Source organism: Marinilactibacillus sp. GCM10026970 (genome assembly GCF_042660675.1).
Taxonomy (GTDB): Bacteria; Bacillota; Bacilli; order Lactobacillales; family Carnobacteriaceae_A; genus Marinilactibacillus.
Map to the genome: position 1 here is coordinate 57,672 of NZ_JBHSUL010000031.1, position 57,671 is coordinate 115,342.

Below are 57,671 nucleotides of genomic sequence, written 5' to 3' on the forward strand. Positions count from 1 at the left end.
GGCGGCTGAGTTAGATGCACCCATTCTTTTAAGCCGTAATGATAAACTGGACGATGTTGTAATGGAAGAAATCCAGAGATTAGGTGCTACACGTGCTGTAATCCTTGGTGGAGATAATGCTGTTGGTAGACAAGTTAACCAACAACTTGGAAGAAACGGTATTTATACTAGAAGAATCGCTGGAGAAAATCGTTACGAAACAGCTAGGTTAATCTCTAGAGAAGTTTCTAATAGAACTTCTTCAGAAGAAGCCATCGTTGTAAGTGGACAAAACTTTGCCGATGCATTGAGTATTGCTTCGTATGCTAGTCAAGAAGGTATGCCAATCTACCTCTCAAGAACCAATACACTTTCAGAAGAACTAGAAAATACACTTACTGACTACGAACAAGTTATGTTCATTGGTGGAGAAGCTGCCGTTAGTAGTGAAGTTGAAAGTACGATTGAAAAATCAGGAACAGCTACAACTCGTATTGCTGGAGATACTAGATACGATACCAATTTAGCGGTACTTGAAATGATGGATATCAATGGAGATAATCTATACGTTGCGACTGGAACGAACTTTGCGGACGCTTTAACTGGATCTGTTTTAGCTGGAATCGAAGGAACAGGTGTAGCATTAGTTAGAGATAATGAAAAAACACTTGAAAACTTTAAAACGTTTAGTGATCAATCCTCATTCGAACGTTATACAATTTTCGGAGGACCAGCTGCAGTATCATCAAGCATTGAAGAACGTCTAAATAACTTTTAGAAATATGCGAATTTAATGTAAGAAAATGAATAATTTCAGAGGCTGGGACAGAAGTTTCTGATCAATGTTGTTTCGTAAAATCAGAAAAGTAGAAAAGCCGTCAAATCAAGGGGTAGATATCCTAGATTTGACGTCTTTCTTCTATTTGGATGGTTTTGTCCCATCCTTTTTTGAATTAAGCAGAGGTCAGTTATTAAAAGTTATCAAATATTTTCCGAAAATTGAATTTGATTAAAAAAGCTATGTTATAATTAAGAGAATTGCTTTAAAATAGAAGCGAAGTAACCGTTTATCAATAGTTAGGAGAGGTATTATGTTCGATGTATCCATTATTATGCCAGTTTATAACGTCTCAGCTCATCTGCCGAGGGCTATTCAGTCTGCTTTAAACCAGACGAAGATGGACTTCGAATTAATCCTCGTCAATGACGGTTCCACAGATAACTCTGGAGAGATTTGCGACCAGTTTGCGGAAGAAGAACCTTTATTGATTCAAGTGATCCATCAAAAGAATCAAGGGTCAGGGAAGGCCAGAAATGCTGGTCTTAGAATCGCTAGGGGAAAATATATTTATTTCGCAGATCCAGATGACTATTTCAAACCAACTTTGCTTGCAGAAAACTACCGATTAGCAGAGAAAAGAGATGCAGAAGTCGTCGTATTTGGTTATACAAAAGAAGTCGAAGGGAATCCTAGGGAAAGAGAGACCTTTTTACCAAGACAGCCTCATTTTTATACACAAAAAGGGTTTCGTGATCACTTTCGTAACTTTTATCATTTCACGCCCTATGCATTATGGAACAAATTGTATAAACGTGCTTATTTGAAACAGCACAAGATTCGTTTCGACGATCAAAAATTAGGACAAGATGCGCTTTTTAACCTTAAAGTCTACAGAGAAATTTCAATTGTAGCTTTTAATCGGAATCCATACTATCACTACGTAACCCATAATGGGTCTGCGGTTAATCGATATCGGGAAGACCGTTTTGTCATGGAGTTAAATATTGCCCTTCAGTTTAAGAACCTAGTAGAACACTGGGGTCGAGAAAAAGAGTTTAATGATTTACTGAAACAAGAATTCTGGCATCCGGTTTATTTGGAACTGGCAAACATTACGCATCCTGATTGTCCAATGACAGAAGAAGAAAAAGTCGAGTGGATTAGAGCGATATGCGAAGAAGAACACATTCGGGCATATGTTATCAAACAAGATTTAAAAGAATCGAATCCTTTCAGATACTTACTGCATCAAAGGATTCAAAAAGAACGGTATTTAATGGCTATCAAGCTTATGGAAAAACGAAACGCTTCAGCAAATAATTACTCAAAGACCTTTCAAAAGTTAAAGAATTTTTTTAAATCTTAAAGATACATTAAATGTACCTTTGAAATATTGATCAGAACAAGGAGTCTCGTATGAATCAGCCAATCGTTTCAATCATTGTCCCCACGTACAATGTAGAAAGATATATTGAAGAATGCCTGGATTCGATTATAGCGCAAACCTATAAAAATATTGAAGTCATCGTAATAGATGATGGATCGACAGATGCTACTCCGTATTTATTAAAACCATACGAGAGTAAAGTTAAACTGACTTTAAACAAACTGAACAAAGGCCAAGGTGCCGTTAGAAATCAAGGTATTGAAAAGGCGTCAGGTGAATACTTGCTATTCGTAGATTCAGATGATTGGATTGAAAGTGATACAGTAAAAAGGTTAATAGATAAGCTTCTTGAAACTCAGTCCGACTTGGTTAGATTCAATGGTCAATCCTTTTTTGACGGAGGAGACTTATTTGAAAAGAGTGTTCAGTACGATTTCTCTAAAGTTCTAGATTCAGGAAAAACTTATGAAGGATCAGAAAAACTTTCAGCTAATCAAAAAGCTTATTCGGCTTCTCCATGTTTATACATGATTAGCCGAGCGTTACTCATGAACAAAGGTATTCGTTTTCCGGAATCAATTTTGCATGAGGATGAATACTTTACAACTAAAGTCTTTCTTGTCAGTGAAAAAATGTCTTATTTGAATCAGGCTTTTTATCATCGAAGATATCGAGTAGCTTCTACAATGACTGAAAATACACCTTTCCATAAAAAGCGTTCGTTTAATTCTTATCTAGAGGTATTCAAATTACTTGAAAAAGCCTATCACTCAGATCAATATGATACTGATGAGAAAGCATTCCTAAAAAGGCAATTACTTTCAATCTATAATGGCCTTCAGCAAAGTTCAGTCGAACCAGAGATGAAAAAAGTTCTAGGAGACTTGAAGTCTGTTACTTTAATGGACAAAATACGGTTGAGTGCTTCGAGAACGTACACTAAATTTAAATCTTAAAAACAAGTTATGGGAACAAACTATCAAATGAATAGAAGCAGGTATAACATATGAAAAGAAATACAATGAAAGATATCTTTCTAACATTCGTTACTAAAATGTTTTATTTAGGTGGCAGTTTTATTATCTCGGTGCTTTTAGCTAGATTACTTGGAGCTGAAGGTCGGGGGATTGTAGCTGCTTTATTTGTTTTACCGAATTTAATTATTAACTTAGCAGATATGGGGATCAGACAATCATCAGCTTATATGATCGGGCAAAAAAAATACACCGTTCAAGAAGTATTTTCATCTAGCTTGGTTTTATGGTTACTAGCTTCAATCGTTTCAATCCTGATACTTTTAGGGTATTACATGATTCCATCAACAACCCAGTATAATTGGGGACTAATTGCGATAGCCATTTCATTGGTACCGATTAAAATATTGGAAACTTACTATTACGGGATTCATCAAGGCAAACAACAAATTGAGATCATGAACAAACGACATATCATATCCTTTTTTTCAAGGTTAATAGGTGTTGTAATCCTTGTATGGATTTTGAGTACGGGAGTATACGGAGCAGCAGTTGCGACGCTACTAGCCTCGGCTTCTGTCGTACTATATTCATTTTGGACACTGAAAGATACAGTGAAATTCAATCTGAACTTCAAAAAAGGTCTCCCGCAGAAGCTCTTTAGAAAAGGAATCGTTTTTGCTTTGGTTCTATTTATTCTCAATATCAATTACAGAATCGATATATTAATTTTGGAAAGATTTGTATCTGCTGCTGAAATTGGGATCTACTCAGTTGGTGTTGGTTTATCAGAGTTGATTTGGCAATTACCAACGGCTATAGGAACGGTGCTTTTTGCTAGCAGTACAAATAGTACTTCAGATATAGACGCAGCAAAAAAGGCGGCAAAATTGTTGAGAGTGTCTTTAGTCTTTTTAGTTACCGGCTCAATACTGTTTGTACTGACTTCTAAGTGGATTGTACCTTTCATTTATGGAAATGAATTCCAATTAGCTTCTGAGGTAATCAATTTACTACTTCCAGGAATTATCTTAGTTGTGATTATACAAATACTACACGCATCACTTTCAGGTAGAGGTTACCCTTTGGTAGGGATTCGTATTTTTATTTTAGCTATCATAGTAAATGTGCTTCTCAATGTATTACTGATTCCAATTTATGGAATCAATGGAGCGGCTATTTCTTCTACAATCAGTTACGCTATTGGAGGTTTTGGTTACGCTTATGTCTTTGCTAAAAGAACTCAATTATCGTTAAAAGATGTACTCATTATCAAAACAGAAGACATAACTGAAATCAAAAAAGCCTTAAAACTTAAAAAGTAGCTATCTAAGACTGTTAAAAAAAGAACTAGTTATGATTTGTAATTGTCTGATAATTGAATAATAGATTTCTTTTAAAAATATTTTGCGATAACTTTATTTTGAATATATTTTATGAAACCACTAATTTGATAGTGGTTTTTTATTTTGTGAAATTAAAGAGAATAAAATTAGAAAAAATCTTGACATTCTCATTTTACAACTCTAGACTAGTAGGTATTATAACTATTTCAACTAACCGTATATTAATAGTTATAATAAAGAGTATCTATTATAGGGGGAAAAGATTTGAAGAAAAGTGTAAAACAAGTGACTCAGGCTTCATTGGCCTTGATGTTAGCTTTTCCAGCCAGTCTGTTTTCGGCAGGCGCTGTGCTGGCAGAAACGAACAATAATAGCGACGAGACACAATTGAGTAGTGGACCAGAAGCGTTAAAGACACTATCTGATTTGTATGACAGTAACGACCCGGATTTCTCAATTGAGAATGACGAAGGTCCTGAGCCATATGAAGCAAATGAAAAGGTTCGTGTGATAGTAGAAGTTGAAGGAACTCCTGGACTTACATATGCGACAAGACAAGGAGTCCAATATAGTGCACTTTCTGAAGAGACTAGAGAAGAGTTAGAATCAAATGCTATTCAAACTCAAGAATCTGTTCAGAATCGTATTGATAATGCAAATATCGAAGCAGAGTACTTAGAGAGCTTCACGACAGTCGTGAACGGATTTAGTGCCAACTTGAATTATGGTCAGCTGGAAAGAGTTGAAAATCTTCCCGGAGTGACCAGTGTAGAGATTGTCAAAGAATATGAAAGACCAGAAGTAGAAGAAGGTGACATGATCAATAGTGTTGATCAAGTCAGAGGACCAGATACTTGGGAAGATTACAACGTCTTAGGGGAAAACATGGTAGTCGGTATAATCGATTCTGGGATTGATCCTTCACATAGAGATATGATTTTAAGTGAAGGTGTAGAATCTTCTCTTGATGAAAATTCACTAAATGGATTAGATCTACCGGGTAAATTCTTCACAGAAAAAGTCCCTTACGGATATAATTACTTTGATAAAACGGATGAAATTCTTGAAACAGGTAATACCAGTTCACAACACGGTATGCACGTAGCAGGAACAGTCGCTGCAAATGGGGATATCGAAAACGGAGGAATCAAAGGGGTTGCACCAGAAGCGCAACTTCTAGCACTTAAAGTTTTCGGGAATGATCCTAGCTTAGCAACGACATACGGAGATATCTATGTTGCCGCAATGGATGACGCTGTTCAATTAGGTGTAGATGTGCTGAACTTGAGTCTTGGTTCAGGAGCTGGATTCGTTAATCCAGAAAATCATGAACAAAAAGCTGTTCAGCGTATGAAAGAAAATGGAGTGGTCGTTTCCATATCTGCAGGAAATTCTTCACACTTTGGTTCTGGTTCAATAGAAGGTGGTTTGAATGATACGAATCCACTGACTAAAAATCCAGATATTGGAGTTGTAGGAACGCCTTCTGTTTCTGAAGCTTCTCTAAGTGTGGCATCAAGTGAAAATGACTTCAGTATAGCTGATGTAATGACTTGGCAAGCTGGAGAACTTGGTGGAACAGCACCTTACTTGGTAGCGGATAATGACCCTAAAGATATATTCGATGGGCCAGTCGAATTAACTTACGCTGGACACGGAACACCAGCAGAACTAGAAGCAGCGAGTGTTGAAGGGAATGTAGCGGTCGTTTCTCGTGGTATGTTTACTGGCGGAGACGAGACTTATGCTGCCTTTACTGAGAAAGCTAAAGCTGCACAAGCAGCGGGAGCTATCGGTGTCATCGTTCACAATAACAATACTAGTGGTTTTGTAAGTATGCAGACTGAAGAAGCGATTACGATTCCGTATTTATTCATGCTTCAAAAAGCAGGAGACGAAATCAAAGCAGCTTCGGAAGCAGGAGAAACAGTTACCGCAAACTTTACTGGAGAGACAACAAATATTCCAGCTCCAATTCAAGGCCAATTGTCTTCATTCAGTTCATGGGGGTTAGCTCCAAATCTTGATTTCAAACCTGAAATCACAGCTCCAGGAGGAAATATCCTTTCTACTCAACAAGGAGATTCATACTCCTTAATGAATGGAACTTCTATGGCTTCTCCTCATGTTGCAGGTGGATCGGCTTTAGTGCTAGAAAGAGTTGATGAAGAACTAGGGTTAGAAGGTGAAGAAAGATCACACGTTGCCAAACAAATCTTGATGAATACTGCGGTTCCATTAACAGATAAAGGAACGGTCAACGATGCATTTGGTTTAGGAAATTACTATTCTCCACGTGCGCAAGGTGCTGGTCAGATGGACCTTTATGCTGCTCTTTCTACACCGGCTTGGGTATCAAGCCCGGCAGATGACGATGAAGGTAAAGTAGCACTAAGAGATTTCCAAGACTTTACAGAATTCCAACTAGAAGTTGAAAATTACAGTGATGAAGAAGTCCTCTATCTAGTAGAAACATCTGTGCAGACAGATCTTGCATTTGTGGATCAACTTGGTTTCACACCAGATTTAGTTGAAGCAGCTGGATTAGACAATGTAAAAGTGAATGCACCAGGTTACGTGACTGTTCCTGCGGGCGGAAAAACAACTGTGGATATTTCTTTAGATTTATCCGATGCTCAAGTTGAGTTCTTGAATGAATCAACGGCACTTGAAATGCTTGATCCAACCGATGTATTTGAGAATGGTTACTTTGTAGAAGGTTTTGTAGAGTTTGTAGATCCTTTAGATAATCATCCTACTCTAAGTGTTCCTTACGCTGGATTTAATGGAGAATGGGATCAAGTACCTACAATTGATGCAATGCGTGGTTCTGAAGACACATTCTACAATCAGACTTCATTAGTATTTGAGGAGTATGTAGAACTTCTTCCTGGAATCGGGGTAACAGATTTATTCTATCTGCCTAGCTTAAATGTTCCAGCTTTAGGAGAAACAATGTTATTCAGTGCTGAACGAATGGGTGATATACAACCAGTTCTTTCCTTACTGAGAAACGTTAAAGAAGCACAATTCAATATCCTTGATTCAGAAGGTAATGTTGTACGTACATTAAGAAACGAAACAAACTTACGTAAAGACTATTTTGACAGAGGAAGAGCTAGTTCTAGTAATGTATTCAACCAAGCAGCATGGGATGGAACTGTTTCTGGAGAAATAGCAGAAGATGGCGAATATGCATATGAAGTTCGTACATTAGTTGACTACGAAGGTGCAGAGTGGCAGTCATATACTTTTGATTTCCATATGGACAGTACTGCTCCTGAGTTAGAAGTTAAGTATGATGAGAGTGATAGAGTAGTCTCTTGGAATGCTCGAGATAATTACTCAGGTCTTTTTGGTATTGAAGTACACGTAGATGGAGAGTTACTGGATACTTTCCCAGCTAATGGCTCGGTAGAACAAAACGAATCAGTTGAAATTCCAGAAAACGGCGAACAAGTACAAGTCTTCGCGATCGATTATGCTGAGAACGTTGCTGAAGAAGTCGTAAACGTAGTCAATCAGCAAAAGCATGATGATATCGTTGTGAGTATTTCAGCGCCAGCTTTACTAGCAGGATTTACAACGCACGAAATTCCAGTTGCTGGTTCTGTTGAAACAAATGCTGAAATAACGAGTGTAACAGCTTATGGTCAAGAAATGACTGTGAACTACAATGCTGGAACAAATCTTTATGTATATGAAGGCGTGGTTACAGTTCCAGAAGACGGTGTATATGACATCAACGTTGTTGCAACTTCTGGTGATGGAGAAGAAGCAGGCGGAAATCGTCAAGTAATTGTGGATACACAAGCACCTGTAATTGGACACAACGCTCCAAGTGTAAGTAGAGATAGTGAAGTGGAGGTTACCTTTAGCCTTTCCGATAACTTTGACGAACTACGTTTCTATATAGATGACAATGAAGTTTTTGTAAATGAGTTCGAGTCTCCTTACGAAAGAAGAGCATTCTCAACTGAAGTGACAAGAACACTTTCTCTAACGGAAGGAAATAATACTTTTGAAGTTAGAGCAGTCGATATTGCCGGAAATGAAACAACTGAAACAGTAGAAGTGACTTATAACCCTTCTTATGAATCACTTGCAAGAATTTCTGGAGAGAATCGTTTTGCTACATCTGTTTCTATCAGTCAGAATGGCTGGGACAATTCAGATACGGTATTAATTGCCAATGGTCTACAATTTGCAGATGCCTTAGCGGGTGTTCCATTAGCAGATCAATTAAATGCACCGATTTTATTATCTAGAACAGATAAACTAGATGATGTTGTTAAAGAAGAAATCAGCCGCCTTGGTGCGACAAATGCAATCGTCTTAGGAGGACCAAACACAGTTTCTCCAGAAGTAGAAGCTGCACTTAGTGGATCCGGACTTACTGTAGAACGACTTGCAGGAGAAACAAGATTTGATACGGCGGTTCAAATCGCGAATAAACTGAATGAAGGCACACAGTCAAGTGTAGCTGTTCTTGCTAATGGGTTACAATTTGCAGATGCCTTATCAGTAGCGCCTTTTGCAGCAACTGAAGATATGCCAGTATACTTGACTAGAGGTAAAGAGTTGGAAGCTGATATCGCTGAAGCGCTCAACAACTACGATAAAGTATATGTTATTGGTGGACCAAATGCTGTTTCAAGTGCTGCAGTAGATGCATTATCTACAAGTGTCACTCGACTAGCTGGAGAAACACGTTATTCTACAAACGTGAAAGTGTTTGAAGAATTTGATGTTGAATCTAATCGTCTATACGTAGCAACTGGAGCGGAATTTGCTGATGCATTGACAGGGTCAGTGTTAGCTGCTAAAAATGGTTCTGGTGTTGCGCTCGTTCGTAACGAACTGAAAGATGAGTTTGATACATTAATGACACGTCATCAGTTTTCTGAATTTACCTTATTTGGCGGATTGAATGCCGTAACGGATATTGTAGAAAATCAATTAGGAAACTACTAATCAACAGAAGTATCGAATACGAAAAAGTAGTATCTCAATTATGAGGTACTACTTTTTTGCTTATTAGAATAAATATAAACCCTTTACTTTTAAAGTAAACGGAACAATAACGTACATTAACACGAACTTTACAGAAATTATATGTATTTATTACAAACAATCTATTGTTTCTTTAGTTAGGTCATGCTACGATTAATTGGCATTAAGCGTTACATAAAACAGACAATGGAAAGGAATTGACTCATGTTTAAAAATGGGAAAAAATTACTTACAACAATGGCTTTAACTACAACTATTGTAGGTGTAAGTGTACTTAACGAAACTGAGACAGTAAATGCTCAGACAACAACTGCAGCAACTAAGTATTCTCCAGTTTCAAGAATTCAAGGACAAACACGATTTCATACAGCTTCAAAAATCAGTCAAAAAGCTTTTTCATCTGCTGACACAGTTATCATCGCTGATTCTAGTGAGTTTGCGGATAGTTTAGCCGGCGTACCATTAGCTCACCAATTAGATGCACCGATTTTATTAGTTGATGGAAATAAACTAAGATCAACAACAGCTGCAGAAATGGGGAGATTAGGCGTTACAAACGCAATCATTCTTGGTGGCGAACAAGCAGTAAGTGAAAATGTTGAAAAAGATATTAACTCACTGAATATTTCTACAAGACGTATTGGTGGTGTAAACCGTTTTGAAACAGCAAAATTAATTGCTGATGAGTTAGCGCCATCTGAACAAGCAGTTGTTGTAGATGGTATGGAGTTTGCCGATGCTCTATCTGTAGCTTCTTTTGCTGCACAAGAAGGTATGCCGATTTTCCTAACCAGAACGGAAACATTGTCTAATGCTGAAGACCTTGAAAAATATGCAAACACACTCATTATTGGTGGAGAACAAGCTGTTTCTAAAGAAGTTGAATCAGAATTGAATAATCCAACTCGACTTGAAGGTGCAACAAGATATGATACAAATATCGAAGTTCTTGAACACTTTGGAGTAGATAGCAAAGAATTATTTGTTTCTACAGGAGCGAATTTTGCGGATGCATTAACAGGTTCAGTACTTGTCGCAAACAACGAATCAGGACTCGGACTAGTTAGACCGAACACAAGTGAAAACTTAACAGATTATATCACTGAAAATAAATTTACTTCACTGTCTATTCTAGGTGGCGAAAGTGCTGTCTCCTCTGAAATTGAAAATCAGTTAAACGATTTATTTGAAGTCGAAACAGCTTCTATTCTTCATACAAACGATATCCACGGTCGTATGGCTGTAGGAGATGGTGGCAATGATGATGTAAAAGGTCTTGAATTCGTTCACGGTGTCTTTGATCACTATGAAAGCATCAGAGATCAAGTACTGATTATGGATGCTGGAGACACATTCCACGGAACAAATAATGTGAACCTATCAGAAGGCGAAACAATGATTCAAGCAATGAACGACATGGGATACCAAGTTATGGCTCCAGGAAATCATGAATTCAACTACGGAATTGACCGTCTGCTTGAAATTCAAGACCAACTAGATTTCCCAATTGTAGCTGCAAACTTAGAGTATGCAGAAACTGGTGAGAATGTATTCCCTTCATATTTCGCAACTGAAATTTTAGGACATGATGTAGCGGTAATTGGTCTAGCATCTGCTGGAACACCAACTTCTACACACCCAAATAACGTAGAAGGTCTTGTCTTCACTGATGAAGTTGAAGCAACTCAAGCAGAAGTGGATAAACTATCTGAAGACTTCGAAAATATTGTTGTTCTTTCGCACTCAGGATATTCTATCGATCAACAAATTGCTGAAAATGTTGAAGGCGTTGACTTGATTATTGGTGGACACAGCCACAACAAGATCGACAATCCAACTTTCCACCCAGGAACAGAAACAGTTATTGCACAAGCTTGGGAACACACAAAAGCAGTAGGCGTAGTTGACTTTACTTTTGTAAATGGTGAATTATTAGATTTACAAGGACATCTACATGATACAACAGATGGTATTGAGCCAAATCTAGAAACAAGAGAATATGTATCAGGTGTTGTTGCAGATGTTGAAGATCAAATGAGTGAAGTTATTGGTTCTATTGATACAAAACTTGAAGGTGCTCGTGAAAACGTCAGAGTTCAAGAAACAAACCTAGGAAATTTGGTCGCAGATTCAATGCGTCAACGTGTTGATGCAGAAATTGGCATTATGAATGGTGGCGGTATTCGTGAGAGTATTCTTCCAGGAGAAGTGACTCGTGGAGATGTTTTGACAGTATTACCGTTTATCAATATTGCTCAATCTGTAGATGTTCCAGGAAGAAACTTACTAGAAGCTCTTGAATATTCTTACCGTGTATTACCAGCTCAAAATGGTGGATTCTTACATCTTTCTGGTGTAGAAGTCGTTGTAGATATTAATGAAGAACCAGGAAATAGAGTTCAAAGTGTTAGGGTCAATGGAGAACCACTTGACTTAGACCGCGTGTATTCTGTCGGAATGAATGACTTTACAGCAGCTGGTGGAGATGGATACTCAATGTTTGAAGGACTAGAAGTAACGTTAAATACTGGTGAATTGATGAGTGATCTATTAATGGACTGGATTGCTTCAGAAAAAGAAATACCAGAAGTAGAAGGTCGTATTACAATTATTCCTCAACAACCCTAATTACGATACAAAGGCGCTCCGTAAACAATCACAATGATTGTTTACGGGCGTTTTTTTTAGATCGTAAAAGAGAATAAGAAGTATTTTTAAATTTTTTGATCTGCGTTATTCTTTTACGTTGGAAAAAACTTTCTTAAATATAAAGATGTTAATATATGTCATCTGAAAATAGTTTTATGTATGATATAAGTATAACTAGGTAAGGAAGCCTTGGCATTGTTAAAGGATTGACTACTTAAAAAAAGAGAGGACTAGATCAGATGAACAAATCGGTACCGAGAGTATTGAAAGGCTTAGGTATATTAGTAGTATTTTTTCTATTTTTAACTAGCAGTATCAAAGTAGAAGCCGCTTCAGAAAGAGTATCCAGGATTTCTGGAGAAAGACGTTTTGAAACGGCAGTTAGTATTTCAAATAGTGGATGGAGTCAGGCAAATACTGTTATGATTACGGACTCTCATAATTTTGCAGATGCACTCGCAGGTGTTCCTCTGGCTCATCAACTTGATGCACCGATCTTATTAGCTAGAGGAAATCAGTTAGAACCGGTAGTTAGAGCAGAAATAGGTCGATTAAATGCTAGTAGAGTCATTATATTAGGTGGTAGATCTGCAGTTTCTGAAGAAATTGAAAGAGAATTAACGGCTCTTGGATTGGTAACCGAGCGTTTAGAAGGAGAAACGCGTTTTGACACTGCTCAAGTGATCGCAAGAGAACTTGTTGCACTGACAAATTCCACAGAAGCGGCTATTGTGAATGGCTATGATTTTGCTGATGCTATGTCAGTCGCATCTTTTGCAGCTATGCAAGGTATGCCGGTCTATCTTTCAAGAGGTAATGAATTACCAGCTGGAGTGTCTTTCAATAGCTACCAGAGAACGTACATTATCGGTGGAGAAGAAGCGATTACTAATAACGTAGTGAGCCAATTAAATAATCCAACTAGACTAGCTGGTCCAACGCGCTATGAAACAAACCAAAGTGTTATTGATTATTTCAATATAAATTCAGATCATATTTACGTTGCTACTGGGAGACAATTTCCAGATTCACTAACGGGATCTGTATTAGCAGCAAAAGAGGGAAGTCCAATTGTGTTAACAAATCAAAACGAACCTACTCGTATCAGAAGTTATATTTCAGTTTCACCATGGTCTAGATTCACATTATTTGGAGGAGAAGCTGTTGTAAATAGAGAAACACACGATGTAATGCTGGATCAAGCTGTTGTATCGGAAATGGAAGATCATATATTCATGCGTACGAACGAATTAAGACGAACAAACAGCTTAAGCTCATTAGAACAACAACCTTTATTACGAAAAGGGGCTCGTATTCGTTCTAGAGAACTAATAGAACAATTTTCTCATACAAGACCTGATGGACTTAGTTTTGGAACCATCTTTGAAGATATTAACTATTCAACTAATGGAGCTGGAGAAAATATAGCTTATATCAGTGTGCCTTCGATTAATTTAGAAAATCAAAGCTTAGAGTATGCTCAAAATATTTATGACCTTTGGAGAGAAAGCCCAGGTCATTACGAAAATATGATTAGACCATCGTATAACTTTCTCGGAGTTGGACTATATATTGATCGAAATAGGGTCAACGGAACTCAACTATTATCCAATTAACCGGTTATAAGAGTTATGGGATTATGTGCTAATATGATTGAGGATCCACAATTGGATACAAAATATAAAATTTTTCCCTAAAGATTAGATTAAATAGCAGTCTTTAGGGATTTTTTATGCTTTTAGTAGAGTATGATTAGAATTTCTCCTTAAAACCCAATACATTGGACAACTGTCTTTTTTGACTGGAGGTTTTGTTGTATAATAAACTCTATTGAGAACAACAATACATATTATGATAGATAGAAAGAGGATAATGGTTTGAGAGAAAAGTATAGCGTCTTGATGTCACTGTATATCAAGGAACAACCAAATTATTTGAAACAAAGCTTAGATAGCATGTTTCTACAAACGGCTTTTCCTGAGGAAATCGTCATCGTTAAAGATGGACCATTGACTTTAGAACTTGAACAGATACTTGAGGAGTATAACGCTCAGTATCCAGGGGTTCTACAGATCATTCCTCTTGAGCAAAATATTGGACTAGGAAGAGCGTTAGATATCGGACTCAGTAATTGCCAGAACGAACTAGTTGCTCGAATGGATACGGATGACATTTCTTTAAAAGAAAGATGTGCGCATCAAATAGAAGCGTTCCGTAAAGATCCAGAACTAGCGATCGTCGGAACCATGATAGATGAATTTATTGATGATCCTAATAGAATTGTTTCTTCAAGAGTGGTTCCTACCGAGACAGAGGAAATCAAACAATTTATTAAAAGAAGAAATGCCTTTAATCATCCGACTGTTATGTTCAAAAAATCTGCAGTTATAGATAGTGGTGGGTACGGTTCATTGAAACGAAGACAAGATATTGATTTGTTTTCAAGAATGATCAATAAAGGTTATAAAGCACGCAATTTAAATGAATCTTTACTCCTTTTTCGTTCAAATGAAGAAAACTTTAAACGAAGAAAAAGTTGGAGATCTTGTATCGATACCATCAAAGCGCACTACAGAATCTTCAAGCAAGGAAATTGCGGGATTTCAGATCTATTTTACGTAGCTTCCAGCCAGATGTTTATGTTTATTTCGCCAATGTGGCTTCTGAAAAGTGTGTCTAGTAAATATCTCAGAGTACAGAAATAAGAGGTGCAACATGATTGAATGGATTTCCAGAGCTTGGATGAAGGTCAGAATCAGTATGCATAAATCATTGAATCGTACGTTATACAAACAAGGCGTTATCGTATACGGTATACCGAAACTTGTTCATAGAGATAAAATTACTATTGGAAAAAATAGTACGATAAATGAAAATGTCTACCTCTATGGAAGAGGCGGAATCGTGATTGAAGATGGCGTATCACTTTCCTATAATGTTTCTCTGATTTCTTCCGGATACCGCACGAGTGACTGGATGGAAAACAAAAAGCATAAACATCATGAAAGTGATCCAATCAAAATAGAACGAGACTGCTGGATTGGGGCCAACACGACTGTATTAAAAGGCATTACAATTGCAGAAGGCAGCATTGTAGGGGCTGGGTCAGTCGTTACAAAAAATCTAACAGAACCAAATGCTCTATATGCTGGAAACCCAGCGCGCTATATCAAATCATTGAAGCCACCGAAACTTTAAAAAAGGAGATAGAATTGTGTCGAAAAAACCATTGCTGACCATATTTACACCGACATTTAATCGGGCGCAAGAGCTGAAAAGAGTTTATGCGAGTTTAATCGTTCAGACGTCTAACAACTTTGTCTGGAATATACTGGATGATGGGTCTGAAGATGAAACAGAAATGATGGTCGAAGCATGGAGAGAACAAAATATTATTTCTATCTCTTACGAAAAACAACAAAACCAAGGTAAAACAAAATCAATGAATAAAGGAATCAAAGCATCGAAAACAGCATTATGGATGTGTCTTGATTCAGATGACTGGCTTCATGAAGAAGCCGTTAAAGTAATTGAACGGTATGATAAAAAGATGGTCGATCAGCCGAATGCTTGTGGAATGATTGGCTTACGTAGACTACCTAGTGGACAACAAATGCAAAACAAACAAATTCCTGAATCCTACGATATGATCAATTATCATCATCTTAGATATGAGCTTGGAATCGAACCGGAATATTTAGAGGTCTATAAAACGGATATTATCAAAAATTTTTTATACCCGGAAATATCTGGGGAAATATATTTTCCGCTCAGTTATATGCACGACCGCTTGTCCAAAGAGTATGATTTTTTAGTTGTGAGAGAACCGTTGATGTTTATTGAATATCAAAATGAAGGTATGACTAAAAAACGAAACCAACTGATTATCAATAATCCTATCGGCTATATGCTATTTAAAAAACAATTACTTGAATTAGCGCCTACGAATAAGGTTGCACTTGTGTCAGCGATTGCTTACAATTCAGCGGCTATACTAGCTAAAAGAAGAGATCCAGTTAATACAATCAAAGGAAAAATGCTGGCCGGCATCGTCTATCCAATTAGTTTGATAGATTACGTACTTAGATTCAAACTGAAACAGAATCTTCATCTTGAGAAAACCTATAAATAAGGGGATAACATGGAGCAGAATCAGCCAATCAAAATCCTACACATCTTGAAAAACATACAACGTGGCGGGGTCGAACAGTTTTTATTGAATCAATATCGTATTTTAAAAACAAAAAATATTCGATTTGATTTCTGTTTGTATGGTCCTGATACCTCAAAAGATGATGCGTATATGATTCAAACATTTCAGTCGATGGGTAGCCGCTTTTTTTATCTACCTTATCCCAACAAACATTTTTTGAAATTCAGAAACGCTTTTAAACACACACTAAAAGAACAAAACTACCAGATCGTTCATTGTCATCAGAATTTATTCAGCGGTGTCATTCTACCGATTGCAAAAGCTGCTCAAGTACCGGTTAGAATTGCGCATGCGCACACTTCCAAAGAACGTAAAAACCTTTCGGTACCTAGAAAGGCCTACACTCACTTAATGCGTCGGCAGATAAAAAGAGCAAGTACGCATGTACTAGGTGCCTCTTACGCAGCAAATAAATTTGTTTTTGGAACAAAAGAAGAAGCGGAGTTTTTACCAAACGGAATTGAGTTAGAAAGTTTCTTGAAAGTCAGTGAACAAAGTTTGAGAAAAGAACTGGGTTTACCTTCTGATAGTTTATTAATCGGACATGTAGGGAGTTTCAAACAGATAAAGAATCATCCTTTTCTTTTAGAAGTCTTTCATGAATATAGTTTGCAAAACCAGAATGCTCATTTGATTTTGATTGGTGACGGCGAAGAACTTCAAAAGATGAAAGAGTATGCTGAAACACTAGGTATCAAGAGGAAAGTACACTTCCTTGGAAATCGCGAAGAAATCGCCGAACTGCTGATAGACTTGGACTTATTCTTATTTCCATCATTATTTGAGGGACTAGGCATTTCTTTAATCGAAGCACAAGCTGCCGGTATTCGATCACTGGCTTCAAATACAATTCCAAGTGAAGTGGATTTAGGGTTAGGAATTTTAAGATTTCTAGATTTAAATCAACCAGAGGATTGGGTAGAGACCATCAAACAACTACTTTCAGAGGAATACACAAAGCCTTCTATTGAAGAAAGGTGTAAGATCATCCAAACGAAAGGTTTCAATAGTGAGAGCAGCGCAGAACGCTTACAAAAAATTTACGAAGAAGCAATCAGATAATGATTCTTAGTGATAATTATTTAACAGTATAATAAGATAAAGAATCTTCATAACTTCTTAAACAAATCTATGATAAACTAATAGCTGAATAAATTTTGAAGCTAGTGAATTGAGGGCTACAACTAATGAACAAGAAAAAAATCGCGTTAGTTTTTGGTACTCGTCCAGAAGCGATAAAAATGGCACCCGTCATCAAAGAACTTGAAAAGCATCCAAGTGTCTTTCAAGTAACGGTCATTGTCACAGCGCAACATCGTGAAATGCTTGACCAAGTATTAAAAGTTTTCGAGATCAAACCAAATCACGATTTAAATATTATGAAAAAAAATCAGACCCTTTCAGACATTACGATCAAGGTCATGAAAGGATTAGAAGACCGATTTATTAAAGAGCGACCAGATATGGTATTGGTGCATGGTGATACAACCACTAGCTTTGCAGCTGCACTTGCTGCTTACTACCAAAAGATACCGATTGGTCATGTGGAAGCGGGACTTAGAACATATGACAAGTATTTTCCTTTCCCAGAAGAGGCGAACCGCCAATTGATTGATAATCTAGCAGATTTGTTTTTTGTTCCAACGGAATTGACAAAAAACCATTTATTGAATGAACATAAACCCAAAAGTCAGATCATCGTGACAGGTAATACAGCAATCGATGCGATTCAATATACAAAACATTCAAAAGTAGAGCATGGATTGTTTAGTCAGATGACAACGGACAAAAAATGGGTCTTGCTTACCATGCACCGAAGAGAAAATCACGGTGAGCCTATGAAAGAAGTTTTTCAGGCTATAAGAAGAATCGTTGATCAAAACGAAGACGTTGCAGTGGTTATGCCGGTTCATATGAGTCCCGTCGTGCAGGAAATGGTTAAAGAGGTTTTAGCAGGACACGAGCGGATACTACTAATAGATCCATTGGAAGTGGATGCGTTCCATAAAGTCATGAGTAAAGCGTATTTAATTTTGACAGACTCTGGCGGTTTGCAGGAAGAGGCGCCTGCCTTAAATATCCCTGTTTTAGTATTAAGAGACAAAACCGAAAGACCAGAAGGCCAAGAAGCTGGAACACTTAAAGTGATTGGTACGAATCAAGAACGTGTTTACACTGAAATGGCAACTTTGTTAAATGACAAAGAAGTTTATCAAAAAATGGCACAAGCGCCGAATCCTTATGGTGATGGAACAGCTAGTCAGAAAATTGCTGTAGCACTAACACAGTATTTTGAATTAGATGAGAAAGGATAGAACATTAAATGAATGAAAATCAGATCAGTGTAGTGATTCCTACATTTAATAGACCTTCTTTTCTCAAAAGAGCAATGGAAAGTGTTTTAAAACAAACGTATCAAAATGTTGAAATTATAGTGGTCGTTGATGGCGTATCAAAAGCGACTGAGCAATTAGTAGATGAAATTAAAGCCAAGTCAACTACCAAGATTACCTTGATTCAAACAGAAGAAAAAGTGGGCGGTAGTGAAGCACGAAACATTGGAATTAGAGCTGCAACAGGTGAGTTGATTGCCTTACTGGATGATGACGACGAATGGTTTGAAAATAAACTAACTTCACAGATAGACTTACTGAAACAGAAAAATCTAACTACGGATACAGCTTTTCTTTGTTTTACAACATTATTAAGATACAAAGAGAAAGACCAAGAAACGTATACCCCCTTACCGAATGTGAACTATGAGGAAAGTGGAAAAAGTAAAATCGCTGACTATTTGTTTGAAACAGAAGGCTTAAGAAATATCGGTTTTATTCAAACGTCTACCGTACTTGTACCGAAATGGATGGCGATAGAAACACCGTTTACGGTTGGTTTGCCAAAGCATCAGGATTGGGACTGGCTACTGAAACTGGATAAGGAACAAAATTTGACGATTATCCAAGATACTGAACCACAGATTATCTATCATTCTGATGTTCCCAAAGATACCAGAATAGGGTATATTAACAGATGGCGTTTCACTGAACAATGGGGTGTAGACCATAAAGCAGTTTTTAGTAGTCAAGGGTATGATAGTTTTATTTTGAATTACGTTATGCTGAGTATCGCAGAAGATAGTCAGTTAACTAAAAAAGAGCGAATAAAAGAACTGAAAGTTAGATGGAAAACTTTATCTTTTAATACAAAAATTAGACCGTATTCCTGGAAAATGATCATTTATATGATGAATGCATTGAAAAACGGATAGATTGGTTAATTAGTAGAGACAACGAGTAATGTTAGGAGGCTCCCTCATGGGACAAAGTGTTGGATTTGATAGAACAAAAAAGATTTTAATCGCATTAGCAGATGTTGTGATATTCCATTTATCTGTTGTGTTCTCCTTTTTAGTGAGATATGGATGGGAAATTCCTTACTACAACTACATGTCATATGAAAGTGCTATGTTTTACATTTTCGCTATATTTGTATTTTTAAATATTTTGTTTGGGGTTTATATACTCTACAATAAATCGCGAGCAGATTTCTTATATCTGACCGTCATTATACAATTGCTGATGTCTTTCATCATTATGGCAACAACCTTTTTTGGAAGATGGTTTACTTTCCCAAGAAGTGTTATAGCAATTATTTTTATTGTCAGTACAATTGCGCTCTTCTTATGGAGAGTATTGGTATTCAAACTGTATGAACGTATCGATGGAACAAAAAAAGTCATGGTTGTGGGATCAAAAGAAGCCTGTAAAAAAGCCATCCACAACTTTGAGCACTCGAAAAATAGTCGCCACATTATTACAAAAGCAAACGTAGATCACTATTTTGAAAATGTCAAAGCGCACATGGATTCAGTTGACATCGTTTATCTAGCAGATCAAATTGATGATGACGAAAAAAGGAAAATTTATGAGGTATTGATTCGAAATGACAAAAAACTCTTTTTAAATACAAACTTTGAAAACCTTGTACTAGTCAATCCGAACATCATGAGTATTGAAGATGAAAGTGTGATAGAAGCTTCAAACTTCAGAATCTCTCCTGAAAATGATTTGGTCAAAAGAACGATTGATTTCGTAGTTTCACTAGTCCTCTTGGTCATTACTTCGCCTATCTTGTTAGTCGCAGCGATCTTAGTGAAAGCAACGTCTAAAGGACCTGTATTCTATAAACAAACTAGAATTACTAAAGATCAGACAGAATTCAGTATTTTGAAATTCAGAACAATGGGTGCTACTGCTGAACAAGATTCTGGACCAGTATTATCTACCGCCAATGATGTTAGAGTTACACCAGTAGGAAAATATTTCAGAGCGCTTAGAATCGATGAATTACCGCAATTGATCAATGTACTAAAAGGCGAGATGGCACTAGTCGGACCAAGACCAGAAAGACCATTCTTCGTTGAACAATTTGAAAAAGAAAATCCTTATTATTATCTAAGACACAATATTCGTGCCGGTATCACCGGATATGCACAAGTATATGGTAAATATGCGACAGACTTTAATAGTAAACTGAATTTCGATTTGCTATATATCAAAAAGTATTCACTGATTATGGACGTGAAAATTATGTTACAAACAATCAAAATCTTATTTGACAAAGTTTCTTCTCAAGGTGTTGAAGAAGAACTTGTATTGATGGAAATTCCAGAAAAAGTTCAAGTATTGAAATAAACAATCAAACAGTTTGAAGGAAGGAGATTTTGAGATGCCAAAACAATCAATCTGGTCTAGATGGACCAGCTGGAATGATCAGCAGGTGTCTATCTGGAGCTTGATCTTGCTAAGCATGGTCAGTCTCTCTTTCTTTCTATCTGACTGGTTGATTAGTATTGTAACCTTTGCAGATGTTATGCTGGGATTTGTACTTGCTACGCTGATCACTATTGGAGCATTCAAAGTTAAAACTAAACAGATTAAATGGATAGGATTACCATTAGCGATGATACTCGTTAATAACGGGTATCAGTTTTTTACAAATAACAGTTTTAATATTCGATTAGGCATCGCTAGCTTTATTAAAATCGCTTTTTACCTGGTCGTGATTACAAATCTATTTAATTACATAAAAGAGAGACGCTTTGAAAAGAAGTTTTTATTGATCTTAAACTGGACGGCACTGATTCTCGGGGGAATTGGTATCTACATTACAATTGCACTCTATTCAGATGGCCAATTGCCCTATAGATTATTCTGGGAATTCACTAGATACGATATTTATAGTTACTTTTTCGAGTCCAATCCTGCAATCATTAGAACGAGAAGTCTGTTTTCAGAACCTGCACACTTTGGCTACTTTTTGAATTTGGTATTAGCGTTCAATTTATTTTCTCGAATAAAGTTTGAGAAGCAGTGGCTATTTAATGTGTTGCTGACCTTGATTATTTTTAGCACTTTTTCGTATAGTATGATCGGAATCATGGGTCTATCTTTTGGAATGAAACTCATTAAAAAAGTTATCGACAAAGAATTGAAATGGCACTCCGGTTACTGGTTATTGATTGCTGGACTGGTTGTACTGACCATTGTTTTCTGGGAATTCATAGAAGTGACCTTAATTCAAAGAACCTTGGCTTTATTCAGCGGAGAAGATACCTCTGCTCAAATGAGATTAATTGAAAGCTGGCAATATATTCAAAGAGATACCATACTGTTTGGGAATGGTATTGGACATACGCCGGTCATTACCAACACATTTGCTTATTTCCAGTCGGATTTAGGCATACTTGGAACAGTCGCAGCGCTTGTACTAACTGTTTCGATCATAAAACAAAACTTTGCATTAGGTATCGTATTTGTTTTGCTGAATGTTTCCAAAGGTGGCTATTTAGGACCAGCTTACTGGCTAATGGTCTTATGTGTCCTGGTATTCATGAATCATACAGGCTCTGAATATTCAAAACATCAATTTAAAATTTACAATCCAAGTAATCACAAAGTAGGAGGTTAGACATGGTATTTTATATCGCTGTATTCATAGTGCTGATTGGTTTAGGAATCACAGAAGCAATGACAAATAATAAGAAAGTTGTTTTCATATCAGGTTCACTGCTTGGGTTGATGGCTGGTCTCAGACATTATACAGGATACGATTTCACTTCCTATGAGCAGTACTTTGATGAAGTACACAGTTTTAGTCAATTATTCGACGGCAGTATTCGCTTGGAACCGGGATATCTGTTTCTAGTTGCTTTATTCAGAACACTTGGGTTCAACTACTATACTTTTGTCTTGTTCTTCTCGTTGATATCTCTAATTTTATTAACGATATTCTTATACAAATATGTCAGTTATCCCTCTTTTGTTATGGTTTATTATTACGCACGTTACTTCCTAGCAAGAGACATGGGACAAGTAAGAGCTTCGCTCGTTGCAATTGTACTATTGTTTGCGATTCCTTATATTCAAAAAAAAGAGCCACTAAAATTCCTTGCTATCATAATAGCTGCATCAATGTTCCATTATTCAGCTATATTATTCTTAGGAATTTACGTATTACATTATATTCTTAAAGATATTACCTTTAAAAAGGCTTTTATTCTTATGGCGTTAGCTATAGTGATGGGATTTATAATACAGAACCCGTCATTATTTATCAGCGTTATCCCAGAGAGCTACAAAAACTACTTCACTAGTCCGTCACATGCAAGTGGTGCATGGCTAGAATATCCGATTTTATGGATGCAGATCCTAATTTTCATTGGTTCAGTCTATTTCATTAGAAAAGATCAATCAGATGAAAAAGGATGGTACAATATACTTGCGACGGCTTACCTGATTGCAATACTTGCATTATTAGCAACGGGTAGACTGGAGACAGTCGGTGGAAGGGTTAGTACGATGTTTGCAACTACTGAAATCTTATTAGTCCCTTATCTATTCCAGAACATCACAAGATATAAGATGATCAATATTATCGGCTTCGTTGGTTTTTCAACAGTTGTCTTTATTTTGATATTTATTATTTCTGGTATGTATAATCAATATATTCCTTATCAGACAATATTTTAAAGCTGATACAAAGAAAAGGAGATCACTATGAGGCAGCCCTATTTTAGTATTATCATGCCTGCATATAATGCTGCAAAAAGTATTGAACAAACAGTAAACAGTATTCTGACGCAAGAGTGGACAGATTTTGAGCTGATTATTGTGAATGACGGTTCTAAAGATACCACTGAACAAGTTGTACAGAATCTTACTTATACAGACTCTAGGATCTCTCTAAAAACGATTCCTAATGGGGGACCGGGAAATGCCAGAAACATTGGAATCCAGCAGGCTACCGGACAGTATCTTTATTTGATGGATGCAGATGATGGTTTACCAAAAGGTGCTCTTAAGACCTATGCGGCGATTCTTGAGGAAAGTAGGCCGGATTTAATTGTGTCTTCTTATGCACTGAATGTGATGGACAAAGGTGAAGTCGCTGAGACTAGAGAAGTCATTGCAGAAAATCAATTGATTGAAAGTAATGAAGCTTTTCTTCAACATCTTTATCCATTGATGAATCAGCAATTGATGTATGTGATTTGGAATAAAGTTTACAGATTGAACATTATCCAGGAGAATCAGATTCAGTTTCCACCTTATAGTAGTTGTGAAGATCGACTATTCAATATCCGGTATTATAAACACGTCGAGAAAGTTAAAGTGGTTTCGGATGTGTTATACCGCTATTCATTCGAAGGGCGCCATAGCCTGACAAATAAATTCCTGATGAACAAGTTTGATACATTCGTGGAATTTTATGTTGAATTAAAGAAACTGACGTTAAATCATTTAGATGGATCGAGTGCTTTATTCCTTAAAGGCGTCATGTCTTGTATCATCCCTGTGCATAGTCCAGAATGTCCATTCACGTTCAAACAAAAATTAAGTTATATTAAAACCATTTTGCATCATCCAGAAGTTGTCCAGGCTACAAAACTTTCTAGTAAAGAGGGGCTGATGAGAAGAGCGATGAGTTTACTCTTTAAATCAAAAAGTAAAAGACTTGTCTATATCGCCTCAAGAGTAATGTATATTGTGAGCAATACTTCTCCAAAAGTGATTGAAAAGTTAAAAGGGAATTTCTAATTCTGATCAGAAAGCTGAGGAAATCATCAATGTCTAAGCCTTTAAAAGTTCTCCATTTCCAAGGTCGAATGGGAAGAGGAGGCGCAGAAACCTTTATGATGAATACGTACAGAAATCTCGACCGTACAAAGATTCAGTTCGATTTTCTGATCTACGACGAATTCAAAGATGTTCAGCCTTATCATAAAGAAATTGAATCACTGGGTGGTCGTATCTTTTATGTGACCAATCCTAAGAAAAATATTTTTAATTACATCAAAGAAGTGAAACAATTGCTGAAAAAAGAATCTTTTGATATTGTTCATAGCCAAGTCTTTTTCGGTGGTGGATTAAATCTCTGGCTAGCAAATCAAGCTGGAATCAAAAAAAGGATTGTCCATAGTCACGCAACAGCTCATGAGCAAGGTCAAAGTATCGTATTTAAAACGATTAGAAAGGTCCTTGACCAGTTGATGTTCAAGTATGCGACTGACTATCTAGCTTGTTCTTATGATGCTGGAAGAGCATTATTTGGCAATGATCACGACTTTGTATTTGTTCCTAATGGAATTGACTTAGAAAAATATCGTTCTGTTCCACTATCTAAAACAGAAATCAAAGCACAACTGTCTATTGATGATAAAACTTTCGTTGTTGGACATATTGGGCGTTTTGAAGAACAAAAGAATCATGTCTTGTTGGTTGAAATCTTTCAAGCAATCCTTGAGAAACAACCAGATAGTCATTTGTTACTATTAGGAGAAGGTTCTCTTGAGGAAAGTATCAAAGAAAAGGTAGCATCGCTTGGAATAAACGAAAAAGTGTCTTTTCTAGGCGTAAGAGAAGATATACCGGAACTGTTAAAAGCATTTGGTGTCTTCTTGATGCCTTCTCTTTACGAAGGATTACCGATTTCTGCTGTAGAAGCACAGGCATCAGGGAATAAATTGGTACTTGCAGATACAATTTCCAAAGAAACAAAACTGTCAGAGAATGTCACGTTTGTTCCACTAGATAAGCCAAAAGACTATTGGGCTGAAAAAGTGCTCTCAGAACCACTAGGGAACGAGGCACTCAAGGAACTGGAAGCATATGACATGAGACATACGGCTCGAATGATGGAAGATATATATTTAAATTGGAGGAACTAAAGTGAATCTTATACCCACATGGAACGAAATTAAATCATTTTTCAAAGTCAATAAAAAGCTTATAGGGATTTCGATAGCTGGATTTCTAGTTGTGTTTTTAGCTTTGTTTGGTTATAACTTGCTAAGCTCGGATTCTGAAATATTAGAACCAGAGTATCTATCACAAGAAGAAGTTGTTGAGATTTTAGAAAGAGAACCAGAAGATGTATCGGTAAGTGAACTAGATCAAGTTAAAGAAGCGCTCGGTCATGACCGATATACATTCAAAGTATTGGTAGAAAAAGAGTCTCAGGAGTTTATGAACAATCAAGCAGTACTTACAAATATTATGATTAGTGAAGATGTCGTATCGATGATTGAAGAGAGATCAGGTGTTGCAATTGAACCTGAAGCGATTCATTCGATTGGGGTAGCTAGCGAAAACGATATTTTACGTGTTGTAATCGGAACAGCTGATGTAGCGGACAACGAAAAAATTGCGAATGCGTATTATGATCTTATTACAAATCAAGAATTACCTTTTCTTGAAGATAAAACAGTCTACGCAATGGACGACGAGCCGTTTCTAGAAGAGGAACAATCTTGGTTCGATCTTGCTGGAACACAGTTAGCAGAACTTTCTACTACAGCAATCATTTTGACAGTTATCGGTGGAATTGTTCTATCACTTATCGTGGCGCTAATCATTGCCGTTTTTAAATCCGTCTTCCAGAAAAAAGTACCCGTTTCTTATAAATTAGAAAAAGATGCTAAAGATAAAGTGGTTTATTTAACTAAACTAGCTTCTGTTTCAGAAGAACAATATTTAAATAATCTAGCTTTTGCGATTGAAAATCCGACTTCTAAAAAGAAACTTGTTTTGAGCCAACAAGTATTACCTACTGAATTAAGCAAAAAGTTGTCTCAAAAAGCCGTTTCAGGACAACAAACTAAATTAACGATTGCTGACGAAGTATCTAATACGAATCCAGCGTACACTTATGACGAAGTTGTGATTCTAGTGAAACAAAATCAAACCGATAAAGACTGGTACAAAAACCAAAGAATTCAGATTGAAAAACTGGATGCACCTGTCACAATCGTACAATACTAGAAAGAGGGGGAGACCCCTCTTTTAATTTGCCATTTTAGAGGGTATACTTTAGTCTATGAGCAAATAGTAGTTGTGTAAGATCAGAGAAGAGTTAAGGAGATTATATGTACAATTTAACGGTTATTATTCCCCACTATGAATCTGTAGAGACTTTAAAGAATCTGCTGCACACGATTCCTAGTTCAGAAGATATTCAAGTGATCGTAATAGATGATCATTCCATTAAAACTAAAGCTTCATTTCAACAACTGGCATCAGAATACCAAAACGAAAACGTTCTTTTTGTAGAAAACCGCCATGGTAAAGGTGCAGGCGGATGCCGAAATACAGGGTTAGAATTAGCAGATGGTAAATGGCTATTATTTGCGGATGACGATGATTTTTTCACTGAAAACTTTTATAACAAAGTTTCTCAATATTTTGAAACGAATTTAGAAGTAGTTTTCTTCACGCCCACCAGTATGGAACTTGAAACGGGTGAGTTGACAGAGCGTCACGAAGAGTATGCAAAACTAACGAAACAGGCACTAAAAGATCCATCCAAGTTTAATGATTTGAACCTTAGATACAAATATATGGTGCCATGGTCCAAACTAATCAGTCGTGAATTCATTGAAGAACATCAAATCAAGTTTGAAGAAGTGATGAGTTCAAACGATGTCATGTTTTCAACACTCGTTGGGTATTGGCTTCAAAATTATCATGTGAGTGATGAAGTAATTTATTGTGTGACTAAAAGTGCTGGGAGCTTGATTACGACAGTAAGTGAAGCTTCTTACTTCACTAGACTGAAGGTCTTTATTACTTACTACAAATTCCTTAAAACCAATCTAGATAAAGATTCATTTGCGCTATTGGATTTAAGTGGCTTGACCTCAATTATTACAGCAATCAAATACAAACTACCTTCAAAAGCGATTTTAAAAGCACTTTATCTCTTAACTTCAAACCGAGTTACTTTAATAAAAGGAAAATACATTAACCCAATGTTTGTGCTGAACAAAGTAAAATTTTATTTGAAAGAATATGCTAACGAAAAAGATTACCATACAAAATAAGGTTAGGACAGATCAATCATGAGTCAGATTAAAGTAGGTTACGTCTGGGATTCATACCCAAATACACGCAGTATTATTGATATCGTTGATGGTGTAGAGTACCAAAAAATCTTTGATTACTATAAATTTCTAAGTTATGTAGCTTATGTACCTAAGAAACTGAAATTACCGAATGCAGAACACAACTTTGCCGATGTGAAACATGCATTCAATGACTTTGGTTTGAACAAAGTCGATTTACTACATTTCTTTAATAATATTAGCTACGGTAAAACGCCTTGGGTCTCTACGTTTGAAACCTTTATTCCAAGATTTTCTCCTTTACTGGATCATCAAACAAAAGGCATTCCAAAACAAAACAAACAACTGGAAAAAGCTTTAAAGGCTCTGGCAGGAGATACTTGTAAAAAAATCCTAGCGATTTCAGAGTGTACAGCGAACTTTGAAACGACATTATTGAATCACTATCCAGAGTACAAAGAGCGTATCGAGCAAAAAATGGTCGTAATCCATCCTCCACAGAAACTTCTGGTAGAACGTTATGAAGATAAAATGATCAAAGAATCGGATGCTTTATCGTTCATTATCGTCGGAGGAGATTTTTTCCGTAAAGGTGGACTAGAAATACTTAGAACGTTTGAAAAACTTGTAAATCAGCAGAACATTCAGCTACAACTGACGATCGTCAGTAAGCTGGATGCCTATGACTATGCTACAAAAGCCGGACAGAAAGAAATTGACGAAGCTGTTTCCATTATTGAAAGAAATCAAACATGGATTACCCATCACAAGAGTCTTCCGAACACTCAAGTACTAGACTTAATGAAATCCCATCAGATCGGCTTATTACCGACTTGGGCAGATACGTATGGATATTCAGTATTAGAATTGCAAGCGAGCGGTTGCCCAGTGATTACAACAGATATTAGAGCACTATCTGAAATCAATAGTAATCAGCACGGTTGGGTGATCGATGTACCAAAAAATGAGTTTGGTGAAGGGCTATATGTGACCGAAGAACAGCGAACAGAATTGAGTCAGGTGATCATGGATCAACTAGAAAAAATTGTGCTGGATATTTATCAAAATAGAGATCAAGTAAGAACCAAAGCTGAGAAGACAATTAGTTATGTTAAAGAACATCATGATCCAAGTGATTATGCAGATAAAATTCGTGAAATTTATAAAGATGCTTTAAAGTAAATACTTAATATAAATTTTAGTTAAGTACTGTACACTTTGATTTAATGAGTTTAAAAAACGTATTTGTAAGAAAGAAGGAATTAACGCAATGTCGAAAAGCGATTTTAAGACAGGGATTATATTCAGTGCTATAGGAAAATATTCGAATATGATCATTAATATTTTGATCAATGCAGTCTTGGCTAGACTATTGACACCTGAAGAATATGGTATCGTAACCATCGTGCAAGTGTTTCTAGTATTTTTTGATATGCTAGCGGACATGGGGTTTGGACCAGCCATTATCCAAAATCAAACATTAGATGACGAAGATACAGGATCCATTTTTAAATTTTCAGTCATTGTCTCTTTTATTTTAGGGCTTGTATTTGCCTTACTGGGACAGCCTGCGAATAACTTTTATGATCAAACGGTCTATGTACCTATATTCATCATTATGGGATTCGAGATTTTCTTTTATGGACTCATGATTATTCCTAGGGCTTTATTACTCAAAAGAAAAGACTTCAAATCTGTAAATGTATTAGAAGTTGTATCGAATATACTTTTTGGTATAGTTGCCATTGCTTTAGCGTTGCTCGGCTTCAGTTATTATTCAATTATTATTGGTCGATTGATAAAGGTATTAACAATGTTTGCCTTCTATTTTAGTCGTACGAAAATTAATTACAGAGCTAAGTTGAGAAAAGAGCCTATTTTAAAAATATGGGCCTTCGCAAGAAACCAGTTTATGTTTAACTTCATCAATTATTTCTCTAGAAATCTGGATAATATCTTGATTGGTCGGTTTATGGGGTCATCTCCACTTGCATTCTATAATAGATCTTACCAGTTATCTGTCTATCCAAATACAATCTTAAGTGGGGTACTGACTCCCGTTATTCAACCGATTATGTCTGACTATCAAGATCAGAAGCATGTAATTAAAGACGTTTATTTGAAAGTTATTCGTCTACTAGGAGATATCGGTATTGCCGTATCAGTTTTTTGTTTCTTTGCAGCACGAGAAATTATTCTTTTACTATCCGGTTCTCAGTGGGAAGCCAGTATACCCGTATTCCAAATATTAGCCATATCGATCTGGGTTCAAATGATTGCATCTAGTACAGGTGCCTTTTATCAGTCAGCGAACCGTACAGATTTGCTGTTATTCTCAGGTATACAATCTACCATCTTTAACGTCATTGCAATCTGTTATGGAGTTTATCTTGGTACAATCGAATCAGTAGCCATGATGGTTGTTATATCCTTTACGATTAACTTTGTCATAAATAATTACTTATTAATGTATAAAGTTTTTGAATCGACATACAAAGAAGTACTGGTTGCTTTATCGAAACCATTAGTAATGGGACTAATTCAGTTTTTACTATTCTTCTGGTTGCCAGATATCACTTCTATTATCTTCTTCAATTTAGTATACAAAGGAATAATCTTTGTGATCGGTTTGCTAGTTGGTGTACTGGTTACAAAACAATTCAAAGAATTGAAAGATCTTGTCGTAAATTAAAAAATATTTTCAAAAAGGGCTTAACTCTTACGAACAGTATGTTTATAGGATTTAAAGCCCTTTATTTTGTGAAATATTCGAGAAAAGACCTATTTTATTCAAAAAATGTATCAAATAGTTGTCTAAATTATTGAAATTACTACAAAAAAATGTAATTTTTACCCATAAGCAGTTGTAATGTCGGAAGTCATATAATAGAATTGGGAAGTGAGAGTGTTTATAATATAATAAATTAGATTCAATCTAAATTGTTATTATATTTACATAAATTAATAAAAATGTATTAATAAGTTAGGAGGTTAGCTTTTGAACAAAAAACTCTCAATCATTATTCCAGTTTATAACGTAGAGGATTATATTGCAGAATGTATCCAGTCAGTGCTCAAGCAAATGACAAATGATACAGAATTGATTGTTGTAGACGATGGAAGCACAGATCAGAGCTTAGAAGTGATTTATAATCTTCAAAAAGATACGGATTTCACTGTGATTGCGCAGAAGAACTCAGGTGTGTCTGTGGCAAGAAATAAAGGCATGTCTGAAGCGGTAGGAGAATATATGGTGTTTATTGATTCAGACGATTACTGGAGAGAAGATACCATTAGTCAACTTTTGCCACTCGTCGAACGATATGAGCCTGATATGGTGAGATTCAATGCAACACCTTTTTATGAAGAAGGCGTCGCACTAGATTATACCGTCGTAAATTACGATCTTAGCGAGTTTCTAAAAGAAGAGAACCTCTATACAGGAAAGTCTCTTAAAGCGAACTTGGACAGCTTTAAAGCAAGTCCATGCTTGTACATTTTCAAGAAGTCACTTGTCATCGATAATGGAATACTGTTCGAAGAAAATATCATTCATGAAGATCAGTTGTTTTCTACTCAATTGTTTTTAGAAGCTAAAAGTATGCTTTACTTGAATGAAGATCTGTATTACCGAAGATATCGATTGAATTCAATCACGACAAACCGCTCAATAGAACAGTTGAAGTATGCCTACATCTCTTACTATAAAATCATTAGGGTACTAGATTTAATGCTAAAAGAGAAAACGTATATGGATTTCAAACTTGATTTTGTCGAAGGTCGAATAAAGTACCTCTACAATTTATCAAATGGTTATCCTTTATCTCTAAAGTTTAGACGTCCCTTTATTTCTAAAGTTGAGTCTGTCAGTTCAAAGCACAAAGTTTTGACTGAATTCAAAAATGTAGCGAAGCGACTGTTTCCAAGTAAGTTAGTAGATCACTTAAAATCAAAATAGTTAACTGAAACCTGTTCTTTAAATAAAAGGAGGATAAGATGAAAAAGAGTACAAAGAAACATATCGTAACAACGTTGATTCCATTGGCGTTGGGCTTTAGTTTATTAGATCATCAGGTAAGCGCTGATGAGTTGAATGGTGTGGAAGTAGAAAATATTCTTTCGCATTTAAATAATGATGAATTAATCGGTGAAGAAAGCCTTGAGTTAGATGCAGAAATTATTGATCTGACTGAAGTAAGAACGTCTTCTGTTAACAGAACCCATAAAAATGGCATCTATACAGTCGTGAAAGGCGATACTTTTTATTCAATTAGTCAGTCTTTTGGCCTAACGCAAACGCAACTTCGTGTATGGAACAATCTTTCTTCTATACCAAATCACTTAGATATCGGTACAAAACTAGCAGTCACAAAACAAGGTGTGGAAGCGAATCTAGCTTCATCACAGAAAGCAAAATTGATTGAATACGGTAAGCCACTTACATACAATTCAGCAGAAGAAATGATTCAATCACTAGCACCCGTCGCAGTTGAAATTGCGAATCAAAGCGGAGAAGAAAAACTGTGGCCTTCACTGATGCTTGCGCAAGCCATTCATGAAACGGGAGTGGAAAGAAGCGTCGGGATGAGTGACAAGTCTAGAGCGCCATACCATGTATTGATGGGGCTTAAAGCAAGAGGTAGTGTTACGAGTATTTTAGACTGGACATGGGAAGAAGTTAAAGTCGGCGACAAAACTGAAAAAATTCAAGTGCTTGCTGAATTCCAGTCTTTTAGTTCTTATCCGGCTGCAGTACAAGGCTATGCAGACCGCTTAAGGTATGGTCCAGGCTGGGATAGCAATTTCTATTCTGGTACTTGGGTAAGTAATTCAAAATCAGTTTGGGATGTGTTGGATAACGGTGGTTTGAAAGGCTACGCTACAGATGGCGTTTATGTGAGTAAAATCAAAGACAAGATCAATCAATACAACCTGACACAATATGACCGTAAAGTGTCACGTATCAGTGGAGAGACCCGTTTTGAGACAGCCGTTAATATCAGTAAACAAGGTTGGGATAAATCTAGTACGGTCGTACTGGCAAATTCTCATAACTTTGCAGATGCTTTAGCAGGTGTTCCACTAGCCGGAGCAATGAATGCACCAATTTTACTCACTAGAACAGGTGAGCTAGAATCAGCTACCTTGAATGAGCTAAACAGATTAGGTGCTCAAAACGTTGTGATCTTAGGTGGAGAACAAGCGATTTCTGCTAATGTAGAAAAAACTTTAGCACAAAAAGGGATTTCCGTTAATAGACTCGCAGGAGAAACAAGATACCAGACGGCTGGTTTAATAGCAAAAGAACTAAATAGACAATCTCCGGGTGTAAAAGAAGCGGTTATTGTAAGTGGAGATAACTTTGTGGACGCTATGAGTGTCGCATCATTCGCTGCTCAAAATAATAGACCTATTTATTTAACAAGACAAGATCGTTTAACGGATGATATTAAAGAAGCCACTAAAACGATTAAAAATTGGCAGATCATCGGAGGTTCAAGTGTTGTTCAAGCGAGTACAGAAGCTGAACTACAAAAACTTGGTGCCAGTGCGACAAGAATATCTGGTTCAGACCGCTATGAAACCAATCAAAATGTGATCAAGCATTACGGTACGAGCAATAGTCAGGTTTATGTATCGACCGGTAGAGATTATATCGATGCCTTAACGGGTGCAGTACTAGCGGCTCAGAAAAATACAGGAATCATGCTAACAGAAAACAGACAAGATATTTTAAATCGAAATATCCAATTTGTTAGTCGAGAAAATATCAATCAATTCAATTTCCTTGGTGGAGAAAAAGTACTGCCAAATAAAATTGCAGATTCATTGAAAAACTATAGTACAAAAGCTCAGTAGGTAGACAGTTGTTGTAAGTATTGTCAAAGGATTGAAAAGGAGCGTATCATGTTTAAACATCTTCAAAAGAATACAGGTTTTAAGTTTATTATCGCAGCTATGCTAAGTTTTGCTCTCGTGTTTACAGTATTAAAGTTCAGCACAGTTTATGCAGAAACAGAAAATAGTGACGTAACAGAAGAAGAAATCACAGAAATACCTGAACAAGAAAACGAAGCAGCATCAGAAGAAGATCTTGAAGCGGCGTCAATAGAGCTAAACATAGACTTTACTTCTGAAGAAGAAATAACAGCTGCCTTCAAGCAGTTTCTTGCAAACTTTGACTCATTATCAGAATCAGAAATCCAAGGCTATATCAATGAGTTCTTACTCTTTTTAGATGCGGAACAAACAGTTAATTCTCAATTGGAAATGTTTAATGTCTTGAACTTTACAGACGCTGAATTAAGCTCGCTCGTTAGCTTTATGGCAGACCATAAAGAGTCAGTTGATCAATCTTTTGTAGAAGAATTCGAAGCACTGACGCCAGAACTTGATACGGACCAATTCAGTGTATTCAGTAATGATGTATCGACTAGTAGTACCGTTATGAATTCAGTTAACAGACTTAGTGGAAGCACCCGTTTCCATACAGCTGCAGAAATCAGTAAAAATGGCTGGAGAACATCTCAGACTGTTATCATTGCGAATTCGCATAACTTTGCGGATGCCTTAGCTGGTGTGCCATTAGCTGTCAATATGAATGTACCGATTTTACTGACTAGAACAGACAAATTAGAAGATGCAACCATCAAAGAAATTCAACGACTAGGTGCGAAACAAGCGATTATCCTTGGTGGAGAAGCAGCTATTTCTAAATCAGTAGAAAATAGATTGTCTCAACTTGGACTCTCTAATAAAAGATTCTCTGGAAAAACCCGTTATGATACAGCGGAAGTTATTGCGAATGAAATTAGAAGCCGTACAAAATCTAGCGAAGCCTTTTTAGTTAGTGGAGAAGACTTTGCGGATGCCATGAGTGTTGCTGCAATTGCAGGACGTCGTGGTGCACCTATTTACTTGACTAGAAGCAAAGCTTTAGCAGACCAACCTAAGAAAATGGCTAAGCAAATCAACATGTGGTATGTCATTGGTGGAGTGGACGCCATTAGTAAATCTTCAACAGATACCTTACACAATTCAGGAGCTAGATCGCAAAAACGTATTCCTGGTAGTAGTCGTTACGAAACCAATATCAACGTTTTAGATTTCTTTGGTATCCAAAATAGTGCTTATGTGGCAACTGGTAGAGATTTTGTGGATGCATTGACAGGATCCGTATTAGCTGGTAAAAACAACACTGGTGTTGTGCTGGTCAATGAAGTAGATGCTAACATGACAAAAGCCATGAGCTTTACACGCAACAATAAAATTAGAAGCTATACCTTATTTGGTGGAGAAGCCGTTTTACCTTCTAAGGTAGTTGATTTGTTTAAATACGAACGTTTAGGAGGTAGAAAGCCAGTCATCGTTATTGATCCAGGACATGGTGGAAACTTCTTTGGTGCTGTATATGGTGTTGCTGAAAAAGCATTGAATCTAGATACATCGAAGAGGCTACAAACCAAACTACGTAATACAGGTAAATATGAAGTTGTTATGACAAGAGAAACAGATAAACATTTCTCAACTGCTCTAGCAACAGATTTAAACTATCGCTCGACTTTAGCAAACAATTTAAATGCAGATATCTTTATCAGTGTTCATTACAACGCTGGGCCTACAGGTTCTAAAGGTTTAGAGACTTTTGTTCATCACAATAGCTACCCAACTCAGACCAGAAGAGACCAACTAAATATCTCTAATCCTAGAATCAAACAAAGTAGAGATCTTGCAGACAGTGTTCAAAACACGATGGTCCAAAGAACGGGAATGGTCAATAGAGGAGTTAAAGGTTTAGACTTAAATGTACTCAGAAAAACCGAAATGCCAGCAATATTAGTAGAACTCGGTTTCATGAGTGATGCAAATGAACTAAAAAAAGTTCGTACAAGTGCTTATCAAGACACGATTACAACGGCTATCACAGATGGTGTAAATCGATATTTTGGGAATTGATGTAATATATTAAAAATAAGATGATAGAGTCAACTTATGTAGAGGTTATAAATCTACATAAGTTGACTTTTTCTTTAAAAGTACCTATGTAAACACGTAATTAAAAATAAATAATCAATAGTAGTGTTATATCATTAGAAATAAAGGTACAAAATTTATACGAAGTAAATACAGGATGAATCTGAAAATGTTAAATATTATAATTTGATTTCTGGAAAAAGTGCTTGTTGTAAACTTTAGTGGTTTGTAATAAAATTAAAGAGCACGTGATTAAAAGTATATGTGCTAGTTAATTGAATTAAGCAAATTAAATTATTTCAATAACTACTTTGTTAAAATTATTTCACATCATAGAAAATGAGGTAAATGAATGTCAACTATACTAGTAACGGGTGCAGCAGGGTTTATAGGTATGCACTTATCAGTAAAACTTTTAGAAGAAGGACATACAGTTGTTGGGTACGATAACTTAAATGATTATTATGAAGTACAATTAAAGAAAGACCGATTAGAAATTTTGAAACCCTATGAGAAATTTTCTTTCTTAAAAGCCAACTTAGAAGATCGTGGTATGATTGAAGAAGTATTTTTAAAATTTAATATAGAGATTATAGTTAATCTAGCTGCGCAAGCCGGGGTTCGTTACTCAATTGAAAATCCTCGCGCCTATATTGATTCTAATATAGTAGGTTTTTTAAATATATTAGAAGCCGCTAGACATCATGAAGTTAAACACGTCATTTATGCTTCATCCAGTTCAGTGTATGGTGCAAACAAAAAAATGCCTTTTTCAACTGAAGATCCTGTAGATCATCCAGTTAGTCTGTATGCTGCTACAAAAAAATCCAATGAATTAATGGCTCATACATATAGCCACCTTTACAATATTCCTACTACTGGTCTTCGCTTCTTTACAGTATATGGTCCAATGGGACGACCTGATATGGCTTATTTTTCTTTTACAAAAAAAATACTTGCAAGAGAAACGATTAAAATCTTCAATAACGGAGATATGATGCGGGACTTTACTTATATCGATGATATTGTTAATGGAATTGTTCAGCTACTAGATAAAGCACCTAAACTCAATCTAGAATACGATTACCAAAATTCATCACCTAAAGATAGTTACGCGCCTTATAAAGTTTACAATATTGGAAATAATAAACCGGTAAGATTGCTAGATTTTGTAGAAACTTTAGAAGAAAATCTTGGAGTTGAAGCAGTAAAAGAGTTTCTACCAATGCAACCTGGAGATGTACAAGCAACTTACGCAGACATAAGTGATTTGAACAGAGAGACTAATTTCGAACCCAGTACAACTATTGAACAAGGTTTGTCAAAATTCGTTAAATGGTACAAAGATTACTACAAAAAGTAAGTATTGTTCAGAAAATTCAATAAAATACTCATTGTATTCTTCAAAATTATTGGTAGAATAGGTAAGGGTTCACTTACATACTGAGAAAGAAGGAACAGAATGGATAATCATACTCGAGTTAAAAGAAAGAAAAAGTCAAAAACAAAAAAACCTTTATGGAAGAAAGTATTAACTGGTTTAATAGTATTTTTAGGGATTTTTACTGTAACCGGACTATTTGTAGGATGGCAAATATATAGAGATTTACAAGCATCAACTGAAAATATGTATACTCCCTCAGATCAAGAACAAAAACGTAATAATCCTCTAGTTGTAGATGATGGGACGGATGCGTTTTCAGTTTTGCTTTTGGGAATAGATACTGGAGATATGGGAAGGGTAGAACAAGGAAGATCAGATACAATGATGGTTATGACCATCAATCCTAATACGGATAAAACAACTTTAGTTAGTATACCTAGAGATACTTATACAGAAATTTCAGGTAGAGGTACTATGGATAAAATCAACCATGCATACGCATTTGGCGGAACGTCTATGTCTGTAAATACTGTACAAAATTTATTCGATATTCCAATAGATTATTACATATCTATTAATATGGAAGGTTTGCAACAAATTGTAGATGCAGTAGGTGGAATTACCGTTACTCCTCACTTAACTTTTGAGCAGGGTGGATATAGTTTTGTTGATGGACAGAAGACTAATATGGATGGCAAGATGGCTTTAGAATATTCAAGAATGCGAAAAAAAGATCCTAACGGAGATTACGGACGGCAAGAAAGACAACGTGAAGTGGTCCAAGCTTCTGCAAGAAAAATGGCATCAGTAGAATCGGTACTTAACTATAAGGATGTTTTAAATACGTTGAGTGTTAACATGCAAACAAATTTAACTTTTGATAACATGGTTAATACATTTACAAAATATAATTCAGCAATCGGTAACATCAATCAGGAACAATTAACAGGAGCTGGAAGACTCCAGGATGAAATTTATTACGAATTCATCCCTGATAATGAGATTCAAAGAGTTAGCAATATTCTTAAACATGAGCTTGAGCTTAATTAAGTATAGATATTGGAAGGATGTATGGAATGAACATTACTGTAGTAGGAATGGGATACGTTGGACTATCAAACGCAATCTTATTAGCACAAAATAACCAAGTAAAAGCTTTGGAAGTTGTTGAAGAAAAAGTTAATTTAATAAATAATAAGAAATCACCTATAGTAGATAAAGAAATTGAAAATTATTTATCTAACAAAGATTTGGATCTTGAGGCTACTTCTAGTAAAGAAATTGCGTATAGCCACAATCCTGAATACGTTATTGTAGCAGCACCAACAAATTATGATGATCAAAACAATTACTTTGATACTTCTTTAGTAGAATTAGTTATAGAAGATATCATGAAATTTGCTCCAGAAGCTGTTGTCATTGTGAAATCAACTGTACCAGTAGGCTATACAGCTTCGATTAGAAAAAAATATAAAACAGATAAAATATTATTTTCTCCTGAATTTCTTCGTGAAGGAAATGCTTTATATGATAATTTATACCCTAGTAGAATTATCATAGGTGAAAAGTCTGATCGTGCCAGTAAATTTGCTGACTTATTAGCTGAAGGTGCTCTAAAAGATGATATAGAAATTCTTTTGATGAATTCAACTGAAGCAGAAGCTGTTAAATTGTTTGCTAATACGTACTTAGCACTAAGAGTTGCTTATTTTAATGAATTAGATACCTACGCTGAGGTGCATAATCTTGATTCAAAATCTATTATAGATGGAGTAAGTTTAGATCCTCGCATCGGGAATCATTATAATAATCCTTCCTTCGGTTATGGTGGATATTGCTTGCCTAAGGATACAAAACAACTTCTTGCAAATTATGATCAAGTACCAAACAATATTATTGGAGCTATAGTAGAAGCTAATCGTACTAGAAAAGATTTTGTCGCTGATCAAATCTTAAGTAAGAACCCTAAAAGAGTTGGAATTTATAGATTGGTTATGAAAGCAGGATCGGATAATTTTAGACAATCCTCTATCCAAGGTATTATGAAAAGAATCAAGGCTAAAGGTATAGAAGTGGTAGTATATGAACCAGTGTTAGAAGAAAATGACTTTTACAATTCCAAAGTAATTAAAGAGATAGATGAATTTAAAGATATTTGTGATGTTATTGTTGCTAATAGAATTACTGACGATATTAAGGACGTTAAAAACAAAGTATATACTAGAGATCTTTATAACGATAACTAATAAATGTTTTGTTAGATTTTCATCAGTGTTAAAATAAATTTATGAAGTATAACTGTTGTTACAGTTTTCAGGAGGAAATTATGGAAGAAGAAATTAGTTTAGTTGAGATTTTCAATATGTTAAAAAAGCATATTGTGCTTATAATCAATAGTCTTTTAGTAGGAGTTATTATAACGGCACTATACACATTTTTTATTGCAACCCCTCAATTTAGTTCAACCACACGTATGTTAGTAAGTAGATCACAAACTGAGGAATTGATCCAACGTTCAGATATTGAAACAAATGTACAACTTATTAACACATACTCTGATATTATAAGAGACTCAGTGATTTTGGAAGATGTCAAAGAAGAACTTGGTATTGATAGCTCATTACAAGGTCGAATCAATGTTTCTACCGAAAATAACTCTCAAGTTTTTTCTATAGCAGTAACTGATGATAATCCCTATAGCGCAGCTGATATTGCGAATACAACAGCATCTGTTTTTCAGGAAAAATTACCTACTTTAATGAATGTAGATAATGTTTCTATTATTTCTGAAGCGACTGCAAATACATCTCCAGTTTCTCCTAACACAACTTTGAATTTAGCAATTGGTATTATATTAGGTGGTATGATTGGAGTTGCTGTATCATTTTTAATTGAATTTCTTGATAACACTGTTAAAGATACGAAATTTCTTGTTGAAGAAATTGGTTGGACAAATTTAGGACGTGTAAGTGAAATGACACCTGATGAACTATCTTCTGACGGTAGACTAGTTAAAAATAATAAAACGATAGAACCAGACAGCCGTAGTGCTCGTACTCGAGTATAGAAAGGAAAAGTTATGTTTAAATTTAAAAAGAAAAAAAATTATACAGGTGATCGTCCAGGTTTAGTTGTAGTTAATAAACCATCAGCGGTAGTGTCAGAACAGTTTCGAACGATAAGAACGAATATTCAGTTTTCAATGATTGATGAAAACCTACAAACTATTTCGATTACATCAGCAGGTCCGTCATCTGGAAAGTCTGTAGTTTCAGCTAACTTGGCAGCTACTTTTGCTAATGAAGAAAAAAAAGTCTTATTAGTAGATGCTGATTTAAGAAAACCGACTGTTCATAAAACTTTTAAAGTCCGTAATACTGAAGGTCTGACTACATTGTTGACTGATCGAGGTTCAAGTGTTTCAGATGTTGTTTTTAGAACGTATACTGAAGGTTTGTATATTTTAACGAGTGGTGCTATACCACCCAATCCTGCTGAATTACTATCTTCTAAGAGAATGACAGAAATTGTCGAAGAGGTGAAGAACGATTTTGATTTAATAATATTTGATTTACCACCAATACTAGCTGTAACGGATGCCCAGGTGATGTCCTCAAAAACTGATGGTACAATATTTGTTGTTCCAAAAGGTTTAGTCAATAAGGAGCAAGTAATTCAGTCAAGAGATTTATTATCTAAAGTTAATGCTAAAGTTTTAGGTGCCATTTTGAACAGAGTAGAAAAAAATGATGATAATTATTATTACTATTATTATGGAGAATAAAATTTGAAATAAGAAGAGGTTTTCTCATGATAGACTTGCATTGTCATATACTACCTGGAATAGATGACGGAGCAAAGACGATTGATGAGTCTTTGCAGATGGCTAAAACAGCAGTACAAGAAGGAATAACTCATATAGTGGCCACTCCACATCATATGAAAAATGATTGGATCAATGTAAGAGCTAAAATAGAAACTTTAACTTTAGAAGTGCAAAGAAAAATTGACGAAGAGAAGTTACCATTAACTTTATTTCCTGGTCAAGAAATTAGAATTTATAACAATATACTAACAGATATTGTTAAAGAAGAGATTTTATTTGTTGATGAAGGAAAGCAATATATTTTAATTGAGTTTCCTCCATCACATATTCCAGTTTATACAAAACAACTTTTTTATGAGTTGGAATTAAAAGGGATGATTCCTATAATTGTTCACCCTGAAAGAAATAAAGAGATTTTAGAGCATCCTAATAAACTAAAAGAGTTAGTTAATAAAGGAGCTCTAGCTCAGTTAACAGCATCAAGTTATACAGGGGAATTAGGTAAAAATGTACAAAGATTGAGTAAACAGTTTATTGAGGCTAATCTTGTTCATTTTATTGCTTCAGATGCACATAACACTTCTGATAAATCTTTTCATATGAAAGAAGCTTACGAAAAGCTTGCAAAAGATTATGGAAAAGAGAAGTCAAATCAATTTCAGCAAATAACCAAAGATTTGATTAATGGTAATACTATAATTCCTCCTTCTCCCACTAAAATAAAAAAGAGAAGTTTTTTTGGATTTTTGTAGACTTCAAAAACAATATGAAAAGGAGCGATTTTATTGTCCAGGACATCAAAAAGAGCAATCACGATGATATTTGATACATTCGCTATTATTTTGGCAAGTGTATTTTCATACCTTTTCCTAATGCCGTATATAGATTTTGATCCAAGAGCATTTGTATTAATAACAATAACTTATGTTCTAATGTATTTATTTATTGCATTTAGATTTAGAATGTTTGATAAAATTAATAGATATACTAGTATTAAAGAAACCGTGGTACATGGAAGTATAGTTACTGGGTCATTTTTACTATCTACAAGTATTTTGATTTTCATTTATTCAGATTTAAGTTTAAGATATTATTTTCTTACGTATTTAATATCAGGTGGCCTAATTTCTGGAAGTCGCATACTGTGGCGAATATTTATTGAGCATAAAAATCGTAAAAGAAATGGTACTAAATATCGCGAAACGGAACCTCTTCGTACGTTAATAGTTGGAGCTGGAGAAGGTGGTTCTTTATTCATAAAGAGCTTGCAACACAATGATGAAATAAAATTAGTTGGTATTGTTGATGATGATCTTAACAAACAAAAGACAACTTTATTTGGAGTTCCTGTATTGGGTACTATCGAAGAAATTGATGAGATTCTAGAATTCAAAGAAATCGATCAAGTAACAATAGCTATTCCTTCGTTGACCAATGATGAGTTAACCCGTATATTTGATATTGCATCCAGTACTAAAGTAAAAGTAAATCAGATGCCACCAGTTGAAGAAATTGTTTCAGGAAAATATGAGGTCAATAAATTTAGAGAAATTGACGTATCTGATCTTCTGGGAAGAGAAGAAGTTCAACTTGATATGAAAAAAATAGCGGAACAAATAACAAATCAAACAATTTTAATATCTGGTGCTGGTGGTTCAATTGGATCAGAAATATGTCGTCAAGTAGTTCGTTTCTCACCAAAAAAAATAATATTACTTGGTCACGGCGAAAATTCAATTTACTTAATTAACAAAGAATTAAGTGAAATGCCTAATCGTGATTTTGAAATTGTACCAGTAATAGCTGATATACAAGACCGTAATCGAATATTTGAAGTTCTTGTAAACCATAAGCCAGATCGAGTATTTCATGCTGCTGCACATAAACATGTTCCTATGATGGAATATAACCCTACAGAGGCTGTTAAAAATAATATTTTCGGAACTAAAAATATTGCAGAAGCCTCTAAAGAAGCAGGTGTTGAGAATTTTGTAATGATTTCTACAGATAAAGCGGTCAATCCACCTAATGTAATGGGAGCGACAAAACGTATAGCAGAAATGATTGTAACTGGACTTAATGAAACAGGTTCCACTAAATTTGTCGCAGTGAGATTTGGTAATGTATTAAACTCAAGGGGATCAGTTATACCAGTATTTAAAGAACAAATTAAAAATGGTGGTCCTATCACCGTTACGGATTTCCGCATGACAAGATACTTTATGACCATTCCTGAAGCTAGTAGATTAGTTTTACAAGCTGGTTCATTAGCAAAAGGGGGAGAAATATTCGTACTTGACATGGGTAAACCAGTGAAAATCACTGAATTAGCTCGTAAAATGATTAAATTGAGCGGACATACAGAAAATGAGATTAAAATTAAAGAAAGCGGTATTAGACCAGGAGAAAAACTGTATGAAGAACTTTTGTCTGCTGAAGAGATGACTGAAAAACAAGTTTATGATAAAATTTTTATCGGGAAAGTTACAAATCTCTCTTTAAATGAAGTTTTAATTGTTGTTGAAAATTTATTAATTTTAAAAGAAAAACAATTAAGAAATACTTTAATAGAATTTGCTAATACAAATGAATTTGATACAGAAACCTTCTTGAAAAAACTTATCTAAATAAATTTAACTTCATAATATACTAACTAGGAGTGAATGTGATTTTATTAAACTATCAAACAATCAAAAGGTTATCAGATATTTTAATATCAGTAGTTGCTGTCATAATATTGCTCCCTCTTTTTTTAGTACTTGTAATTGCTATAAAACTAGATTCTAAGGGTCCTATTTTATTTAAACAGAAGCGAATAGGTAAACAAAAAGAACACTTTAATATTCTGAAATTCCGAACTATGAAATCTGATACTCCAAAAGATACACCTACACATTTATTATTGAATCCTGAAGAGTATATAACTACCGTTGGTAAATTTCTTAGAAAAACTAGTTTGGACGAATTACCTCAGATATTTAATATAATCAAAGGTGACATGTCTATAGTCGGTCCACGCCCAGCACTTTGGAATCAGTATGATTTAATCGAAGAACGAGATAAATATGAAGCAAACAATATTCTCCCTGGATTAACCGGTTGGGCTCAAATTAATGGTAGAGATGAATTACCTATAAAAGATAAAGCTTATTTAGACGGAGAGTATGTAAAAAACATTGGCATAGTAATAGATGTAAAATGTTTTTTCGGAACTTTTCTCAGTGTACTCAAAAGCGATGGAGTTATTGAAGGTGGAACTGGAAGACCAACTAACGATGATATGAGGAAAAAAAATTTATGAAAAAAGTTTTAATTACTGGCAAAACAAGTTATATTGGCACTGAGTTTAGAAAATGGATTGAAAGTACTAGTGAAAAATTTGAAATCGATACAATTTCAATTCGGGACGATTCTTGGAAGGGTATAAATTTTAATCAATATGATACTATATTACATTTAGCTGGAATTGCACATGTATCTAGAGATCCAAAAATGGAAAAAGAATATTATAGAGTTAATCGGGATCTTACAGTGGCATTAGCAAAAAAAGCGAAATTAGAAGGCGCAACTCATTTTATATTTATGAGTAGTATTATCGTATATGGAGACTCAAAAAAATCAAAAACTATAATAACAAGTGAAACTATTCCAAATCCGTCAAATTTTTATGGTAAGAGTAAGCTGGAAGCAGAAAAAGAATTGCTAAAACTTCAAAGTAGAGATTTTAATATAGCAATCATCAGACCTCCAATGATTTACGGGAAAGATTCTAAAGGGAATTATCCGAGACTCTCCAAAATAGCACGAAAATTGCCTGTTTTTCCAAATATCAAAAACGAGCGTAGTATGTTACATATCTCAAATTTGTGTGAATTTTTGAAGCTTTTAGTAGCAGACGGCAATAAGGGGATTTTCTTTCCACAGAATAAAGAATATACTAATACTAGTTTAATGGTTAAAAAAATTTCTAAAATTCACAATAAAAGAATTCACTTAACAAAAGTGTTCAATCCACTATTAGTTTTTCTTATAAATAAAAACGAAATAGTGAATAAACTATTTGGAAATTTAGTCTATGATAAAAATTTGAGCAATTATATCTCGGATTATCAAATAATAAGCCTTGATAAATCTATTGAACTAACTGAGTTATAAAGTATAGGAGAATAATAGTGAAAAGAGTATTAATATTAGCATCAGTTGCTTCTATGATTGATCAATTTAATATGCTTAATATTAAAGTATTAAAAGATAGCAACTTTATCGTTGAAGTAGCATGCAACTTTGAAGATGGGTCAACAATATCGAATGAAAGAATAGAGAAACTTAAGCAGAAGCTTACAGAATTGAATGTTAAATATCATCAGATAGACTTTGCTAGGCAAGTTTGGAATATGTCTTATAATATTAAAGCTTTTAAACAAGTCAATTCGTTGCTGAACGATAATTCTTATGAATTTATTCATTGTCATTCACCTATAGGCGGAGTAATTGGAAGGCTGGCATCTATAAATAAACCTACCAAAGTAGTATATACAGCCCATGGATTTCATTTTTTTAAAGGAGCATCAAAAAAAAGTTGGTTATTGTATTACCCAATCGAAAAAGTGTTATCTCGTTATACAGATATATTAATAACTATTAATCAAGAAGATTTTAATAGAGCCAAAAATTTTTCAGCCAGAAAGTTAGTATACGTTCCAGGTATTGGTATAAAAACTAACAATAGTTCTGGAGTAGATAAAATAAGTTTGAAAAATTCATTAGGAATAGATATAAATAAAAAAATTGTTTTGTCTGTTGGTGAACTAAGTAAGAGAAAGAATCATGAAGTCATTATTAAAGCTATAGGTGAATTAAAAAGTGATAATATTATCTACCTGATATGTGGTAAAGGCAACTTAGAGAATCACCTTATAAAAATTGCTGCTGATGCTAAAGTCAATTTGAAACTTTTAGGTTATAGAGAAGACATCAATGAAATTTTACAAATAGCAGATATATTTGTTTTTCCTTCTTTACAAGAAGGATTACCAGTCTCATTATTAGAGGCTTTAGAAAAAGATTTAGCTATTGTAGCTTCTAATATCAGAGGAAATGAAGATATTATTGAAAATGGTGTGAATGGATTATTGTTTTCAAAAAATGATTACTTAGGATTTTCTCAAGGAATTAGTAGGTTACTAGAGGAATCTAATAGTTGCTACAAAAAAAGAGTGAATAATCATAATAGAAATATAATATACGAGTTTAGTGAAGAGAATATTTATAATGAACTTGAAAAAATCTACAACGATAATGTACTTAAATAGTATTGTATCTAACATACAAAGGATTAGGGTGTTTATTTTGAAATGTTTATTCGTGCATGATCATAGATTCTATCAAAAGGATGGTGTGACGTATAGTGATGGACAATTTCCTTCATATATATGGGACCGATATTTAGAACATTTTGATGAATTAAAAGTATTATCTAGATTTAGCGAAAGTGATAAGTCCATAGATGTCAGTAAACTAGATGTATCTTCACGAGAAGAAGTAGATTTTAAATTAGTAGGATCTCTTTCTTCAATTAAATCGCAATTAAAAGATAAGAAAGAAATTAAAACTGCGATTTTAAAAGAAGTTAGGGAAGCTGATGCGGTAATTTGTAGGCTACCTAGTTTTTTAGGTAGATTAACTGCTTCAATAGCTATAAAAGAAAATAAGCCACTTGCAATTGAAGTAGTTGCTGATGCATGGGATGAGCTTTGGAATTACGGTAACATAAAAGGTAAAATGTTTGCACCTATTTCTTTTTTTTATACCCGTTATCTAACCAAAAAATCTAAATACACGTTATATGTCACTAAAGAATACTTGCAAAATAGATATCCCAGTAATGGGATTACAACATCTTGTTCCAATGTAGAATTAGCAGTTCATGATGAAACAGTATTAGATAAAAGATTGAATAAAACAAACCAAAACAGAATTGGATTGATAGCAGCCCTTGGAGCGGGCTACAAAGGTATAGACACTGCAATAGCAGCAATAGCAGAAATTAAAGAAAAGCATAGTGATTTTTCATTTCATATTTTAGGTAATGGAGATGCTACTAAATGGATTGAATTGGCAAAGAAATATAATGTTGAAGATATAGTTTTTTTTGATGGAACCCTACCAAGTGGAGCGGCCGTCTACGAGTGGTTAGATGAAATTGATGTTTATATTCATCCAAGCCGACAAGAAGGATTACCGAGGGCAGTGATAGAAGCCATGAGTAGAGCCTGTCCAGTAATAGCATCTACAATCGCTGGTATACCTGAACTTATTGATAGTGAGAATCTTCATGCGCCAGGAGATTCCAAAAAGCTCGCGAAATTACTTGATAACAAATTAGAAAATCACCAATGGAAAAAAGATGAATCTATCAAGAATTTCCATAAATCAAGTCATTATAAAAAAGAAAACTTAAATATTATAAGAAATTCTTTTTGGGGAAAATTTTATAATTATAGTCTTGATAATAAATAAATTTAAAACTTCCAAGTTAGAGGATGTTGTGTATTTTGAAGAATAAAAGATTTTCAATTTTAAATATGATATTAGTCTTATTATTATTCAGTGGAATAGTGTTGGATTTAGATAATTTAGCGCTCTATACATTTGTAGGAAGAGTAGCAATTTTTGATATGATAGCAATCTTATACATATCAGGTTATTTAATTACTGGTAGAAAGATACGGAAGAAGGCCTTTATTAATAAAATATTTCTAGTAATTATGATTTTTAGTATCTATATTTTATTTTCTGGATTGATAGTTTCACAACTTGAATCCGTAGCAGCCACAGGAGCATTATCATATGCGTTTAAGTATTCAATCTATTCTTTACTAGTTTTGACAATAGTCAATCAATTAAACAGTGACGAACGGTATTTAACTGGTTACGTTGATACTTGGATTTTATTTTCAATTGTTGTACTATTTATAGGTGTTTTTCAAATTCTAGCTGTTAATGGCGTACCTTTCTTTTCAAGATACTTTCTATGGGAAAACATTCGTGGAGGTGGTGCTAGAATAGCATCGACATTCAGGTGGCAAGGGCCATTAGTTTTATTTATAGGATTATCTGTACCACTGATAATTGGCAAAATTATATATACGACTTCGAAGTTTAAACAAAATATGTATATACTTTTAATAATGGGACTGTTTGTTGTTGGTATATTCTCAGGGTCAAGATCTTTTTTGTTGATGTTACCAAGTATTGCTTTAATACCTGTTGTTAAGTTTTTTTCTCAAAAGAGATTTGTTTTGAAGCTCAGACATTTAATTTTTATATCTTTACCCATTTTTTTAGCTTATCAGTTTTCAGAAACTCTTTTATCTTCTTCAGCAGTAATTAGACTATTTGGGTTAGATGGTGCGATAGGAGTAGCTTCAGAGTTTTCACACGATCCTCGAATAAGAATAATTAGAAGTGGATTTGAAGTATGGAGGAACACTCCATATTTGGGTATCGGTTCAAGTAATATGCATATATTAGTTGGAGACGCTTCTCATAATACTTATGTTGAAGTTCTATTTGAAAATGGCCTTATCGGCTTTTCTCTTTATTTATTATTTAGTATATTTTTATTTAGAATTTGTTGGACTCTCTTTAAAGATGGATTTAAAAACCGAAATTATCATAATATTGTAGTAGTATCTAGTTTGTTGAATGTATATATATATCAATTTACCGCTTCTGCAATTCAATATAGGATATTTTGGAGCTTTTTACCTATACTTATAACCACTCACTATTTTAATACTAAAAAAAATAGTGTAACTAATGATAATAGACAAAAGGGGAGTTAGATGGGTAATTATAATATATCAAATATCCCTATTTCAGTTATAATGTGTGTTTACAATGCTGAAGAATATCTAGATATATCTGTAAAAAGTATATTAGAACAGGACTTTACCGATTATGAATTTATTATTGTGAACGATGCCTCTACAGATGATACAAGTAATATACTATCTAGCTTCAAAGATAAAAGAATTAAGATTATTGAAAACAAGAAAAATCTAGGGCTTACAAAGTCTTTAAATAGAGCTTTGAAATTAGCAAAAGGTGAATATATAGCTCGAATGGATGCAGATGATATCTCTTTGAGTAATAGATTTAGTGTACAGTACAGTTATCTTCAAAATCATCTGGAAATAGATATAGTTGGTAGCCAAGTAATACATTTTGATAACGATAAAGAATATTTTTTTAGTAAACCAGAAACAACTCAATCTATCAACACGTCACTTTTTTATAGTAATCCAATAATGCACCCAAGTGTAATGATAAGAAAATCTTTTATTATAAACAATGAGTTATCTTATCGAGAAAAACTTAAATATTCACAAGATTATGGTCTTTGGATTGATAGTCATTTAAAAGGGAGAATAGTAAATTTAAATAAAATATTACTTCATTATAGAATTTCAAGTAACAATATTACAAGTTCAACTAAACATGACTCAGGCAAACGTCATCTAGAAATCTTTGATTTGCTGTTTGATGCAAATAATATTCAATTAACTAATGAAGAAAAGTTTAATTATGTACAATCAATTTATTCTCCAAACTTCAAAATTGACTATCATATATTGAAAATTGCATTTAGTAAAATATTGTCTGGTGTTTATAAAAATGAAGAATACAATGTTGATATTTTAAAAAATATATTTGGTTACATCTGGCTGAAAAATATTATCAGAAAAAGAAATATAATGAGAATTTTTTCAGTTTATACTTATTACGGTATTAAAGAAACGTTTAGACGTTTTAAATCAGACTGGAAATTAAAATCACGATATTACAAAAGTATGTAATGACTTAAGGAGTTTAATAAAGTGAATGAAAAAATAAGTGTTATTATAACTACTTATGGAAATAGGATAGATTATTTAGATAAAGCTTTAAGAAGTGTTTTAAATCAAACCTATAGAAATACTGAAATAATAATCATTGATGATAATGGATTATCAAGCATAAATCAATTAAAGGTATCAAAACTTCTTAATAATTACAATAATAAAAATATTAAATATATTCCTAATAAAAAAAACGTGGGTGCCCAAATTTCTAGGAATTTGGGTCTTAAAGAAGCTAGTGGTGAATTTATAGCATATCTAGATGATGATGATGAATGGTTGTTAAGTAAATTAGAAGATCAATATAATACTTTTAAAAATTATAAATCTGAAAATTTGGGGTTAGTGTATTGTTGGTATAATGAGATAACCACTAGGAATAATAAAGTTAGCTCAAAACTAATCAAAAGAAAAGAATACGATGATAGTTTTAGCTTTAGTATGTTGCTTAGAAGTAATTATATTGGCTCAACTTCATTCCCACTAATAAAAACAAGTGTTTTAGAAAGGTTAAATGGCTTTGATGAAGAAATGATGGCCCAACAAGACTATGAATTATGGTTAAGAATTAGTAAAGAGTTTAGTATTAAATGTATTAATAAACCCTTATGCAATTATAATAGTCATAAGGGAGAGAGAATTACGAGTAATCCACATAAAAAAATTGATTCGATAGAAAAAATAATAAAAAAATATTTTATTTATTATGAAAAAGATCCGCAGGCTTTAAGTCTAAAATACAAGGTTTTAACTATACAATATCTTAGAGCTAAAGAATTGAAGACTGCTTTAAAGTACTTGTGGAAGAACTATAAAATTAAACCATTTAATTTGAATATTACACTTTCTTTTATAAAAAATTTTTTATTAATTATTAGATAAAAATATAATATAGGTATAAAAAGGAGCGAAATCTTATAATGAACTTTAGATATTTTTATCATAATCATATTAAGCCTATGATACCTGACAAATTTTTTGTTAAAAGGCTATATGAGAATAAAACTGGCAAAAAATTAAATCTAAAAAATCCTGAAACATTCAATGAAAAGATACAATGGATGAAAATAAATTATCGAAATGATTTATTGACTACTTGTGTGGATAAATATAAAGTTAGAACAATCATTGAAAATAGGTTGGACTCCAATATTCTGAATGAACTTTATGGAGTATATAATAGCATAAATGAAATAGACATTGATAATCTTCCTAATGAATTTGTGATGAAAACTACTGCAGGCTGGGGGGATATTATAATTTGTAGAGATAAAAGTAATTTTAATTGGAATAAAGAAAAATCCAAAATTGAAAATAGTTTAAATTCAAATAATTATGAAATTGGAAGAGAATGGGCTTATAAAAATGTAAACAATAAGATTATTGTAGAAAAATTATTACTGGATAACCAAGAAATTCCAAATGATTATAAGTTTTTTTGTTTTAATGGGAAAGTTGAATACATTCAAGTTGATTCAGATCGGTTTTCTGAACATAAAAGAAATTTATACGATGTCGAGTGGAATTTGTTAAATGTTAAATATAAATATCCTAATATTATTGAAAAAATAAGTAAACCTATCAATCTTGATAGAATGATTGAAATATCTAAAAAATTATCTGAGGGATTCCCTTTTGTCAGAGTAGACTTATATTCGTTAGATACTGAAATAATTTTTGGAGAATTAACTTTTTATCCTGAAAGTGGAATGGGTAATTTTGTACCGGAAGAATATGATCTTAAGATTGGATCACATTTAAAATTAGACATATAAAATTATGAATACTTGAATCGAGGAAGTACATGTTATTTAATTCATTAGAATTTATATTTATTTTTTTACCAATTGTAGTAGTATTATTCTTTTTTTTTAATAGAATAAATCTGAAATTGGGGAAAGCTTTTTTACTAATAGCTTCATTGTTTTTTTACGGTTATTGGCAATATACATACGTTTTATTAATTTTAGCGTCTATATTTGTCAATTTTTTTACGGGGAAATTTTTAATAAAAAATAGTAATTTAAACTCTAGTGACACAATAAGGAAATTATTGTTGATTTTTGGAATCTCTTTTAATTTGGGAATACTTATATATTTTAAGTATTTTGATTTTTTAATTGAAAACCTAAATAGTCTCTCTAATTTCTCAATTGATTTATTGGATTTAGCTCTGCCGTTAGCTATTAGTTTTTTTACCTTTCAACAAATTGCTTATATAGTAGATACTTATAAAGGAAATAGTGAAGATTATGACTTCATCAGCTATTCTCTTTTCGTAACATTTTTCCCTCAGTTAATAGCAGGACCGATAGTTCATCATAGAGAGCTTTTACCTCAATTAAACTTAGAGAAAAATAAGATTTTAAATTATGAAAATGTTGCCCTTGGACTTTATATTTTTTCGATTGGACTATTTAAAAAGGTAATTATAGCAGATTCTTTCGCAGTATGGGCGAATCAAGGCTTTTCTTCAAGTGAACCTTTACCTTTCCTTCATGCTTGGATTGCAAGTTTATCTTATACGTTCCAGCTCTATTATGACTTTAGTGGGTATTCTGATATGGCTATAGGTATTGGTTTATTATTCAATATCAGATTGCCATTAAATTTCAACTCACCGTATAAATCAATTCATATACAAGAGTTCTGGCAAAAATGGCACATAACGTTAAGCAAATTTTTAACTGATTATATATATATACCTTTAGGTGGTAATCGTAAAGGATTATATAGAATATATATTAATATATTTTTAGTATTTTTAATTAGTGGAATATGGCATGGAAGTGGTTGGACTTTTATAATCTGGGGAGTATGCCATGGAATAGCTAGCATTATTTATCGATTATGGAAAAAATATTCCAATTATAAATTACCTAAATGGTTTGCTTGGTTTATTACTTTTCAATTTGTCAACTTTACGTGGATTATCTTTCGTTCAAATTCAATCAATCAAGCCATAAATTTAATATTAGGAATGTTGGGTTTAAATGGTATAGAGTTAGGATTGTTAGATGTTTATGATACAAATGTTGGATTATTATCTATTGTTACTCTACTTGAGAGTTTATTAGACATCTCTCTTGCAGGTTCAATTCAAATTTTAATCTTGGTGTTCTTTGTTTTGATAGCTACTTTAACTTTCAAAAATACATATCAAAAATCAATTGAGTTCACAAACAATAAAAAAGAAGGTGTTACTACTTTTATAATATTAAGTGTCTCAGTTTTGTTTTTGATCAGAGTAACTGAGTTTTTATATTTCAACTTTTAGAAATCAATTGTAAAGAAGGTTGTATTTTGTACAAAAATAATCTTAAATCAAGTAAAACCTGGGTCATTACACTTCTTCTATCAGTGATGATTTTTTTAATTTTAATAATAACGTTTAATACTTTTGTAGATCCTAACTGGTCTTTTAATCATAGTAATCGTTTTAACGCAGTACAAGTTAGCTCTAACTTTAGAAAATCAAAAGCAAATTATTTGAAATATAAACCTGATACTTATAATACATTATTACTTGGAAGTAGTAGAATTGAGTTTATTAATCAAGAACATTTCAATGAAAAAACTTTTAATTATGGTGTTCCATCAGCAGCATATCAAGAATTTGAAAGTATAATTGATTTTGTTATTGAACAACAAGATGGTATAGAACTAGAAAAAATTATTATAGGGTTAGATTTTTTTATTACGCGAGAAGAAAATGGTGCAGATATCTATAACCAATCATTATTAACTGAAGCATTAACTAATGTTTCAGACGATTCATTCAGGTATAAGGAATTATTGTCGATTGATACATTTTTTAATTCTATTGAAAATTCTTATTATTCTCTCAATAAATACTTTGGTTCGGATAAAAATATTTCTTATAGAAATAGAAATAATGTAGGTTTTGCAAAAAAATACAGTGTTAAAGAGACTGAAGATAATATGAAAAAAAGAATAGAATTTTTTAGGAATACTAGATATGATGAAAGCTATATTTATAATACCAATTACAAAGAAGAATTATTTATTCTTAAAAATAAATATCCTAATACTGAATTTGTAGTTTTTACAAATCCCATTACTATTGAATTGTTTGAAACATTGAAAGAAGAAAACAAAGAAGATGAATTTAAAAGATGGATACGAGAAACAGTTGAAGTTTTTGGAGAAGTTCATAATTTCATTGGAAATAATAGTGTGACTTCAGACAAAGAAAACTATCAAGATTCTGATCATTATTATCCTCATGTTGGTGATTATATTACTTACTACTTAGACGGAAAACTTAATGAAGTGCCTAGTGATTTTGGTACCGAGATAAATAAAGAAAATATTGATGAAGAACTAAGTAAACTTTTTCATTAATTTAATTTTAAAGATATTTTCTTTAACTTAAATAATTGTATTATTAGGTAAAAAGATAGAACAGTTTTTAGAAGATGGCGGGAGTTAATGACTATGAAGCAAACTATGAATAGGGATAAAAAAATTGATGTTCTAAGAAGTCTTGCCTTATTAGGTATTGTTTTAGCTCATGTAAATCCTCCAGATAGTTTTATACAACTTAGAAGTTTCGATGTTCCCTTAATGGTATTATTGATGGGTATATCTTTTTCTATAAGTAATAAAAATAATGTTCGGTTAAAAGACTATTTGATTAAAAGAGTGAAAAAATTAGTACTCCCAACTTGGGGATTATTAATTATATTTTTTACTTTTTTTTATGTAATGTCTATTATTACTAATGAACAATTTTATTTTAGTACAAGGGAAATTTTTTTCACCTTTACATTTATTGACGGAATAGATTATGTTTGGATAATTCAAGTATTTATTTCAATAGCAGTTTTTCTTCCTTTTCTGTATAAATACAATATTAAAATGGAGAAAAATAAGCATTACTTACTATTTTTATTTCTACTTTTTATATTCTACGAAACTTTGATGGTATTTTCAAAAACTTTAGATAGTGACACTAAGTTTTATTTTGAGCATTTCATTTTGTTCACTATTGGTTATGGATGGATTGCTGCTTTAGGTATTAGAATTAAACAATTTAGTCGTAAAGAGGTAGCTATGCTTGCATCCCTTTTCTTAGTCATATATTCAGTACTATTACTCGGTTATAGTTTTGAACTTACGAATAATTTCAAGTATCCTCCAACCCTATATTACTTTTCTTATGCACTAACTTTTGGGCTATTTAGTTATACGATTTTAGACTGGAAGGTCTTTAATAAATTGAAAGATCTAAAGTTGTTTTACTATTTCTCGGATAATTCTTTTTGGCTTTACTTGCTTCATATATTCCCAATTTACTTTTTACAAATTTATAAAGAAGAGTTATTCTTCTTTAACTCTAATTTTGTAATAAGATTTTTGTTTGTATTAATAGTTTCAATTGTTTTGCGTTACTTTCAAATCAAATTGAATCAAAGTTATAAAACGTTTATTACAAAGAAAAATATATAGCATTATTTAAGTAGTACAGATTTGATAATAAAATAAATTTTAAAATATATATTTAACATATTTAGTAGATCTTTACTAATCAATTAAAATGAAATTTTAAATTGGAATAAGTATTTTATACTCTGAAGGGATAGATACTATTTAAATTGATTAAGAGAGGTACTACTCTAAATTTTAAATATACGAGGTGAATAAAGTGAGATCAAAAAAAGCTTTAAGAAATATTTCTGCATCATTTGTTTTACAGATAGTTGTCGCAATTTCTGGATTAATAGTTCCAAGGTTTATTCTTACAGCCTTTGGATCGGACGTTAATGGGTTAACTTCTTCTATTACCCAATTTTTAAGTTATATAGCACTTGTTGAAGGTGGAATCGCTGGGGTAACTCGAGCTGCACTTTATAAACCTTTAGCAGAAAATGATATAAAACAATTAAGCATAGTTACAAAGAGTACGGAAGTTTTTTTTAGAAAAATTAGTTACTTCTTTTTATTGTATATTTTTGTGTTAATGATATTTTATCCACTAATTGTTGAAAATTCTTTTGATTGGTTTTATACCTCTTCTCTTATTGGAATAATTGGAATAAGTACTTTTGGCCAATACTACTTTGGAATAACTTACCAGACATTACTGCAAGCAGATCAAAGACAATATATAGCCAACTATATCCAAGTAGTTACAATAATTATAAATACGATTATTATTGTAGCACTGATCAGTTTCGGATCAAGTATCCATATAGTTAGACTGTTTAGTGCTACTATCTTTTTAATTAGACCAATAGTACTTCATTTTTATGTTAATAAACATTATAGTCTTGACAAAAAAGTTAAAAGTGACAACAATGCAGTATCTCAGAAAAGAGACGGATTAGGGCATCATATGGCTTATTTTATTCATTCAAATACTGATGTAGTAATATTAACTTTGTTTTCATCTTTATATGATGTATCTGTCTATGCAATCTACTCTATGATTGTTCGCTCAATTACGAATATAGTAAAGATATTTTCATCTGGTATTGAAGCAGCTTTTGGAAACATGATTAGTAATAATGAGACAGAGAATTTAAAGAAAAGTTTTACAATGGTTGATACAGGATCTTCTATAGTTACAGTTACTATTTTCTCAACTGCAATTGTAATGATATTACCTTTTGTACAAATATATACAACAGGAGTTGAAGATACTAATTATATTAGGCCCGCTTTTGCATACCTTATACTATTAGCAGAAGCACTCTACAGTATGAGATTGCCATATCAATCAATAGCTTTAGCAGCAGGTAAGTATAAAGAAACTAAAAAAGGAGCTTACATAGAAGCTGTAAGTAATATTCTCATTTCTTTGATAATGGTAAATTTACTTGGCTTAATAGGAGTAGCAATTGGAACTCTAATTTCAATGCTATTCAGAACACTTGATTATATGCTATTTGCCATTAATAATATACTGCATTTTAAAAAGTTTTATCTTGTTAAAAGAATTTCAACAAATATATCAATTTTTGTCATCGTTTACGGTTTATCCTTGTTTATTGGAATTAATAATATTGATACTTATATTGACTGGGTAATAAAAGCATTGGTTATGACACTAATTGCCGGTACAATCAGTGTAGCAATTAACTTCATTTTATATAGTGAAGATTTTAAAAAATTATTGAATATATTTTTAAATAAATCTTCAATAAAAGATTAGTATTTTTAATTTTTATTAATGAAATAAAATATTCAAGGTTTTATAAAACACTTTTACAATATAAAAACTTTACGACATTGAGAGAGTGCAACAGAGTGAACAATTTTGCACTCTCTCAATTGTTAAAGTAATTCAATATTTTAGTTATACATATTGTATAACTAACTGACAATATTTATACTTAATTTTTTAGAATAAAGATACAAACAAAAAAGAATATAATATTTAAAAACACCTTGAATATAATAAATACAAAATCGTGTTGACTTTTAAATTCTAAAAAATGAGGAGTATTATACAAAATGTCAATTGAAAAATTCACATTAGGAACTCGTTACGTTAATATCGAAGCAGCAGTCACTCAAAAAGAACTCAGTACTGTCCAAAATATAAAAGCTGATTTTAAACATAAGAAATGCATCAAATTCATTCCTGCAAGTGGTGCAGCTTCCAGAATGTTTAAAGATTTATATAATTTTTTAGAAAATCAAGAAAAAAATGAAAGTGTACGCTTTTTCTTAGAAAATATAAGATATTTCCCTTTCTATATGGAAATCAAAAACAATTTAATCATTCCCGACAATATTAATCATTCTATCGATGAAGATAAGAGTATTATAAATTCTGTACTACATCAAAACTTACAATTAAGCAGCTTACCCAA

Annotated in this window: 45 protein-coding genes (2 of these 45 cut by a window edge); all 45 read left to right on the forward strand. The window is 33.6% G+C overall.

Features of this window, described 5'->3' with window-relative positions:
- A protein-coding gene (locus ACFP65_RS09260) for a cell wall-binding repeat-containing protein (RefSeq protein ID WP_379917951.1) crosses the window boundary here: on the forward strand, positions 1–757 show its end. 3,407 nt of this gene lie to the left of the window's left edge; 757 of the gene's 4,164 nt are visible here — the last part of the coding sequence; its start codon lies beyond the left edge, outside the window; the stop codon is at positions 755–757.
- A gap of 313 nt (positions 758–1,070) precedes the next feature.
- Complete coding sequence (locus tag ACFP65_RS09265) at positions 1,071–2,126, forward strand: glycosyltransferase family 2 protein (RefSeq protein WP_379917953.1); 1,056 nt, start codon at positions 1,071–1,073, stop codon at positions 2,124–2,126.
- 50 nt (positions 2,127–2,176) lie between these two features.
- Positions 2,177–3,103, forward strand: coding sequence for a glycosyltransferase family 2 protein (locus ACFP65_RS09270; protein WP_379917955.1), 927 nt, complete (start codon positions 2,177–2,179; stop codon positions 3,101–3,103).
- Between the two features lie 50 nt (positions 3,104–3,153).
- The gene (locus tag ACFP65_RS09275; RefSeq protein WP_379917956.1) at positions 3,154–4,446 is read left to right on the forward strand and encodes a flippase; all 1,293 of its coding nucleotides are present in this window, start codon (positions 3,154–3,156) and stop codon (positions 4,444–4,446) included.
- A gap of 285 nt (positions 4,447–4,731) precedes the next feature.
- Entirely contained in the window at positions 4,732–9,441 is a 4,710-nt protein-coding gene (locus ACFP65_RS09280) for a cell wall-binding repeat-containing protein (protein ID WP_379917958.1), read from the forward strand.
- A 243-nt stretch (positions 9,442–9,684) separates the two neighbouring features.
- The gene (locus ACFP65_RS09285; protein ID WP_379917960.1) at positions 9,685–12,108 is read left to right on the forward strand and encodes a cell wall-binding repeat-containing protein; all 2,424 of its coding nucleotides are present in this window, start codon (positions 9,685–9,687) and stop codon (positions 12,106–12,108) included.
- Positions 12,109–12,368: 260 nt separating this feature from the next.
- The gene (locus ACFP65_RS09290; protein ID WP_379917962.1) at positions 12,369–13,745 is read left to right on the forward strand and encodes a cell wall-binding repeat-containing protein; all 1,377 of its coding nucleotides are present in this window, start codon (positions 12,369–12,371) and stop codon (positions 13,743–13,745) included.
- A gap of 261 nt (positions 13,746–14,006) precedes the next feature.
- A complete protein-coding gene (locus tag ACFP65_RS09295; protein ID WP_379917963.1) occupies positions 14,007–14,834 on the forward strand; it encodes a glycosyltransferase in 828 nt (275 codons plus the stop codon).
- 10 nt (positions 14,835–14,844) lie between these two features.
- Entirely contained in the window at positions 14,845–15,327 is a 483-nt protein-coding gene (locus ACFP65_RS09300; protein ID WP_225743714.1) for an acyltransferase, read from the forward strand.
- A 16-nt stretch (positions 15,328–15,343) separates the two neighbouring features.
- Positions 15,344–16,261 carry a glycosyltransferase family 2 protein gene (locus ACFP65_RS09305; protein ID WP_379917965.1) on the forward strand — a complete coding sequence of 306 codons (918 nt, stop codon included), beginning with the start codon at positions 15,344–15,346 and terminating at the stop codon, positions 16,259–16,261.
- Between the two features lie 9 nt (positions 16,262–16,270).
- The gene (locus ACFP65_RS09310; RefSeq protein ID WP_379917967.1) at positions 16,271–17,404 is read left to right on the forward strand and encodes a glycosyltransferase; all 1,134 of its coding nucleotides are present in this window, start codon (positions 16,271–16,273) and stop codon (positions 17,402–17,404) included.
- Between the two features lie 125 nt (positions 17,405–17,529).
- Positions 17,530–18,657, forward strand: coding sequence for a non-hydrolyzing UDP-N-acetylglucosamine 2-epimerase (wecB, locus tag ACFP65_RS09315; RefSeq protein WP_379917969.1), 1,128 nt, complete (start codon positions 17,530–17,532; stop codon positions 18,655–18,657).
- Positions 18,658–18,665: 8 nt separating this feature from the next.
- Entirely contained in the window at positions 18,666–19,610 is a 945-nt protein-coding gene (locus ACFP65_RS09320; RefSeq protein ID WP_379917970.1) for a glycosyltransferase family 2 protein, read from the forward strand.
- Between the two features lie 46 nt (positions 19,611–19,656).
- Positions 19,657–21,036 (forward strand): sugar transferase, encoded by a 1,380-nt coding sequence (locus ACFP65_RS09325; protein ID WP_379917972.1) that lies wholly within the window; start codon positions 19,657–19,659, stop codon positions 21,034–21,036.
- 34 nt (positions 21,037–21,070) lie between these two features.
- On the forward strand, positions 21,071–22,312 hold the full coding sequence (locus tag ACFP65_RS09330; RefSeq protein WP_379917974.1) for a hypothetical protein: 1,242 nt from the start codon (positions 21,071–21,073) through the stop codon (positions 22,310–22,312).
- Between the two features lie 2 nt (positions 22,313–22,314).
- Complete coding sequence (locus ACFP65_RS09335) at positions 22,315–23,373, forward strand: EpsG family protein (RefSeq protein ID WP_379917975.1); 1,059 nt, start codon at positions 22,315–22,317, stop codon at positions 23,371–23,373.
- 27 nt (positions 23,374–23,400) lie between these two features.
- On the forward strand, positions 23,401–24,441 hold the full coding sequence (locus tag ACFP65_RS09340; protein WP_379917977.1) for a glycosyltransferase family 2 protein: 1,041 nt from the start codon (positions 23,401–23,403) through the stop codon (positions 24,439–24,441).
- Between the two features lie 29 nt (positions 24,442–24,470).
- Positions 24,471–25,571 carry a glycosyltransferase family 1 protein gene (locus tag ACFP65_RS09345; RefSeq protein WP_379917979.1) on the forward strand — a complete coding sequence of 367 codons (1,101 nt, stop codon included), beginning with the start codon at positions 24,471–24,473 and terminating at the stop codon, positions 25,569–25,571.
- A 1-nt stretch (position 25,572) separates the two neighbouring features.
- Positions 25,573–26,664, forward strand: coding sequence for a hypothetical protein (locus ACFP65_RS09350; protein ID WP_379917980.1), 1,092 nt, complete (start codon positions 25,573–25,575; stop codon positions 26,662–26,664).
- 104 nt (positions 26,665–26,768) lie between these two features.
- On the forward strand, positions 26,769–27,722 hold the full coding sequence (locus tag ACFP65_RS09355; RefSeq protein WP_379917982.1) for a glycosyltransferase family 2 protein: 954 nt from the start codon (positions 26,769–26,771) through the stop codon (positions 27,720–27,722).
- A gap of 18 nt (positions 27,723–27,740) precedes the next feature.
- Positions 27,741–28,925: a glycosyltransferase family 4 protein gene (locus ACFP65_RS09360; protein ID WP_379917984.1), complete on the forward strand. Its 1,185-nt coding sequence runs from the start codon at positions 27,741–27,743 to the stop codon at positions 28,923–28,925.
- Positions 28,926–29,013: 88 nt separating this feature from the next.
- The gene (locus tag ACFP65_RS09365) at positions 29,014–30,435 is read left to right on the forward strand and encodes a lipopolysaccharide biosynthesis protein (RefSeq protein ID WP_379917986.1); all 1,422 of its coding nucleotides are present in this window, start codon (positions 29,014–29,016) and stop codon (positions 30,433–30,435) included.
- Between the two features lie 306 nt (positions 30,436–30,741).
- Positions 30,742–31,701, forward strand: a complete 960-nt coding sequence (locus tag ACFP65_RS09370) for a glycosyltransferase (protein ID WP_379917988.1) — start codon at positions 30,742–30,744, stop codon at positions 31,699–31,701.
- Between the two features lie 38 nt (positions 31,702–31,739).
- The gene (locus ACFP65_RS09375) at positions 31,740–33,602 is read left to right on the forward strand and encodes a cell wall-binding repeat-containing protein (protein WP_379917990.1); all 1,863 of its coding nucleotides are present in this window, start codon (positions 31,740–31,742) and stop codon (positions 33,600–33,602) included.
- Between the two features lie 48 nt (positions 33,603–33,650).
- The gene (locus ACFP65_RS09380) at positions 33,651–35,699 is read left to right on the forward strand and encodes a cell wall-binding repeat-containing protein (protein ID WP_379917992.1); all 2,049 of its coding nucleotides are present in this window, start codon (positions 33,651–33,653) and stop codon (positions 35,697–35,699) included.
- A gap of 370 nt (positions 35,700–36,069) precedes the next feature.
- Complete coding sequence (locus ACFP65_RS09385) at positions 36,070–37,080, forward strand: NAD-dependent epimerase (protein ID WP_379917993.1); 1,011 nt, start codon at positions 36,070–36,072, stop codon at positions 37,078–37,080.
- Between the two features lie 99 nt (positions 37,081–37,179).
- The gene (locus ACFP65_RS09390; protein WP_379917995.1) at positions 37,180–38,151 is read left to right on the forward strand and encodes an LCP family protein; all 972 of its coding nucleotides are present in this window, start codon (positions 37,180–37,182) and stop codon (positions 38,149–38,151) included.
- A 26-nt stretch (positions 38,152–38,177) separates the two neighbouring features.
- Positions 38,178–39,347: a nucleotide sugar dehydrogenase gene (locus ACFP65_RS09395; protein WP_379917997.1), complete on the forward strand. Its 1,170-nt coding sequence runs from the start codon at positions 38,178–38,180 to the stop codon at positions 39,345–39,347.
- A gap of 80 nt (positions 39,348–39,427) precedes the next feature.
- Positions 39,428–40,168: a YveK family protein gene (locus tag ACFP65_RS09400; protein WP_379917999.1), complete on the forward strand. Its 741-nt coding sequence runs from the start codon at positions 39,428–39,430 to the stop codon at positions 40,166–40,168.
- A gap of 12 nt (positions 40,169–40,180) precedes the next feature.
- Positions 40,181–40,885 carry a CpsD/CapB family tyrosine-protein kinase gene (locus ACFP65_RS09405; RefSeq protein ID WP_379918001.1) on the forward strand — a complete coding sequence of 235 codons (705 nt, stop codon included), beginning with the start codon at positions 40,181–40,183 and terminating at the stop codon, positions 40,883–40,885.
- 26 nt (positions 40,886–40,911) lie between these two features.
- Positions 40,912–41,679, forward strand: a complete 768-nt coding sequence (locus ACFP65_RS09410; protein WP_379918003.1) for a tyrosine-protein phosphatase — start codon at positions 40,912–40,914, stop codon at positions 41,677–41,679.
- A gap of 33 nt (positions 41,680–41,712) precedes the next feature.
- Complete coding sequence (locus ACFP65_RS09415; RefSeq protein ID WP_379918005.1) at positions 41,713–43,554, forward strand: polysaccharide biosynthesis protein; 1,842 nt, start codon at positions 41,713–41,715, stop codon at positions 43,552–43,554.
- A 41-nt stretch (positions 43,555–43,595) separates the two neighbouring features.
- A complete protein-coding gene (locus tag ACFP65_RS09420; RefSeq protein ID WP_379918311.1) occupies positions 43,596–44,228 on the forward strand; it encodes a sugar transferase in 633 nt (210 codons plus the stop codon).
- The gene (locus tag ACFP65_RS09425) at positions 44,225–45,082 is read left to right on the forward strand and encodes an NAD-dependent epimerase/dehydratase family protein (RefSeq protein WP_379918007.1); all 858 of its coding nucleotides are present in this window, start codon (positions 44,225–44,227) and stop codon (positions 45,080–45,082) included. Before ACFP65_RS09420 ends, ACFP65_RS09425 begins: the two co-directional genes overlap by 4 nt.
- A 17-nt stretch (positions 45,083–45,099) precedes the next feature.
- Entirely contained in the window at positions 45,100–46,239 is a 1,140-nt protein-coding gene (locus ACFP65_RS09430; RefSeq protein ID WP_379918009.1) for a glycosyltransferase, read from the forward strand.
- Between the two features lie 85 nt (positions 46,240–46,324).
- The gene (locus ACFP65_RS09435) at positions 46,325–47,446 is read left to right on the forward strand and encodes a glycosyltransferase (protein ID WP_379918011.1); all 1,122 of its coding nucleotides are present in this window, start codon (positions 46,325–46,327) and stop codon (positions 47,444–47,446) included.
- Between the two features lie 35 nt (positions 47,447–47,481).
- The gene (locus ACFP65_RS09440) at positions 47,482–48,774 is read left to right on the forward strand and encodes an O-antigen ligase family protein (protein WP_379918012.1); all 1,293 of its coding nucleotides are present in this window, start codon (positions 47,482–47,484) and stop codon (positions 48,772–48,774) included.
- Complete coding sequence (locus tag ACFP65_RS09445) at positions 48,775–49,788, forward strand: glycosyltransferase family 2 protein (protein ID WP_379918014.1); 1,014 nt, start codon at positions 48,775–48,777, stop codon at positions 49,786–49,788.
- A gap of 21 nt (positions 49,789–49,809) precedes the next feature.
- Positions 49,810–50,712: a glycosyltransferase family 2 protein gene (locus tag ACFP65_RS09450; protein WP_379918016.1), complete on the forward strand. Its 903-nt coding sequence runs from the start codon at positions 49,810–49,812 to the stop codon at positions 50,710–50,712.
- A gap of 38 nt (positions 50,713–50,750) precedes the next feature.
- A complete protein-coding gene (locus ACFP65_RS09455) occupies positions 50,751–51,605 on the forward strand; it encodes an ATP-grasp fold amidoligase family protein (protein ID WP_379918018.1) in 855 nt (284 codons plus the stop codon).
- A 29-nt stretch (positions 51,606–51,634) separates the two neighbouring features.
- Positions 51,635–53,107, forward strand: coding sequence for an MBOAT family O-acyltransferase (locus tag ACFP65_RS09460; RefSeq protein ID WP_379918019.1), 1,473 nt, complete (start codon positions 51,635–51,637; stop codon positions 53,105–53,107).
- Between the two features lie 26 nt (positions 53,108–53,133).
- Complete coding sequence (locus tag ACFP65_RS09465; RefSeq protein ID WP_379918021.1) at positions 53,134–54,195, forward strand: hypothetical protein; 1,062 nt, start codon at positions 53,134–53,136, stop codon at positions 54,193–54,195.
- Between the two features lie 93 nt (positions 54,196–54,288).
- A complete protein-coding gene (locus tag ACFP65_RS09470) occupies positions 54,289–55,302 on the forward strand; it encodes an acyltransferase family protein (protein WP_379918023.1) in 1,014 nt (337 codons plus the stop codon).
- Between the two features lie 196 nt (positions 55,303–55,498).
- The gene (locus tag ACFP65_RS09475) at positions 55,499–57,007 is read left to right on the forward strand and encodes a polysaccharide biosynthesis C-terminal domain-containing protein (protein ID WP_379918025.1); all 1,509 of its coding nucleotides are present in this window, start codon (positions 55,499–55,501) and stop codon (positions 57,005–57,007) included.
- 302 nt (positions 57,008–57,309) lie between these two features.
- Positions 57,310–57,671: the 5' portion of a DUF4301 family protein gene (locus ACFP65_RS09480; RefSeq protein ID WP_379918027.1), read on the forward strand. 1,000 nt of this gene lie beyond the right edge of the window; 362 of the gene's 1,362 nt are visible here — the first part of the coding sequence; it begins with the start codon at positions 57,310–57,312; its stop codon lies beyond the right edge, outside the window.

Bases quoted from the DNA above. Each gene is read 5' to 3' on its own strand.
- ACFP65_RS09270 (WP_379917955.1), top strand. From the start codon at position 2,177: ATGAATCAGCCAATCGTTTCAATCATTGTCCCCACGTACAATGTAGAA.
- ACFP65_RS09345 (WP_379917979.1), top strand. From the start codon at position 24,471: ATGTCTAAGCCTTTAAAAGTTCTCCATTTCCAAGGTCGAATGGGAAGA.
- ACFP65_RS09360 (WP_379917984.1), top strand. From the start codon at position 27,741: ATGAGTCAGATTAAAGTAGGTTACGTCTGGGATTCATACCCAAATACA.
- ACFP65_RS09320 (WP_379917970.1), top strand. From the start codon at position 18,666: ATGAATGAAAATCAGATCAGTGTAGTGATTCCTACATTTAATAGACCT.
- ACFP65_RS09375 (WP_379917990.1), top strand. From the start codon at position 31,740: ATGAAAAAGAGTACAAAGAAACATATCGTAACAACGTTGATTCCATTG.
- ACFP65_RS09300 (WP_225743714.1), top strand. From the start codon at position 14,845: ATGATTGAATGGATTTCCAGAGCTTGGATGAAGGTCAGAATCAGTATG.
- ACFP65_RS09410 (WP_379918003.1), top strand. From the start codon at position 40,912: ATGATAGACTTGCATTGTCATATACTACCTGGAATAGATGACGGAGCA.
- ACFP65_RS09290 (WP_379917962.1), top strand. From the start codon at position 12,369: ATGAACAAATCGGTACCGAGAGTATTGAAAGGCTTAGGTATATTAGTA.
- ACFP65_RS09455 (WP_379918018.1), top strand. From the start codon at position 50,751: ATGAACTTTAGATATTTTTATCATAATCATATTAAGCCTATGATACCT.
- ACFP65_RS09380 (WP_379917992.1), top strand. From the start codon at position 33,651: ATGTTTAAACATCTTCAAAAGAATACAGGTTTTAAGTTTATTATCGCA.
- ACFP65_RS09340 (WP_379917977.1), top strand. From the start codon at position 23,401: ATGAGGCAGCCCTATTTTAGTATTATCATGCCTGCATATAATGCTGCA.
- ACFP65_RS09310 (WP_379917967.1), top strand. From the start codon at position 16,271: ATGGAGCAGAATCAGCCAATCAAAATCCTACACATCTTGAAAAACATA.
- ACFP65_RS09460 (WP_379918019.1), top strand. From the start codon at position 51,635: ATGTTATTTAATTCATTAGAATTTATATTTATTTTTTTACCAATTGTA.
- ACFP65_RS09395 (WP_379917997.1), top strand. From the start codon at position 38,178: ATGAACATTACTGTAGTAGGAATGGGATACGTTGGACTATCAAACGCA.
- ACFP65_RS09365 (WP_379917986.1), top strand. From the start codon at position 29,014: ATGTCGAAAAGCGATTTTAAGACAGGGATTATATTCAGTGCTATAGGA.
- ACFP65_RS09335 (WP_379917975.1), top strand. From the start codon at position 22,315: ATGGTATTTTATATCGCTGTATTCATAGTGCTGATTGGTTTAGGAATC.
- wecB (WP_379917969.1), top strand. From the start codon at position 17,530: ATGAACAAGAAAAAAATCGCGTTAGTTTTTGGTACTCGTCCAGAAGCG.
- ACFP65_RS09385 (WP_379917993.1), top strand. From the start codon at position 36,070: ATGTCAACTATACTAGTAACGGGTGCAGCAGGGTTTATAGGTATGCAC.
- ACFP65_RS09390 (WP_379917995.1), top strand. From the start codon at position 37,180: ATGGATAATCATACTCGAGTTAAAAGAAAGAAAAAGTCAAAAACAAAA.
- ACFP65_RS09265 (WP_379917953.1), top strand. From the start codon at position 1,071: ATGTTCGATGTATCCATTATTATGCCAGTTTATAACGTCTCAGCTCAT.
- ACFP65_RS09355 (WP_379917982.1), top strand. From the start codon at position 26,769: ATGTACAATTTAACGGTTATTATTCCCCACTATGAATCTGTAGAGACT.
- ACFP65_RS09400 (WP_379917999.1), top strand. From the start codon at position 39,428: ATGGAAGAAGAAATTAGTTTAGTTGAGATTTTCAATATGTTAAAAAAG.
- ACFP65_RS09405 (WP_379918001.1), top strand. From the start codon at position 40,181: ATGTTTAAATTTAAAAAGAAAAAAAATTATACAGGTGATCGTCCAGGT.
- ACFP65_RS09445 (WP_379918014.1), top strand. From the start codon at position 48,775: ATGGGTAATTATAATATATCAAATATCCCTATTTCAGTTATAATGTGT.
- ACFP65_RS09425 (WP_379918007.1), top strand. From the start codon at position 44,225: ATGAAAAAAGTTTTAATTACTGGCAAAACAAGTTATATTGGCACTGAG.
- ACFP65_RS09330 (WP_379917974.1), top strand. From the start codon at position 21,071: ATGCCAAAACAATCAATCTGGTCTAGATGGACCAGCTGGAATGATCAG.
- ACFP65_RS09325 (WP_379917972.1), top strand. From the start codon at position 19,657: ATGGGACAAAGTGTTGGATTTGATAGAACAAAAAAGATTTTAATCGCA.
- ACFP65_RS09285 (WP_379917960.1), top strand. From the start codon at position 9,685: ATGTTTAAAAATGGGAAAAAATTACTTACAACAATGGCTTTAACTACA.
- ACFP65_RS09470 (WP_379918023.1), top strand. From the start codon at position 54,289: ATGAAGCAAACTATGAATAGGGATAAAAAAATTGATGTTCTAAGAAGT.
- ACFP65_RS09275 (WP_379917956.1), top strand. From the start codon at position 3,154: ATGAAAAGAAATACAATGAAAGATATCTTTCTAACATTCGTTACTAAA.